Source organism: uncultured Dokdonia sp. (assembly GCF_937910895.1).
Lineage (GTDB): Bacteria > Bacteroidota > Bacteroidia > Flavobacteriales > Flavobacteriaceae > Dokdonia.
This window is the reverse complement of sequence record NZ_CALEMI010000085.1, coordinates 1-48585: the sequence shown is the minus strand read 5'-3', so window position 1 is coordinate 48585 and position 48585 is coordinate 1. Positions and strand designations below refer to the sequence as shown.

The 48585-nt window shown below is 34.5% G+C and carries 42 protein-coding genes and 1 tRNA gene; 24 read left to right on the top strand and 19 right to left on the bottom strand.

What is annotated here, in order from left to right; all coding sequences use genetic code 11:
* On the bottom strand, window positions 1–672 hold a 672-nt coding region (locus tag Q0505_RS10455; RefSeq protein WP_299212519.1), incomplete at its 3' end, for a fatty acid desaturase.
* 193 nt (window positions 673–865) lie between these two features.
* Between Q0505_RS10455 and rsmG the strand changes: the two genes are divergently transcribed.
* From rsmG to dnaG, 5 genes are all read left to right on the top strand, one after another.
* Window positions 866–1495, top strand: a complete 630-nt coding sequence (rsmG, locus tag Q0505_RS10450) for a 16S rRNA (guanine(527)-N(7))-methyltransferase RsmG (protein ID WP_299212517.1) — start codon at window positions 866–868, stop codon at window positions 1493–1495.
* A gap of 138 nt (window positions 1496–1633) precedes the next feature.
* The gene (locus Q0505_RS10445; RefSeq protein ID WP_299212515.1) at window positions 1634–2194 is read left to right on the top strand and encodes an RNA polymerase sigma factor; all 561 of its coding nucleotides are present in this window, start codon (window positions 1634–1636) and stop codon (window positions 2192–2194) included.
* Window positions 2181–3014, top strand: coding sequence for a hypothetical protein (locus Q0505_RS10440; protein ID WP_299212513.1), 834 nt, complete (start codon window positions 2181–2183; stop codon window positions 3012–3014). Before Q0505_RS10445 ends, Q0505_RS10440 begins: the two co-directional genes overlap by 14 nt.
* Before the next feature lie 71 nt (window positions 3015–3085).
* On the top strand, window positions 3086–4207 hold the full coding sequence (locus Q0505_RS10435; RefSeq protein ID WP_299212511.1) for a hypothetical protein: 1122 nt from the start codon (window positions 3086–3088) through the stop codon (window positions 4205–4207).
* Between the two features lie 144 nt (window positions 4208–4351).
* Window positions 4352–6322 (top strand): DNA primase, encoded by a 1971-nt coding sequence (gene dnaG / locus Q0505_RS10430; RefSeq protein WP_299212509.1) that lies wholly within the window; start codon window positions 4352–4354, stop codon window positions 6320–6322.
* Here the strand turns inward: dnaG and Q0505_RS10425 are convergent.
* Together Q0505_RS10425 and nadE are read right to left on the bottom strand one after the other, a co-directional pair.
* Window positions 6319–6960, bottom strand: coding sequence for a response regulator transcription factor (locus Q0505_RS10425; protein WP_299212507.1), 642 nt, complete (start codon window positions 6958–6960; stop codon window positions 6319–6321). The two genes, dnaG and Q0505_RS10425, sit on opposite strands and share 4 nt — an antisense overlap.
* Window positions 6961–7081: 121 nt before the next feature.
* Entirely contained in the window at window positions 7082–7873 is a 792-nt protein-coding gene (nadE, locus tag Q0505_RS10420) for an NAD(+) synthase (protein WP_299212505.1), read from the bottom strand.
* 106 nt (window positions 7874–7979) lie between these two features.
* Between nadE and gldB the strand changes: the two genes are divergently transcribed.
* Genes gldB through Q0505_RS10405 form a run of 3 tightly spaced genes read left to right on the top strand, consistent with a single transcriptional unit; the run spans window position 7980 to window position 9659 of the window.
* Window positions 7980–8927 (top strand): gliding motility lipoprotein GldB, encoded by a 948-nt coding sequence (gene gldB, locus Q0505_RS10415; protein ID WP_299212503.1) that lies wholly within the window; start codon window positions 7980–7982, stop codon window positions 8925–8927.
* A 2-nt stretch (window positions 8928–8929) separates the two neighbouring features.
* Window positions 8930–9268 (top strand): gliding motility protein GldC, encoded by a 339-nt coding sequence (gene gldC / locus Q0505_RS10410; RefSeq protein WP_299212500.1) that lies wholly within the window; start codon window positions 8930–8932, stop codon window positions 9266–9268.
* Between the two features lie 10 nt (window positions 9269–9278).
* Entirely contained in the window at window positions 9279–9659 is a 381-nt protein-coding gene (locus Q0505_RS10405) for a GTPase (RefSeq protein WP_299212498.1), read from the top strand.
* Here the strand turns inward: Q0505_RS10405 and yihA are convergent.
* Window positions 9649–10254 (bottom strand): ribosome biogenesis GTP-binding protein YihA/YsxC, encoded by a 606-nt coding sequence (gene yihA / locus Q0505_RS10400; protein WP_299212496.1) that lies wholly within the window; start codon window positions 10252–10254, stop codon window positions 9649–9651. The genes Q0505_RS10405 and yihA overlap by 11 nt on opposite strands.
* 12 nt (window positions 10255–10266) lie before the next feature.
* Complete coding sequence (locus tag Q0505_RS10395) at window positions 10267–11031, bottom strand: alpha/beta hydrolase (protein ID WP_299212494.1); 765 nt, start codon at window positions 11029–11031, stop codon at window positions 10267–10269.
* A gap of 306 nt (window positions 11032–11337) precedes the next feature.
* Between Q0505_RS10395 and mraZ the strand changes: the two genes are divergently transcribed.
* The 14 genes from mraZ (at window position 11338) to ftsZ (ending at window position 28036) form a co-directional block, all read left to right on the top strand.
* Window positions 11338–11811 carry a division/cell wall cluster transcriptional repressor MraZ gene (gene mraZ, locus Q0505_RS10390; RefSeq protein ID WP_299212492.1) on the top strand — a complete coding sequence of 158 codons (474 nt, stop codon included), beginning with the start codon at window positions 11338–11340 and terminating at the stop codon, window positions 11809–11811.
* Window positions 11798–12694, top strand: coding sequence for a 16S rRNA (cytosine(1402)-N(4))-methyltransferase RsmH (gene rsmH / locus Q0505_RS10385; RefSeq protein ID WP_299212489.1), 897 nt, complete (start codon window positions 11798–11800; stop codon window positions 12692–12694). Before mraZ ends, rsmH begins: the two co-directional genes overlap by 14 nt.
* Window positions 12695–12698: 4 nt before the next feature.
* Window positions 12699–13019: an FtsL-like putative cell division protein gene (locus tag Q0505_RS10380; protein ID WP_299212487.1), complete on the top strand. Its 321-nt coding sequence runs from the start codon at window positions 12699–12701 to the stop codon at window positions 13017–13019.
* Window positions 13020–13026: 7 nt separating this feature from the next.
* Entirely contained in the window at window positions 13027–15018 is a 1992-nt protein-coding gene (locus Q0505_RS10375; protein WP_299212485.1) for a penicillin-binding protein, read from the top strand.
* Window positions 15015–16478 (top strand): UDP-N-acetylmuramoyl-L-alanyl-D-glutamate--2,6-diaminopimelate ligase, encoded by a 1464-nt coding sequence (locus Q0505_RS10370; protein ID WP_299212483.1) that lies wholly within the window; start codon window positions 15015–15017, stop codon window positions 16476–16478. Before Q0505_RS10375 ends, Q0505_RS10370 begins: the two co-directional genes overlap by 4 nt.
* Complete coding sequence (mraY, locus tag Q0505_RS10365; protein ID WP_299212481.1) at window positions 16478–17716, top strand: phospho-N-acetylmuramoyl-pentapeptide-transferase; 1239 nt, start codon at window positions 16478–16480, stop codon at window positions 17714–17716. Before Q0505_RS10370 ends, mraY begins: the two co-directional genes overlap by 1 nt.
* A 32-nt stretch (window positions 17717–17748) precedes the next feature.
* Window positions 17749–19089: a UDP-N-acetylmuramoyl-L-alanine--D-glutamate ligase gene (gene murD / locus Q0505_RS10360; protein ID WP_299212479.1), complete on the top strand. Its 1341-nt coding sequence runs from the start codon at window positions 17749–17751 to the stop codon at window positions 19087–19089.
* 180 nt (window positions 19090–19269) lie between these two features.
* On the top strand, window positions 19270–20484 hold the full coding sequence (locus Q0505_RS10355) for an FtsW/RodA/SpoVE family cell cycle protein (protein ID WP_299212477.1): 1215 nt from the start codon (window positions 19270–19272) through the stop codon (window positions 20482–20484).
* Window positions 20471–21568, top strand: coding sequence for an undecaprenyldiphospho-muramoylpentapeptide beta-N-acetylglucosaminyltransferase (gene murG / locus Q0505_RS10350; RefSeq protein ID WP_299212475.1), 1098 nt, complete (start codon window positions 20471–20473; stop codon window positions 21566–21568). Before Q0505_RS10355 ends, murG begins: the two co-directional genes overlap by 14 nt.
* Before the next feature lie 22 nt (window positions 21569–21590).
* A complete protein-coding gene (locus Q0505_RS10345; RefSeq protein WP_299212473.1) occupies window positions 21591–22421 on the top strand; it encodes a hypothetical protein in 831 nt (276 codons plus the stop codon).
* 38 nt (window positions 22422–22459) lie between these two features.
* Window positions 22460–23809, top strand: a complete 1350-nt coding sequence (murC, locus tag Q0505_RS10340) for a UDP-N-acetylmuramate--L-alanine ligase (RefSeq protein ID WP_299212471.1) — start codon at window positions 22460–22462, stop codon at window positions 23807–23809.
* Window positions 23799–24515 (top strand): hypothetical protein, encoded by a 717-nt coding sequence (locus Q0505_RS10335; RefSeq protein WP_299212469.1) that lies wholly within the window; start codon window positions 23799–23801, stop codon window positions 24513–24515. The genes murC and Q0505_RS10335 overlap by 11 nt, the downstream gene beginning before the upstream one ends.
* 50 nt (window positions 24516–24565) lie before the next feature.
* Window positions 24566–25900: a cell division protein FtsA gene (gene ftsA, locus Q0505_RS10330; RefSeq protein ID WP_299212467.1), complete on the top strand. Its 1335-nt coding sequence runs from the start codon at window positions 24566–24568 to the stop codon at window positions 25898–25900.
* A 159-nt stretch (window positions 25901–26059) separates the two neighbouring features.
* Complete coding sequence (ftsZ, locus tag Q0505_RS10325; RefSeq protein ID WP_299212465.1) at window positions 26060–28036, top strand: cell division protein FtsZ; 1977 nt, start codon at window positions 26060–26062, stop codon at window positions 28034–28036.
* 85 nt (window positions 28037–28121) lie between these two features.
* On the opposite strand, the gene Q0505_RS10320 is transcribed toward ftsZ, so the two are convergent.
* The 6 genes from Q0505_RS10320 to Q0505_RS10295 form a co-directional block, all read right to left on the bottom strand.
* The gene (locus Q0505_RS10320) at window positions 28122–29417 is read right to left on the bottom strand and encodes an HlyD family efflux transporter periplasmic adaptor subunit (protein ID WP_299212463.1); all 1296 of its coding nucleotides are present in this window, start codon (window positions 29415–29417) and stop codon (window positions 28122–28124) included.
* A complete protein-coding gene (locus tag Q0505_RS10315) occupies window positions 29417–31606 on the bottom strand; it encodes a peptidase domain-containing ABC transporter (RefSeq protein ID WP_299212461.1) in 2190 nt (729 codons plus the stop codon). The genes Q0505_RS10320 and Q0505_RS10315 overlap by 1 nt, the downstream gene beginning before the upstream one ends.
* A 6-nt stretch (window positions 31607–31612) precedes the next feature.
* A complete protein-coding gene (gene gwsS / locus Q0505_RS10310; protein ID WP_299212459.1) occupies window positions 31613–32725 on the bottom strand; it encodes a grasp-with-spasm system SPASM domain peptide maturase in 1113 nt (370 codons plus the stop codon).
* Entirely contained in the window at window positions 32713–32931 is a 219-nt protein-coding gene (locus tag Q0505_RS10305) for a hypothetical protein (RefSeq protein WP_299212457.1), read from the bottom strand. The genes gwsS and Q0505_RS10305 overlap by 13 nt, the downstream gene beginning before the upstream one ends.
* 2 nt (window positions 32932–32933) lie before the next feature.
* Entirely contained in the window at window positions 32934–33887 is a 954-nt protein-coding gene (gwsG, locus tag Q0505_RS10300) for a grasp-with-spasm system ATP-grasp peptide maturase (protein ID WP_299212455.1), read from the bottom strand.
* A gap of 69 nt (window positions 33888–33956) precedes the next feature.
* Window positions 33957–34181, bottom strand: coding sequence for a hypothetical protein (locus Q0505_RS10295; protein ID WP_299212453.1), 225 nt, complete (start codon window positions 34179–34181; stop codon window positions 33957–33959).
* Window positions 34182–34545: 364 nt separating this feature from the next.
* On the opposite strand from Q0505_RS10295, the gene Q0505_RS10290 reads away from it, so the two are divergent.
* Both Q0505_RS10290 and Q0505_RS10285 read left to right on the top strand, forming a co-directional pair.
* A complete protein-coding gene (locus Q0505_RS10290; protein WP_299212451.1) occupies window positions 34546–34995 on the top strand; it encodes a GatB/YqeY domain-containing protein in 450 nt (149 codons plus the stop codon).
* Window positions 34996–35034: 39 nt separating this feature from the next.
* Window positions 35035–35111 (top strand) — tRNA-Arg (locus Q0505_RS10285).
* Here Q0505_RS10285 and Q0505_RS10280 read toward each other — a convergent pair.
* The 8 genes from Q0505_RS10280 to Q0505_RS10245 form a co-directional block, all read right to left on the bottom strand.
* Window positions 35062–36654, bottom strand: coding sequence for a recombinase family protein (locus Q0505_RS10280; protein ID WP_299212521.1), 1593 nt, complete (start codon window positions 36652–36654; stop codon window positions 35062–35064). The genes Q0505_RS10285 and Q0505_RS10280 overlap by 50 nt on opposite strands.
* Window positions 36655–36656: 2 nt before the next feature.
* Complete coding sequence (locus tag Q0505_RS10275) at window positions 36657–36815, bottom strand: hypothetical protein (RefSeq protein ID WP_299212449.1); 159 nt, start codon at window positions 36813–36815, stop codon at window positions 36657–36659.
* 90 nt (window positions 36816–36905) lie between these two features.
* Complete coding sequence (locus tag Q0505_RS10270; RefSeq protein ID WP_299212447.1) at window positions 36906–37451, bottom strand: hypothetical protein; 546 nt, start codon at window positions 37449–37451, stop codon at window positions 36906–36908.
* Window positions 37452–37516: 65 nt separating this feature from the next.
* Window positions 37517–37990 (bottom strand): hypothetical protein, encoded by a 474-nt coding sequence (locus Q0505_RS10265; protein WP_299212445.1) that lies wholly within the window; start codon window positions 37988–37990, stop codon window positions 37517–37519.
* A gap of 1255 nt (window positions 37991–39245) precedes the next feature.
* Window positions 39246–39635 (bottom strand): hypothetical protein, encoded by a 390-nt coding sequence (locus Q0505_RS10260; protein WP_299212443.1) that lies wholly within the window; start codon window positions 39633–39635, stop codon window positions 39246–39248.
* Between the two features lie 100 nt (window positions 39636–39735).
* Window positions 39736–40170: a hypothetical protein gene (locus Q0505_RS10255; protein ID WP_299212441.1), complete on the bottom strand. Its 435-nt coding sequence runs from the start codon at window positions 40168–40170 to the stop codon at window positions 39736–39738.
* Window positions 40171–40173: 3 nt separating this feature from the next.
* Window positions 40174–44976, bottom strand: a complete 4803-nt coding sequence (locus Q0505_RS10250) for a DUF6443 domain-containing protein (protein WP_299212438.1) — start codon at window positions 44974–44976, stop codon at window positions 40174–40176.
* Between the two features lie 19 nt (window positions 44977–44995).
* Entirely contained in the window at window positions 44996–48247 is a 3252-nt protein-coding gene (locus tag Q0505_RS10245) for a hypothetical protein (RefSeq protein ID WP_299212436.1), read from the bottom strand.
* Window positions 48248–48585: the final 338 nt, after the last annotated feature.

Sequence of the window (48585 nt, the reverse complement as noted above, 5' to 3'; positions counted from 1 at the left end):
AAGAGGTATTACAATCCACATACTTATGTATATAATTTTTGTAATTACAAGTGTACTCCATTGCTTGGTAGGACTTTGTAATTTGCCGTAAGATAATTTACGTTTAATGTAACGTTTCATTTGAGTAATATCTGCAGTGATCACCCAATTGATCGTTAATAATCCATAAAGGATAAATGAGTAGTAATGTTGAAATTTGTGGTGTTTGTGCCACTCTCCATGTTTAGAAAAGCGCAACACTCTCCCTGCTTCCATATCTTCATCATGTCCATGTATATTGGTGTATGTATGATGTAATACATTGTGTTGCACTTGCCAATTGTATACATTCCCAGCTAGAATGTAAATACTTCCTCCCATGAGTTTATTCACCCATTTTTTACTTGAGAAAGAGCCGTGGTTTCCGTCATGCATCACATTCATTCCTACACCAGCCATTCCTACACCCATTACAAATGTTAAGAGTAATTGAATCCAGCCTGGCATATCTAATGTTAAGAACAAGAAGTAAGGTACTAGATACATAGAGAACATAACAATGGCTTTGCCATAGAGTTTCCAGTTTCCAGTACGTTTTATATTATTTTCTTTGAAGTATGAATTTACGCGCTTGTTTAGAGTTCTGAAGAATTTAGCAGAATCTGCGCGTGAAAATTTAATATTGGTTTCCATATAATTTTAAATAGCACCTTGATTTGTTTACGAACTTGGCAAGGTATATAATACTTGTTTTAAGGGGGTAGCTTTATGAAAAGCGGAAACTCAAAACTTTTTACACAAAAATAACGATATATTCCAGATTCGTAACTGTCTTGTGTTAAAATTAACGTGTAATTTAGGTACTTTTGCCCAATACCTTTTACCTATGGATATCATTACAAAGTACTTCCCGAATCTAACTGAAGAGCAAACGCAACAGTTTGCAACCCTTAAAGATGTATATCAAGACTGGAATCTTAAAATTAATGTGGTGAGCCGTAAGGATATAGAGGATATATATTTGCGTCATGTGCTTCATTCTTTGGGGATTGCAAAAGTGATGGAGTTTAAGCCTGGTGCTCAGGTATTGGATGTTGGTACAGGTGGAGGGTTTCCTGGGATTCCCTTGGCTATTTTATTTCCTGAAACTCAATTTCATTTGGTAGACAGTATTGGTAAAAAGATCAAAGTGGTAGATGAGGTCGTTGCTGGGCTAGGACTTACCAACGTAAAAACAACAAACGATCGTGTAGAGAATGTCTCAGGACACTATGATTTTATCGTAAGTAGGGCAGTAGCGCAAATGGAAACCTTTGTACGTTGGGTACGAAACCACATAAAAAAGAAAAGCGTACACGAACTTAAAAACGGAATCTTATATCTCAAAGGTGGAGATCTTACAGAAGAACTTGCAAAGTATACAACAGCTCAAATTTATGATCTTACTAACTATTATGGAGAAGACTTTTTTGAAACCAAAAAAGTGGTGTACCTCCCTATGAAATATAAAGGGTAGCTTTAATACCTTAACTCTTAGGTCGATTTTTAGTGTCCAGAGCTTGCTCTGGAGTTTAATACCTTTAATTTTTTATCCATCAGGCAACCTTTTTTAAAAAGGGTGCGTCTATATACATAGAAACCATCTTTAACATTGATGAAAGTCATACAATTTACAAACGAAAAACAACTCATTAAAAAGGCGATTAAGCAGGATCGAGCTGCTCAAAGACGTCTCTATGAGTTGCATTCAGGAAAAATGCTGAGCGTTTGCAGGTATTATATAAAAGATATTCATCAAGCAGAAGAAGCCATGTGTAATGGGTTTTTAAAAGTATTCACACATTTACATAGTTATAAAGGAGAAGGAAGCTTTGAAGGATGGATTCGAAGAATTATGGTAAGAGAGAGTATTTCTTATTTGCGAACTGTCAAAAAAATGTATTTCTCAGACGATGGAGATTTTGAAACAGGAGATAGTGTAAATAATATTAAAGATGAGTTGGATGTGTCTCATATACAGCAACTCATAGACGAATTGCCAGAAGGATACCGTGTTGTTTTTGTTATGTATGCTATTGAAGGGTATAAACATCAGGAAATAGCAAAGTCATTAGGGATTTCAGAAGGGACTTCAAAGTCGCAATTGTTTAAAGCACGTAAGTTATTACAATCTAAGTTAAACGCAGAAAATAAGTTGAGTTATGGCACCGATTAAGCTAGAAGATAATATGAAAGAGCGTTTAGAAGAGCGCACCATTGAGCCTACCATGGCGGCTTGGGATCGAATTTCTTCCAAACTTGACGCAGAACAAGGGGTTCAAAAAAGTAAACGCGTCCTATGGATGTCTATTGCGGCTAGTTTTGTGGGAGGCGCATTGGTAGCCTTATTTTTATTTCAAAATATGAATACAGATACAGCACCAGTACTAGTTGATACAAATGAAAATCCTGTATTTATAGATCCAACAGAAGAAATTATCACACCGAAGGAGAATGAAGTAGAGAACTTACAGCAAATAAAAGAAGCGATTGTATTAGAACAAGAAGCTATCGAAAATGAAAAATCAACTGTAAAAACAACCACGAGTTCTCAAAATACTTCTTTAGAAAAGAACGAAGTAGTTGTTCAAGGAAGTCAGCAAAATAAAAACAGTTTAGAATCGAATCTAGAAAAGAAGGCTATGACAGAAGAAGTTGTTATTGCTGAAACTGAAAGTAAAGAGATGAAGAGCCGTGTGGATGTAAAAGAAGATAAAGCTTTCGCGAAAGCAAAAACAGAAGATATAGTTGTTGCTCAAGCAGAAGATAAAAGTTCAGTAACTGATGCAGAAATTGAAGCACTTCTTAAAAATGCACAACGAGAAATTATAAGCAAACAAACATTTAATCAAAAAACGAACACTGTAGATGCAAACGCATTGCTCCTAGACGTAGAAGCAGAAGTAGCACCAACATCTTTTAGAAACAAAATCTTCGAGGCAGTTATTGAAGGATTTGAAAGAACAAAAGACGCAGTCGTAAATAGAAATAATTAAAATTAATTCATCAATTCGCTTTTGAGAAAGCCTTCATCAAGCGCACTTCCAAAAGCATAAAACACACAATTATGAGAACATTAATACGATTTGCCCTAGTGGCGAGCATGGGAATCTTTGGTCAAAATATAAATGCCCAAGACACATCAGAAACAACAGAAACACAAGCTCAAATTGAGTATAGAAAAGAAAAAGAGCAAGAGAAAAAAGAACGTATTGAATATTTAAAACAGAAAAGAGCAGAGGCTATTCAATTTGAAAAAGATCAACTTAAAGGGCGAGTAAGTTATATTAATAAACAAATTGAAAAAGACAATATGACCGCTGAAGAAGGGGAAGCAGAGAAGAAAGAATGGGCAGAATACGTTGCTAAAAATATTGATTATAAAACGACGATTATCGATGCTCAAATTGCATTAGTAGAGCGTAATGGAGTTCAGAATCAGCCAACACAAGTGTCTGTAGGTTTTGGTGGAGAAGATGCAGATGGCAAAAGAGTTTTTGGGGTTGCCATAGATAATGGCAAAGGTGTAAGACGCGTAAATCACGACAGGCGTACCCGTTCAGATTTTGTGTTTGCGTTTGGTTTGAACAATGCTCTTGCTGATGGTAGATCACTAGAGGATTCTCCGTATAAAGTCGCTGGAAGCCGTTTTGCTGAGCTTGGTGTTGCTTGGACAACAAGAGTTTTTGAAAATAGTGGCTGGTTACGTTTTAAATACGGATTATCTTTTCAATTTAACGGATTAAAGCCTGAGGATAATCAATTCTTTGTAAGGGACGGAGATCAAATAGTTCTTCAAGAATTTGATCGTGACTTGGATAAAAGTAAATTGAGATTAGGAAATCTAGTCGTTCCTGTGCATTTTGAATTTGGTCCAGCAAAAAGACGTGGAGAAGGAGATGACATTCGTTTTTCTACACACAATAAATTTAAAATTGGAGTAGGAGGATATGCAGGACTAAATCTTGGAACCATGCAAAAGTTAAAGTTTGACAGTGCAGAAGGGAATGATGTAAAATTAAAAGAACGTGGAGGATTCAACACTAATAATTTTATATATGGGTTGAGCGGTTACGTAGGATATGATAATATAGGATTGTATGTAAAGTATGATCTCAACCCTATTTTTAAAGACAATCTTGTAGAAGAGCGTAATATTTCACTAGGTTTTCGCTTTGATTTGGATTAAGCATAAAGAAGCTAGGTTGTTTTTATTGAAGTTCCGTTTTCGTGTAAGTGTTCCGCTTTCGCGAAAGCGGAATTTTCTTTACTCGCAGTTTTCTGATCTATGACCGAGGTTTTTCCTATTTTTACAGACTAACTTTTTTAAAGATTGATCTCAAAAGAAACCATAGATAAAGTTTTTGAAACTGCTCGTGTAGAGGAGGTGATCGGAGATTTTGTGGTGCTTAAAAAATCAGGAAGTAACTTTAAAGGATTAAGCCCGTTCTCTGATGAGCGTACGCCTAGTTTTATGGTCTCTCCTGTAAAGCAGATTTGGAAGGATTTTTCAAGTGGAAAAGGAGGGAACTCTGTTGCATTCTTAATGGAGCATGAGCACTTTACCTATCCTGAAGCAATTAAATACCTTGCAAAAAAATACAATATAGAGGTCGATGAGACCGAGCAAACCGATGAGCAAAAAGAGCAAGCGACCATTAGAGAAAATCTATACATCGTAAGTGAATATGCACGGGACTACTACCACAAAACATTATTAAATTCAGAGCAAGGAAAAGCCATAGGAGGTACTTATTTTAAAGAACGTGGGTTTACACCAGAAACGATTAAGAAGTTTGAGCTAGGATATAATCCAGACCAATGGGATGCTTTTACAAGTGAGGCTTTACGTAAAGGGTATAAGTTAGAATTCTTAGAAAAAACAGGGCTTACCATTGTCAAGGATGAAAAGCAATTTGACCGCTTTAAAGGACGTGTGATGTTCCCTATTCACTCAATGAGTGGTCGTGTTCTTGGATTTGGAGGACGTATTTTAACGAGTGATAAAAAAGCAGCAAAATACCTTAATTCGCCAGAGAGTGATATCTATCATAAAAGTAAGGTGCTGTATGGAATTTACTACGCAAAACAATCCATAGCTAAAGAAGATAATTGCTATCTGGTAGAAGGATACACAGACGTGATCCAGATGCACCAATCGGGGATAGAAAATGTAGTATCTTCTTCTGGAACAGCACTTACGCCAGAGCAAATACGATTAATCAATCGGCTTACTAAAAATATTACAGTCCTCTTTGACGGCGATGCCGCAGGACAAAGAGCCGCGTTACGTGGAATTGATTTAATTCTGGAACAAGGAATGAACGTTAAAGTATGTTCATTTCCAGAGGGAGAAGATCCTGATAGCTTTTCGCGAAAGCATAACAAAGAAGATATTCTGGCTTATTTTAATGCCAATTCAAAAGATTTTATTCAGTATAAAGCCAACTTGCTTGTGGAAGAAGCCGCAGGTGATCCTGTGAAGAAAGCAAGCACGGTGCGAGATATGGTGGAGAGTATTTCGAAAATACCAGACACCATTAAACGAGAAATCTATGTACAAGAGTGTTCTCGTATTATGGAGATTTCGGAAGCTGTGTTGTATAATACACTTGCTCAAATCCTTAATAAGAATAAAAAAGAAGCGGTAAAAAAAGGAAATACAAGTGGGGCTTCAGACGCTCTTTCTAAAGTACCAGATCAAAGAGAAGGTACGATTGAAAAAGTAGACCGTATTGTTGAACTTGAAAAAATATTAATTGAATCATTGATTTTACATTCAAATCAACAAGACATTTATGAGGAAATATTTATATCAGATTCTGACGATCCTGAAAACTTGTTTGAAGAAGTAAAAAGAGAATTAAAAGTTTATGAAAAGATATATCTTGATTTGCAGGAAGATGAGATTGAATTTTCTAATAGAGATTTCCAAAATATATACAACAAAATAATCTTAAACTGTAATACTAATAGCGAGCTTAAACTTGATGAGTTGTTGAAAGATTTAAATAATGATGAAAGTTCTTTAGTATCTACTATTCTTATGAAGTATGAGCAAATTCCACTCCATAGATGGGATTCTCAACAAGTTTTCGTGGTTAAATTGGAAGATCAAGTTGTTCGGAAAGTAACACAAACTATTTGGAAAATGAGATACTATCTTATTCAAAAAAGAATTAAGGGACTCATGGATAAGTGTATTAATAACTCAAATAATAGAGAAATCATAGAAGAAATACTTTTATACAGACAGCTTCTGAAATTGCTAGCAGAAAAACTAGGTATAAGCGTTATATTCTAAATATTTGTGGTGTTTTGTAGTAAACGAGCGTGCTTTATTAATTCGGCTACATTTTGAGCTTCAAGTTTTTTAAGCAAACGCATTTTATAAGTACTTACCGTTTTTTCGTTGATATTTAAGTTGGCTGCGATCTCTTTGTTTCGCTTTCCGTTTGATAAAAGATTGAGAACCTCGATCTCTCTACTAGACAACTTCATATATTTATAAGCAAGCCCTTGTGTCGTATTACCGTCACTTATAAGTCGTTTGCTTAACGATTCATTCAGGTAAATACCACCACGTTGAATTTGATTTATAGCATCAAGCACGCGTTGTATAGAAGCTGTTTTTGAGACATATCCAGCAGCACCATACTTAATAGCGCTAAGTGCGTACATTTCTTCAGGATGGCAGCTTAGTACGAGAATTTTCACATGAGGGAATTCTCTTTTTATAGCTTTTATAGCTGTAATGCTGTTGAGATTTGGGATATCTATTTCAAGTATTAGAATATCCACTTCAGTTTTTGTAAGTACTTTTAATAAATCATTTCCATCACTTATGGTGCTGATGACTTCATAATTTCCTTCGTTGTTTAAAATTGAGGTAATCCCCTTTCTAGTGATTGGGTGATGGTCCGCAATTAGAACTTTGTCCATAGAATATGTGTTTCAATATGTTACAGAACAAGTCATTTAAGGGGGAACTTGTTTAGGGTTTTCGAATTTACAAAGAAAAGAATCGGATGTAATGATTTTTAATTATAAATCGACAAAACGTTTATTTAAATAGATGAACGGGTATTTCGCATACAGGTATCGGTAACATTTTGTGTTGGTTTGCATTATTTAGTCTTTTATAAAGTGCAAAAACACGTCTTTCTTCGCCTTCAAAATCCTTGTCAATTTTTCCTTTTTCGTCTTGTTGCATAGCCCATTCTAATTGATCATACGTGGCACCTATTTGGTCTTCATCGGTACGGTCATCACCCCACAATCCGTCAGTAGGTTTTGCTTGTAAAATACGCTCAGGAACTTGAACAGCCGCCGCAAGTTTAAATACGTCAGACTTCATTAAATCTGCAATTGGGCTGAGGTCAACACCACCATCTCCATATTTTGTATAAAATCCAACACCAAAATCTTCTACTTTATTCCCAGTCCCAGCTACAAGATACTTGTGTAATCCTGCAAAATAATATAAAGTGGTCATTCTCATTCTTGCGCGTGAGTTAGCAAGACTTAAAAATAAATTCTCATTATCAGATGCATCAGGAACTGCCGTTTTGAAGGTTTCAAAAAAAGGAGTGAGGTCTACTTCTATGCTAGAGACATTGGGAAAGCGCTCTTTGAGTTGTGCAATATGCTCTCGCCCCCTTGAAACCTGACTTTGAGCTTGGTGAATAGGCATTTCTACACAAAGTGTTGGAAACCCAGTTTTAGCGCAAAGTGTAGAAGTAAGCGCACTATCTATCCCGCCACTTATCCCAACTGTAAAACCACTCATCTTAGCATTGGTAGCATATTCTTTTAACCAGTTTACAATATAATCTACTACTTTATCCTCTTGCATATCGATGTCTTTAAGTTTGTAACCCGTATTTTTGCATTTTTAAATGACAGGTTAAAAAATGAATTTTATTTTCTTACGTTTAAGAAGCCTAAAGATACAAATTCACATGAAGAAAATACTTGGTATGATGTTGATTTTAGTCGCTTTTGTAGCCTGCAAAAACGACACTCAATTAAATCCAGATATAGCGGCTATGTCTGTAGACATAAAGATAGATCGTTTTGATAGGCTGTTTGCAAATACGACTCCAGCAGAGTTGCCCGACTTGAAAAGTAAGTATCCATATTTGTTTTCAAAGCAATATAGTGATGACTTTTGGGTGGAAAAACTGTCAGATACATTACAAAAAGAGTTAGAGACAGAGGTGGATGTCGCTTTTAAAGATACCGATCAGATAGAAGAAGATTTAGAGTTGTTGTATAAACATATACAGTATTATTTTCCTAAAACTCCAGTGCCTAAAGTGATTACGATTATTACAGAAGTCAGAAATAAAGTGGTGTTGGCAGACACGTTATTGCTTATAGGATTAGATAACTATTTAGGAGAAGACCATTACTTCTACGATGGGGTTCAAAAATATAAATCAAAAAACTTTAGAAAAGAACAGATTGATGTGGATGTGGCGTCCGCTTTCGCGAAAGCGAAGGTATCCCGACCACAAATGGCTACATTTTTAGCGCAAATGATTTACGAAGGTAAGCAGTTGTATCTCATGGAAACCTTGTTAAGTCAGAAACCAATCCATGAAGTTTTTTCATACACCGCAGATGAATATGCGTTTGCAGAAGAAAATGAAGTAAGTATGTGGGAGTACTTTGTGTCAAGTAAAAGCTTGTATAGTACAGATAAAAAATTACTCTCACGATTTATAGATCCTGCTCCTTTTTCTAAGTTTCAGTTAGCTTTTGATAATGAAACTCCAGGAAGGCTAGGAAGATATATCGGATATAAGATTGTAGCCTCTTATATGAATAAAAATGAGATTTCTCTTCAAAATATGTTACTGCAAGACGCAGAAACAATTTTTAATAATGCAAAATATAAACCTTAATTATGGCAATTGAGCATAAGACACATATAAAAATAGAAGTAGCGTTAGATGAAAACAGAGTGCCAGAAAAAATGGCATGGACTGCTAGAGATGGAGGCGTCGCAAATGAACCTGCAAAATCTATGTTACTCTCTTTATGGGATCATCAAAATCAAGAAGCAGTAAGTATAGATCTATGGACCAAAGATATGCCTGTAGATGAGATGCAAGTATTTTTTCATCAAACCCTCGTAGGGATGACAAACACCTTTAGAAGAGCTACGGGTAACGATAAGATGAGTGATACCATGCAAGATTTTTGCGATTATTTTGCAGAACATCTTAATCTTAAGAAGGAGTAATTTTATATAAATGAGAAAACTCATCTTTGTGTACAATGCAAATTCTGGAGTGGTAAACACGTGGGTAGACATCGCTCATAAAATAGTCAGTCCTACTACTTATGCGTGTGATTTGTGTGGTTTAACTCATGGACGTTTTTCAGAGAAGCGAACTTGGAAGAAATTTCGTGATACACATCTTATTGATATGGAATTCCTCTACAAAGATCAATTTCTTAAAAAATATAAATCAAAGTGGTTGCCTAAATACACCTTTCCTGTTATTCTCATTTCTGATGCGCAGGGCTTACAACCTTTTATGATAGCTCAAGATTTTCAAGAAATAGTTTCGGTAGAGATGTTAATACAGAGAATCGAAAGATTTATAAAGCAATTAGATACTACTGCTTAAGATTAGCATTTATAATGTCTATATAGTTGAGGATTTCATCTTTCCCAGTGTTATTAGAAGCACTACTTACAAAGTAGTTAGGAAATTCAAACCAAACCCCATCTAGCAAGGTCTTTTTGTAAGCTTCTATATTTCGCTCAAGCGCTTTTGGTTTCAGCTTATCAGCTTTTGTAAATATGATCGAAAACGGAATCTCTCGTTCTCCAAGGTATTCCATAAATTCAGTGTCGATAGGTTGAGGTTCGTGACGTGAGTCTACGAGCACAAAAGCAGAAAGTAACTGTTCGCGATGTTCTAAATAATCAGTGATGAATTTCTGAAAGTACTTCTTGTCTTTTTTGGAAACACGTGCATATCCATACCCAGGCAAATCCACAAGGTGCCAATTTTTATTAATCAAAAAATGATTAATCAGTTGGGTTTTTCCTGGTCGCCCAGACGTTTTTGCAAGACTTTTTTTATTGGTAAGCATATTAATTAACGAAGACTTTCCAACATTAGACCTTCCTATAAAAGCATATTCAGGAATCATCGTGTTAGGGCACTTGGAAGCATCAGAGTTGCTTACTACAAATTCTGCCGATTTGACTTGCATACGAAAGGGATATTAAAAATTGCGATCTTTTAACCAGTTTAATAAGATCTCATTAAAAGCATCTGGTTGTTCCATCATAGCGGCATGACCACATTTGTCTATCCAAAATAAATCAGAGTCAGGAAGCAGTTTATTAAAATCTTCTGCAACTTCAGGTGGTGTAACACTATCTTGTTTTCCCCAAATAATACAAGTGGGTGTATGCATTTCAGGAAGATCTTGTGCCATATTATGTCTTATAGCACTTTTTGCAATAGCGAGTGTTTTTAGTAATTTATTTCGATCATTGACAGTATCATATACGCCGTCTACAATCTCTTTGGTTGCAATCTCTGGATTGTAAAAAACACCTTGCGCTTTCTTTTTAATATACTCATAATCACCACGTTTAGGATAACTTTCACCCATGGCACTTTCATATAAACCAGAACTTCCAGTAATAACAAGTGCTTTTACTTTTTTTGGATATACTTTGCTGTGGTACAGGCCTACATGACCTCCCATAGAGTTTCCTAATAAGATAACCTCTTTGTATTTTTTATGGTCTATAAATTCTTTGAGATATTTTGCAAAGCTTTTTACACCTGTTTTTATAAGCGGCATAGAATACACAGGTAGTTCAGGAATAACGACTTTATAGCCATTTCCAGAAAAGAAGTCAGTGACTTTGTCAAAGTTACTCAAGCCCCCCATCAGTCCGTGTAGGATGATAATAGGAGTGCCTTCACCTTCTTCTAAATATGTGAATTTGCCTTCGGTTTTTAGTTCGTGCTTCATAGTTGTGATTAAGCCTAAGCCAATCGCAAATATAAGTATTTCCCCCGTATTGCAATCTTTATTTTGTAAATGCTTCAAAAGTAAAAAGTTGCCTTGTTTTTTTACAAAAAAGAGCGTGTTCAGGCTGATACATTTTAGAGGTGCGCTTTCGCGAAAACATTCTTAGCCTCACTCCAAATAGTTATAAACAGTCTGTGTATAAAGCCCCTCTAGTGGTAAAACTTATCAACAAAGTGCAATAAAGTGGTAAAATGTGCAGTTTTTTCTTATATATTTGATTGATAAACCTGATTTTCTAGAAAACGAGTGCTTAATTTAATTGGAACATACGAATGTAAAATAGATGCTAAAGGCAGGCTCATGCTGCCTCAAGCATTTAAAAAGCAGTTAGCATCTGTCCTTCAGGACGGCTTCGTGCTCAAGCGTGCTGTGTTTCAAAAATGTTTAGAACTGTATCCTATGGCAGAGTGGAATGCACTTTCACAAAAAGTAAACAAACTCAACAGATTCAATAAAAAGAATGATGAGTTTATACGTCGTTTCAATGCAGGGGTAAAACTTGTGGAAATAGATAGTTCAGGGCGTATTCTTATTTCAAAAGATTTGCATGCCTTTGCGCAGACCAAGAAAGAGATTGTTGTCAACGCAGCAATCAACGTATTAGAAATATGGGATAAGGATATGTATGAAAAAGCGATTGATGAAGCTGCATTAGATTTTGCAGATTTAGCAGAAGAAGTAATGGGAGACCAAAATGATGAGCCAGATGGAGTATCATAACCCTGTATTACTTCATGAGACGGTAGACGGACTCAATATAAAACCAGATGGTGTTTACGTAGATGTAACTTTTGGTGGAGGAGGGCACGCTAAGGAGATTTTGAATCGACTTGGTGATCAAGGGAGGCTATATGCTTTTGATCAGGATCAAGACGCTCAGCAAAATGCTATAGCAGACGATAGGTTTACGCTTATTCCTGAAAATTTTAGATACATCAAACGGTTTTTACGCTTTCATAATGTAAAAAAAGTAGATGGTATTTTAGGAGATTTTGGAGTTTCTTCCCATCAGTTTGATGTTGCCGAAAGAGGATTTTCTACACGATTTGAAAGTGATCTGGATATGCGAATGAACCAGAATGATTCACTCTCTGCATACCATGTAGTAAATAAATATGAAGAGGAAGCATTACGACAAGTTTTTTGGCAATACGGAGAGTTACGCAATGCGCCCAAAATTGCACAAACCATCATAGCTGAACGTAAAGAGGCTCGTATTAAAACCAGTGAGCATTTTAAAAAGGTCTTACAGCCATTTTTGCCAAAACATAGAGAGCATAAAATCCTAGCACAAATTTACCAAGCAATCCGTATTGAGGTAAATCAAGAAATAGAAGTATTAAAGGAGTTCTTGCTACAAACAGAGAATCTATTGGAAACAGGAGGTCGATTAAGTTTGATTTCGTACCACTCGCTAGAAGATAGACTTGTAAAACGGTATATCCGAAATGGATTGTTTGAAGGAGAACCAGAAAAAGATGTGTATGGCAATTTTGAAGTGCCTTTTAAGAAAGTAGGAAAACTGATTATTCCTGATCATAAAGAGATAAAAGAAAACAATAGAGCACGAAGTGCAAAACTGCGTATAGCAGAACGAATCTAATAAGATGAAGAGCAAAATAAATAACATACTCAAAGGAAAGTTTCTGGTAGATGAAGAGGCTTTTAAAAATTGGCGTATGATTATTTTTCTTTCAGTGCTAGCGCTCATCATGATTGCGAGTTCGCATCGTGCAGATGAGAAAGTACATGAAATAGCAAGGCTCAAAGAAAAAGTGCAAGAGTTGCGAAGTGAGTCTGTAGATGCCCGCTTAAAACTCTGGAAACTAAAAATAGAAAGTAATGTGGCGCGTAAGATGGAACCACGAGGCATTCAGCCATCGACCACACCGCCTCAAAAAATAAAAGTTAAAACCAAGCAAGAGTAGTTCTCCCATGGCAACCAACGAGAAGAACATATTAAACCGATTGTATTTTGTGGCAGGATGTATGTTCATCTTCGCCCTTCTCGTGACGTACAAATTAATTGCTATTCAGTTTTTTCAAGGAGCCAAATACAGAGAGATGGCGACCACAGCTACAGAAAAAATGGTCACGATTCCAGCAACTCGTGGAAATCTATATGCAGGAGACGGAAGTTTACTAGCAACATCGGTGATTAAATATGATATACGATGGGATGCTGTTTCTCCATCAGATACAGATTTTAATGAATATGTAGTGGGTCTTAGTAATGGATTGGCAGGCCTTTTAGGGAAATCAGAGTCGTATTACCAAGAACGTCTTCGTAAAGCACGCGCCACCAAAAATAGATACCTATTTGTGGCTCGCAACCTTAGTTATGGTGATTATATAAAGATAAAGTCATTACCACTCTTTAATAAAGGGCAGTTTAAAGGGGGTATTATTATAGAAGAACATACGGAAAGAGAACATCCCTTAGATAAAATGGCAGAGCGTACCGTTGGGTATGAGCGTAAAGATGATAGCGGCTATTACACCCGTGTAGGTCTTGAAGGTGCGTATGGACACTACTTAAGGGGAAAAGAAGGACGCCGTCTCAAACAAAAAATAGCCAAAGGAGAATGGAAACCTATTGGTATAGGTAATATCGTAGAACCTCGTGATGGGTATGATGTAATTTCAACCATCGATGTAAATATTCAAGACATCGCGCATAATGCCTTATTGACAAGTCTGGAAAAATTTAAAGCAGATCACGGTTGTGTGGTGGTGATGGAAACTGCCACTGGTGAGATTAAAGCCATTTCTAACTTGGGGCGTACATCAGAAGGAAAATATTATGAACGCCTTAATTATGCCGTAGGGGAGTCGCATGAACCTGGAAGTACTTTTAAGTTGATGGCAATGGTAGCAGCCCTAGAAGACAAGGTGATTGATACCAGCCAAGTCATCGATACAGAAAATGGACGTATTAAATTTTACGACCGTACAGCCGTCGATTCCAAATGGGGAGGATATGGGAAGATCAGTGTTGCGAAGGCTTTTGAGTTAAGCAGTAATACCGCTTTCGCGAAAATGATTAATGAACCCTATGCAAAAAATCCAAAGCGATTTGTAGACCGACTCTTTAACATGGGGCTTAATGAAAAGTTGGGTCTGGAAATTAAAGGTGAGGGAGAACCGAAATTTCCATACCCAGGAGATAAGAATTGGTATGGTACCACATTACCGTGGATGGCTTTTGGATACGGAGTAGAACTTACGCCATTACAAACGCTGACCTTCTATAATGCCATTGCCAATGATGGAGAAATGGTAAAACCTCGATTCATCAAACAAGTAAAAGAATGGGATGTCACGGTAGAGACTTTTGAAAAAGAAGTGATCAATCCGCGTATTGCATCACAGTCTACCATAAATGCGGTCAAAGCCATGATGGAAAATACCGTGCGTCGTGGTACGGCAAAAAATATATATAGCCCAGACTTTTCAATGGCAGGAAAAACAGGAACGTGTCAAGTAGAATATTGGATTGAAGCAGATCGATATATCTCTTCATTTGCAGGATATTTTCCAGCAGACAAGCCTAAGTATTCTTGCATTGTGGTCATTCACAAACCAGAAAAATCAATAGGATACTACGGAAATATAGTAGCAGCTCCCGTGTTCCAGCAGATTGCACAGAAGATTTATAAAGATACTCCGATTGTAGATGAGGTAATCCTTGCAAAAGAAAATTCGAAGACTATAGAGAGTGATTATGAAGCATATTACAAAAAGGTAAATAGCAATCCTAAAACCATTCCTAATGTAAAGGGAATGAGTGGTATGGATGCCATTGCTCTATTAGAAAACGTAGGGTTGAATGTTCGCTTTCGCGGAAGCGGAAAAGTGAGTACACAATCCTTGAAACCAGGAGAAAAATTAGTCAAAAATCAAACTATTACACTAGAATTACTGTGATCTTACTTAAAGATATATTATATAAAGTACCCTTAGATACTGTTGTTGGCAACACGGGTGTCGCTATCACAAATCTTCATTTTGACTCTCGTCTTGTGGAGTTAAATGATGTGTTTATTGCTATTAAAGGCACTCAAAGTGATGGTCATGATTATATTGTAAAAGCGATAGAAAAAGGAGCGATTGCAGTGATTTGTGAAGAGATTCCTGAGCAAATCATAAACGGAGTTACCTATGTAAAAGTAACTGATAGTGCTTCTGCGCTAGCGGTAATGGCGGCTAATTATTACGAAAATCCATCCCGTAATTTAAAATTAGTAGGCGTCACGGGAACGAATGGAAAAACAACGATTGCGTCTTTGTTATATCAACTTTTTGAAAAAGCAGGATATAAAGTAGGTTTACTCTCTACGGTAAAAGTGATGATTGCTGGAGAAGAATTTAAAGCAACACACACAACACCAGATTCACTGACAATCAACAAATATCTAGCAACGATGAATACTGCTGGGGTAGAATATTGCTTTATGGAAGTGAGTTCTCACGGAATTCATCAAAAACGAACAGAAGGATTACAATTTGCAGGAGGCATATTTACCAATCTGAGTCATGATCATTTAGACTATCACAAAACATTTGCTGAATATAGAGATGTAAAGAAAAAGTTTTTTGACAAACTGCCCAAAGATGCTTTTGCACTTGTGAATATAGATGACAAGAACGGTGCTGTGATGGTTCAAAACACCAAAGCAAAAAAAGTGACATATGCCTTAAAAACCGTTGCCGATTTTAAAGCACAGATTTTAGAAAATGAGCTTTCTGGTTTATTGCTTAAAATAAAGGATCAAGAAGTTTGGGTGCGTTTAATTGGGTCTTTTAATGCCTATAATTTATTGGCAATATATGCTACTGGAGAATTACTCGGTTTAGAACCTATAGAAAACTTGCAACTACTGAGTCAGTTAGAAAGTGTGAGTGGGCGTTTTCAATATCTGATCTCTAAAGGAAATATCACGGCTATCGTAGATTATGCGCATACACCTGACGCCTTAAAAAATGTATTGGAAACCATTAACGATATCAGAACTAAAAACGAACAATTGATTACAGTCGTGGGCGCTGGAGGAGATCGAGATAAATCAAAGCGTCCTAAGATGGGACATATCGCTTCTGCACTAAGTACCAAAGCTATTTTCACAAGTGATAACCCTCGTAGTGAAGATCCTGCTAAGATTATTGAAGAAATAGAAGCAGGTGTAGAACCACTTAACTATAAAAAAACACTATCCATTGCAGATAGAAAACAGGCAATTAAAACGGCTTGTCAATTAGCAAATCCTCATGATATTATTCTCATCGCAGGAAAAGGGCATGAGACCTATCAAGAAATCAAAGGAGAACGCTTTGATTTTGATGATTATAAAATTGTAGAAGAAACCTTAAAACAATTGGAAAAATAATGCTGTACTATCTATTCAAATATCTAGATGAAGCTTATAATCTGCCAGGAGCAGGATTGTTCCAGTTTATCACGTTTAGAGCTGCTGTTGCCATATTAATGTCACTAGCCATCTCTACGATTTACGGAAAACGAATCATTCGTTTTTTACAACGTCAACAAATGGGAGAAACCATACGTGACTTAGGGTTAGAAGGACAAGCAGAAAAAGCAGGAACCCCTACGATGGGTGGTTTGATTATCATTTTTGCAACGCTATTGCCCGTATTGTTATTTGCAAAATTGGACAATATCTATATCATCTTATTAATAGTGACCACGCTTTGGATGGGCGTCATCGGTTTTATAGATGACTATAAAAAGAAGATGGAAAAAAATAAAGATGGTCTTTCTGGCAAATATAAAGTCATCGGTCAGGTAGGTCTTGGGATTATTGTAGGAACAACGATGTTTTTTCATTCTGATATTACCATTAAAGAAGAGCGTGTAGAAAAACAAGGTATTGAGCAAATTGAAATTTCAGCAGGTCAAAGCGCTGAAAAATTCACCAAAGAAGAGAAGAGCCTTAAAACAACGATTCCATTTGCAAAAAATAACGAACTCGACTATTCAAAACTAATCACTTGGATCAATCCAAACTGGGCAAAATATGCTTGGATTATTTTTATTCCTATCGTCATTTTTATCATCACTGCAGTCTCTAATGGCGCCAACTTAACCGATGGTATTGACGGACTCGCAGCAGGAACAAGTGCTATAGCCGTATTGACTTTGGGCATATTTGCATGGGTTTCGGGTAATATTATTTTTAGTGATTATCTCAATGTCATGTATATCCCTAACAGTGGGGAGATGGTAATTTTTATCACAGCTTTTGTAGGAGCACTGGTCGGCTTTTTATGGTATAACACCTACCCGGCTCAAGTGTTTATGGGAGATACAGGGAGTCTTACCATAGGAGGGATTATCGCAGTCCTTGCTATTGCAACACGTAAAGAGTGGTTAATTCCTATCCTATGTGGAGTGTTCTTTATGGAAACACTTTCTGTGATGTTGCAAGTGAGTTATTTTAAATATACAAGAAAGAAGACAGGAACAGGGAAACGTATTTTTTTAATGTCCCCATTACACCATCATTACCAGAAAAAAGGAATCCATGAAAGTAAGATTGTCACTCGGTTTTGGATCGTAGGGATTTTACTCGCGATTCTAACCATTGTTACCTTAAAAATTAGATAAATACGCTTTCGCGAAAGCATATAAAAAATGATATGAATACAAAGAAGATCGCAATATTAGGAGGAGGAGAAAGTGGCGTAGGCACAGCGATTCTGGCAAAACAAAAAGGATACGAGGTCTTAGTTTCAGACTTCGGGAAAATAAAGGAAACCTATAAAAAAGTGCTGACAGATTTTGACATTGTTTGGGAAGAAAGCGGACACTCAGAAGCTTCCATATTAGAAGCAACGGTAGTAATGAAAAGCCCTGGAATACCAGAGACAGCACCTATTGTAAAAACCATCGTAGCACATGGTATTCCTGTGATTTCTGAGATAGAATTTGCAGCGAAATATACAGATGCAATGCTCATTGGGATTACGGGGAGTAATGGAAAGACAACCACCACATCGCTACTTGGGTATATCCTTGAGCAAGCAAAAGAAAATGTGGGAGTTGCAGGAAATATAGGAGACAGTTTTGCAAAAATGGTAGCGCAGCAATCTAAAGATATCTATGTATTAGAAATCAGTAGTTTTCAGTTAGATGGCGTGGTAGATTTTGCACCGCATATAGCGATCATTACCAATATTACACCAGATCATTTAGATCGGTACCAGTATGAGTTTGATAACTATATCGCTTCTAAATTTCGAATTGCAATGAATCAAACCCCAGATGATTATCTCATCTACGACGCAGATGATCCTGTGATTACAGACTGGTTAGAAAAGCATCCAGTAAAATCAAAATTAATGCCTTTTTCAATGCATCAAAAATTTGAACAAGGCGCCTATATAGAAGACAATAAGATACATATACATACAGATAACAACCACTTTACTATGACCATCCAAAAATTAGCATTAAAAGGACAACACAATACCAAAAATGCCATGGCAGCATCTACTGTTGCTAACCTTTTAAATATCAGAAAAGCCACTATACGTGAAAGTTTAGAAGGTTTTCAAGGCGTAGAACACCGCTTAGAACAAGTCCTAAAAATTGGGAATGTGAGGTACATTAATGATAGTAAGGCAACCAATGTAAATGCTACATTTTATGCCCTTGATAGTATGACGTCACCTACGGTCTGGATTGTTGGCGGCGTGGATAAAGGAAACGATTATCGGGATTTATATCCTTTGATAAATGAAAAGGTAAAAGCAATTATTTGCTTAGGTGTAGACAACGCAAAGCTTATGAGTCATTTTGGAAATATGGTAGATATCATTGTAGAAACACAATCCATGACCGAAGCTGTTAAAATCGCTTATAAGGTGGCAGAAAAAGGAGATAATGTGTTGTTGTCACCAGCATGTGCAAGTTTTGATTTGTTTGAAAATTATGAAGATAGAGGACGTCAGTTTAAAAATGCCGTTCGTAATCTGTAGCTAGTTTTTTCGCTCCTGTCTACCGGTAGGCAGGTTGGCGAAAGCAAAAAATGATCAAACTAAGCCTGTCAAAGTGTTTTGATAACTAGAGTAAAGAATATAGAGTAAAGAAAATACCGTAACGATTAAATAAGTTATAAATAATGAGATTTCCGCGAACGCGGAAATGTAATAGAAGATATGTCTAACGCAAAAAAAATATTCGCAGGATTAAAAGGGGATAAAGCCATCTGGGCTATTGTCGCTCTACTTGCCTTGTTTTCTTTTTTGCCAGTGTATAGTGCTGCAAGTAATCTTGCTTACATACGGGGTGATGGAAATACCATACGATTCCTTATTAAACATGGGATGCATCTTGTACTTGGTTTTGCCATGCTTTATGGAGTGCATAAAATACCCTATCATTATTTTAAAGGGCTTTCAGTCATCTTTTTACCGTTAGTTATTTTATTATTAATTGTAACATTAGCTCAAGGAACAACTGTTTCTGGCGCCAATGCAGCGAGATGGATTAAGATTCCATTTATGGGTGTTGGTTTTCAAACCTCGACCCTTGCTGCTGTAGTGCTTATGGTATATGTGGCAAGGTATCTTTCTAGAATCAAAGATAAAGCGGTGACTTTTAAAGAAACGCTGGTTCCATTATGGCTTCCTGTGGGTGTTGTACTCGCATTGATTTTACCAGCCAACTTTTCGACCACCGCCATTATGTTTTTAATGATTGTTACACTAGTGTTTTTAGGTGGATATCCTTTAAAATATTTAGGAATTATCATTGCTACAGGAATTGTAGCACTCCTGTTTTTTGTGCTTATAGCAAAAGCCTTTCCAGGCGTATTCCCAAATAGAGTCGATACATGGATCAGCAGAGTGGAGAATTTTGCAAGTGATGAAGTAGACGCCGATGCCGATTATCAAATTGAGAAAGCAAAAATAGCTATTGCCTCAGGTCAGATTATTGGACTTGGACCTGGTAAAAGCGTACAGAAAAACTTCTTACCACAATCATCATCAGATTTTATATATGCAATTATTGTGGAGGAATTTGGTCTTATAGGCGCTTTGTTTTTAATGTTATTATATCTGTTGCTACTATTTAGGATCACCGTCATCGCGCACAAAGCCGAAACCATATTTGCAAAACTATTAGTGATAGGCGTGGGAATGCCTATTGTATTTCAAGCACTTATTAACATGGCAGTTGCTGTAGAATTATTTCCAGTAACTGGACAAACGCTTCCCTTAGTCAGTAGTGGAGGAACTTCAATATGGATGACGTGTCTCGCTATAGGAATTGTATTAAGCGTGAGTGCAAAACGTGATCAAGTACAGGAAGTAAACACAGAAAAAGAAGAAGAATTAAATCCATTAGATATATTAAGTGAGACCTTATAAAGTCATATTATCCGGCGGTGGGACAGGAGGACATATTTATCCTGCCATTGCAATTGCGCGCGAAATTCAAAAAAGATACCCAGATACGGAGTTTCTTTTTGTAGGTGCCAAAGATCGTATGGAAATGGAAAAGGTACCACAAGCAGGATTTGATATAGAAGGGCTTTGGATTTCTGGAATCCAGCGTTCATTGTCTCCAGAGAATCTTAAATTTCCTCTTAAACTGTTAAGTAGCTTGACGAAATCAAATCAAATTCTCAAGCGTTTCCAGCCAGATGTGGTGATTGGAACAGGAGGGTTTGCGAGTGGTCCGTTACTAAAAAAAGCAACCAGTAGAAAAATTCCAGCGTTGATTCAAGAACAGAATTCGTATGCAGGGATTACCAATAAATTATTATCAAAAAGCGTACAGAAAATCTGTGTTGCCTATGATGCCATGGATCGTTTCTTTCCAAAAGAAAAAATCATAAAAACAGGAAATCCTGTTCGTAAAGACTTATTAACGATTGCAAACAAGCGCGAAGAAGCTTTATCAACATATCAATTGTCTTCAGATAAAAAAGTGATCTTGATTATTGGAGGAAGTCTCGGTGCTAGAGCAATTAATGAATTGGTAAGTAAACAACTTGATTTTTTTGCAAAGCATCACATTCAAGTGCTCTGGCAAACAGGGAAGTTATACTACGAGCAATACAAACACTTAGCATCTGAGGACGTCAAAGTAATGGCATATATCAACCAGATGGATCTGGCGTATGCTGCGGCAGATATTATCATTTCAAGAGCAGGTGCAGGATCGGTTTCTGAACTATGTATCGTTGGGAAAGCCACGGTGTTTATTCCGTCGCCCAATGTTGCCGAAGATCATCAAACTAAAAACGCACTGGCGATTACCTCAGAAAATGCAGCCGTATTGATTCGTCAGAGCGAATTAGATCAAAAGTTTCAAACTGAATTAGAAAGTTTGATTCAAGATAAAGAGCGAAGAGACGCATTAGGTGCTACTATTAAGACACTAGCCTTACCCGATGCCACCAAGCATATTGTAGATGAAGTGGAGAAGTTGTTGCCGAATAGAGTGTGAGATAAAAAGTAGAAAATAGAGAATGAGATTAGTCTATAACATATTGTTCTTGATGGGTTTTACAGCATTAGCGGGTTGTACGCCTAGTCTTGCTGATCGATATGGTAAAGAAATCTCAACCTTGAAAACACAAGAAGAAGTTGATGCATATTGGAAAGAATTAGAAAGAATAGATCAAGAGGTTTTATTAAATGAAACCAATATAGCGACTTATGATTCAATTTCTATAAGTAATATGATTCGTGTAGCACTTCTTTTTGAAGTGCCAGGAAAAGAATCATATTTACAGAAAGGTCCTGTCCCTGTATTTACGTTAAGTCATAATTACAATAAGGATGCAAATCTTGCCTATTGGCCAGTCATTGTAAAATGTGCAGAGATGGGAGGGGTTGTAGATCAAATAGGCTATCCTTCTTATCCATTGGAAAGTATTGTAGGTGTATTGTATGATTATTCAGTTTTTGAGCAAGAAGAAAGATATCCATATTTAGTTGAGAGACTCAATAAATCAACGGGGGGATTTGTGATTTCTCAATTAGAAGTGGCGTTAAAATATGAGAAAAAGCTACGACAGCTTAGAGAGGAAAAGATCTTAGGAAGTTGGTATATAGAAACTAGTAAAGATGAAAAAAGTGATCGAACTTTTGAGTTTGTAAAGATGTCTGACGCTGCTATTTATAAGAAATCAGGCAGCCGACTTCAAAAACTTATACAATCGGTGACAAATCCAAAAATCTATAGCATAGAGAAAGAACCTTTTGGTTGGTATTATGAGTTAAGTGACAAAGGAGATGTAACGCTTTATGACCAAAACGATATGGATTTAATAAACTATACAAAAGCTAGTGAATAGCATGAGATTTCCGCCTTCGCGGAAATGAAAAGAAATATATGAACGCATTAAAAGACATACAGCATTTTTATTTCATCGGGATCGGAGGGATCGGGATGAGTGCGTTGGCATTCTATTTTCACAAAAGTGGAAAACATGTTTCGGGCTATGACAAAACGCCTAGTGATGTCACCCGTTCTCTTGAAAAGGCTGGGATTGCTGTTCATTTTGAAGATCTGGGAGATCGGGTAGATGCAAATTTTAAACCTGCAGATACGCTCGTTGTATATACGCCTGCGGTTACCAAAGATTTTGGAGAATTGGTACGCTTTCGCGAAAGCGGATATACCATTAAAAAAAGAGCCGAAGTACTTGGTATGATCGCAAATGCACATTACAGTCTGGCAGTAGCAGGTACTCATGGAAAAACAACCACCTCTAGTATCTTAGGACATTTACTTGCAGAAACGGGTGCGAAAGTGACGGCTTTTATAGGTGGAATCACCAATAATTATAATAGCAATCTGATTCAAAAAGGAAATGAGGTAATTGTGGTGGAGGCAGATGAATTTGATCGTTCGTTTTTACAACTGAAACCAAATATCGGTTGTATCACCTCGATGGATGCAGATCATTTGGATATTTACGGAGATGCAACTACGCTAGAAAATACATTTAAAGAATTTGGCAATCTTGTTCCGAAAGAAAATTTATTTATCAAAAATGGATTACCCTTAGAAGGGCTTACGGTAGGAATAGAAGATGATGCTTTATATAGCGCACAGCATATAACGGTAGAAAATGGTGTGTACCATTTTGATTTTAAACACCCTGATGGGGTGATTTCTCAAATGCAATTTAACCTGCCTGGCAGACACAATTTGTCTAATGCAATAACAGCTTTGGGTATGGCGATGCTTTATGGTTCCCCGACCAGCTTGCTTCCCAAAGCTTTATTAAGCTATTCTGGTGTGAATAGACGTTTTACATATCGTATAAAAACAGAAGATCGTGTGCTTATAGATGATTACGCACACCATCCTACAGAAATCGCTGCGGTATATCAAAGTGTTACAGAAATGTATCCGGATACACCCGTTTTAGCAGTTTTTCAGCCGCATTTGTATAGTAGAACACAAGATTTTATGGATGATTTTGCAATGCAACTTTCACAATTTGATGAAGTCTTTTTACTGGATATATATCCTGCAAGAGAAGTAGCTATTCAAGGAGTGACAAGTGAAGCGTTGTTAGAAAAAATAAAACTCGATAAAAAACGATTAATAACAAAGGATGCTTTAGCTGCAAACATAAAAAAAGCGCCCCAAAAGGTGGTGGTAATGATGGGGGCTGGAGATATAGGTGTAGAAATAGAAAAAGTAACTCAATTTTTAAAAGATGCGTATTAACTGGAATTACATACGGTTTTTTGGATTACTGTTGGTGACAGTGTTTTTATATGCCTTTGCATCACAGCGTAATAGTGTGAGATTGGTCGATAAAGTGGCTATTCAGTTTGATGATGAAAGCACTCCTTTTGTAACCAGAGAAACCGTTGATAAATTGTTAATACAAAGTAAAGGCAAGGTTACGGGTATGCCTAAAGAAAAATTAGCTTTGAATGAGATGGAGATGCGAGTTACATCGCATCCAACTATCAAAAATGCAGATGTTTATGTAACCATGGCAGGAACAGTGGGAGTCGCTATTGAGCAGCGAAAGCCTATTGCTCGTGTGAATGGTACTACGTCATTTTATATAGATCAAGATGGAGAAGAAATGCCACTCTCCAAGAATTTTTCGGCAAGAGTACCTATTGTAAATGGGATTGAAAAAAAAGACATCCCTACAGTAACACAATTAATCTTATATATAAAAAATGATGTGTTTTTGAATAAACATATTATTGGCGTTCATAAACAAAGAGGGAATCAGTATATCCTTATTCCTAGAAAATTGGATTATGAAATTTTGATAGGAGAGGTAATAAGCTTAGAACATAAGCTTACAAATTATAAAGCTTTCTACCAGAAAGCACAAAAGGACAAAACATTGGATACGTATCAACTTATTAATCTTAAGTATACTGATCAAGTGGTTTGCAAAAGAGGATAAGGAGTCATGAGTATCCACTTAATATAGTGAGAACTCAAAACGATAATACTATGGAACAGCAAAATATCGCAGTAGGACTAGATATAGGTACAACTAAGATTGTAGCTATGATAGGTCGTTACAATGAATATAATAAAGTTGAGATTCTAGGGATTGGGAAGTCTAAAAGTCTAGGCGTACATCGCGGGGTTGTCAATAATATTACCCAAACGATTCAATCTGTACAACAAGCTGTTCAAGAAGCAGAGAATGTATCAGGGATCAAAATTAAAGATGTTGTTGTAGGGATTGCAGGACAACATATACGCAGTTTGCAACACAGTGATTACATCACACGATCCAATGCAGATGCTGTGATAGATAGCACAGATATAGATGCCTTGTGTAATCAAGTACATAAATTGGTAATGCTCCCAGGAGAGGAGATTATTCACGTCTTACCACAAGAATATAAAGTAGACGGGCAAAGTGAGATTAAAGAACCTATAGGGATGTATGGTGGACGAGTAGAAGCTAATTTTCACGTAGTTGTGGGGCAAGTGGCATCCATTAGAAATATAGGGCGTTGTGTAAAGAGTGCAGGATTAAATTTAGATAGAATCACACTAGAGCCATTGGCGTCTGCAGATGCGGTATTAAGTCAGGAAGAAAAAGAAGCTGGCGTAGCACTTATTGATATAGGAGGTGGTACCACAGACCTCGCCATTTTTAAAGATGGCATTATACGCCATACGGCTGTGATCCCTTTTGGAGGAAATGTGATTACAGAAGATATCAAAGAAGGATGCTCTATTATAGAAAAGCAAGCAGAGCTTTTGAAGATAAAGTTTGGATCTGCGTGGCCAGGAGAAAATAAAGACAATGAGATTGTTTCTATTCCAGGACTTAGAGGTCGTGATCCAAAAGAGATTACATTAAAAAACTTATCTAAAATCATACATGCAAGAGTTGTAGAAATTATTGAGCAAGTATATTTAGAGATAAAAAATTATGGTCACGAGGAGCAAAAGAAAAAACTGATTGCGGGTATTGTTTTGACAGGAGGAGGTTCTCAATTAAAACACCTCAAACAATTGGTAGAATATATTACAGGGATGGATACCCGTATAGGATATCCGAATGAACACCTTGCAGGCGATAGTGATTCTGAGACCACAAGTCCTATGTTTGCAACCGCTGTAGGACTGGTGATGAATAGTCTTGAGCAAGGATTATTTAACAGTGAAGAGAAAGAAGTACTAGAAAATATTCAGGAAGATGTAGGAATAGAGGATGGAGATGCTGCTCCTAGAGAGACAACAGTGAAGACTCCATCGGCGCCAAAGAAGAGCATTTTTGATCGTTGGGCAGAAAAATTTAAAGATTTTTTGGATAATGCAGAGTAGTTAGGAACTACAGAAGAATACAGGTTACGTAAAATAATTAAAGAAATATACGCTTTCGCGAAAGCGGACGCAGAAACAGAAGTTGATGCTAAGCAAGAGTCGAAGTACGAAAGCGGACACAGAAACAGAAAAGTAATAAAAGGGGCTAAAATCAAAAATATGAGTACGACAGAATTTGATGGAATTACATTTGATCTACCTAAAAACCAAAGTAACGTGATAAAAGTTATTGGTGTAGGTGGAGGAGGTAGTAATGCAATTAATCACATGTTCCAGCAAGGAATCAAAGGGGTGGATTTTGTGATTTGCAATACAGATGCACAGGCATTAGAAAACAGTACAGTACCTATTAAAATACAATTGGGAGTAGGGCTGACAGAAGGACTAGGCGCAGGAGCAAATCCTGAAGTGGGAGAACAAGCCGCCATTGAAAGTGCGCAAGATATCAAGGAAATGCTTGGCACCAATACCAAAATGATTTTTATCACTGCTGGTATGGGTGGTGGTACTGGTACAGGAGCTGCACCTGTGATTGCAAAAATGGCAAGAGAAATGGACGTCCTGGTCGTAGGGATTGTGACTATTCCTTTCCAATTTGAAGGTAAAATGCGTAATGAACAAGCACAACAAGGTGTAGATCGTTTGCGAGCTCAGGTAGATTCTCTGATTGTTATCAATAATAACAAGTTAAGAGAGGTGTATGGAAACCTCGGGTTTAAAGCAGGATTCAGTAAAGCCGATGAAGTACTTGCTACCGCTTCTCGTGGGATAGCCGAAGTAATTACACATCACTATACACAAAATATTGACCTTCGGGATGCAAAAACCGTATTAAGTAATAGTGGAACTGCCATCATGGGAAGTTCTACAGCAAGTGGTACAAACCGTGCCTTTGAAGCAATTACAAAAGCATTGGACTCTCCGTTATTGAATGATAATAAGATTAAGGGAGCTAAGAATGTATTACTTCTTATCGTATCTGGAGGTGATGAAATTACGATTGATGAGATAGGAGAAATTAATGATCATATCCAAGCAGAAGCTGGTAATAGTGCAAATATTATCATGGGTGTTGGTGAAGATGAGTCTCTTGGTGACGCGATTTCTGTGACTATTATTGCTACAGGATTTAATGTAGAGCAACAAGATGATATTGTTAATGTAGAGTCTAAAAAAATCATTCATACACTAGAAGAAGAGCAAAAAGCACAACAGGATTTAATGCCAAAAGCTATTATTAAGGAAGCACCTCCTGTTGTTGAAAAACCGGTAGTGCCAAAAAAGATAGTTCATACATTGGATTTGAATGATTTTGAAGAAAAACCTCCGATAGCGGTTAAGAAAGAAGCAGCAGATTTTAAAATAATTCCTACTACAGATCTTATCCGAGATATTGATGTGGTATATGAAGAAGTACTTGCGATTTCTGAAGATGATTTTGAAATTATAGATACCACCGTTCGCCAAGAGGAGGCGAAAATACAAGAAGTAGCTCCTGTTAAAGAAGAGGAAACGACAGGGATGTTGTCTTTTGATCTTCCAATGTATGAAGAAGAGGAAGAGAAAGTGCCGGTCAAAAAGGAAGAAGTCACAGAGGCTCCTGTTCTTTTTGAATTGAATGAAGAGCTTGCAGAAATAGAAGTTAAAGATCCGATAGAGATTATTCCAGTTACAGAACTTTCTACAGATGGAGAGAAGCGGTATAGTCTAGAAGACTATATGGAAGTAGAGGAATCTCTTTCATCGGCAAAAGCTTCAAATGACAGTGAGAACTTACAGGTAGAAGAAGAAACCATTGTTTTTGAGAAAAAAACGATAGCGCCAGAAGAGACAACATCTGAAGACATGAAGGAAGATGAAATAGATCCTATGAACAGCCCTATTTCAAAGCTTCTGGTAGATCGCGCAGCAGAGCGTAAACGCAAGATGAAGGAATTTAATTATAAGTTTCATCATAATCAATCGCGTATTGAAGAAATAGAGAAGCAACCCGCATATAAACGTATGGGGATTGATCTTGATGAAAAAACACCTGGAAAAGAAGGGAATTTATCTCGCACCACCTTATCTACAGATGATAATGAAGACATACAGTTACGTAGTAATAATTCTTTTCTACATGATAATGTAGATTAGAAAAAGAGCCAACTTAATCCTAAAAAACCTGAAAGTTATATCATAGCTGTCAGGTTTTTTTGGATTTGTATTGTTTGGAATGAAGTTACTGGCGTTTTGTTATTTCTTTGAAATTATAAAAGAAACGATCTAGTAGTTTCAGATCTTCTGTAATAATGCTCGCTTCTCCGGGCATTTCTTGAGTGAATGTGAGTTTTTTATTATACGAAGTCATTAAATCCTTATGAACGCTGGCGTCTATCAGGTAGTTTCCTTCTTCATTAGGGACTTGAGATATTTTAAGGACATTCCCTTGTAATACGCCATATTCAATATCTGGATAGTTAAATAGTTTAATATTTATTTTCTGACCTACTCTAATTTTACCTGCGTTTTGAGGTGGGGTGGTTAATTTTGCAATATATGGGATATCCTCTGTAGGAATGATGGTAAACACTAAATCATTTTGTGTGATGTTTTGATTTGCTTTCCAATATTTCATAAGCGTTACTTTCCCTACAATATCAGCAGTTAGTGCATATTGTAGTTCCCAAGAACGGATACTTTTTTGTAGATTATTATAGGCTTGAACTACGTTTTTATACATCAACATTTCTTCTTTTTCTCTATTTATTTTTGTGCCAATGGATGTCTTTCTGCCATTACTTATAGAGGCCCTTGTTTGAGAAATGGTGTTGGTAAATGTTTGCATTTCTCTTTCGACTCTGTAATACTCTAATTGATCATTATCATATTCCTGAGAAGAAATAACGCCTTTTTCATACAGCGTTTTTTTTCGCGAAAGCTCATTTCTTTTAAGAGTGAGTTCTAGTTGTTTTAGTTTTTGCTGTTCTTGCAAGTTGAGTAACTGAGCTCTTGATTCAGAAAGTGAAGTTTCATTCGCAATGACCTCGTACGAATAGGGATGTAATTTCTTATTTAAATGATATAGGATATACTGATTTTCAAAAGTTGTATAGGCATCTTCTACATCCCCTAAAAAGAAAATAGGGAGTTCGTTGATAGGGAATAGGACGTTGTTGTTCTCAAAAGTAATGGTGTCTAGTATGGTTTTGAGTGTGTAGATATCTTTGTAATCAGCCGTGTTTTCTATGATGCCTAAGAGCTGTCCTTCTAGCACAGTATCATTATCTTTTACTAGCAATGCTTCTAATTTGCCACTGTTTTGAGCATAGATTTTTTGAGGAGGGATTTCGGTAGTAAGTATGGCTTTGGCATTGACAATATCTGGATATGATATGAACCAGCTCAATATTAATAATAGGATGATAATACATAAGAAAGTACCGCTTCCCCAACGGATCATCCAATGAGGTACTTTGGTAAGAATTGCTTGAACGTCTTCACTTCTAAGTTTAATATTGTCTATAGGATTATTCATTACTTTCCAAGTTCTAGCTGGTTTTTTACGAGATGGTAATAGTCTCCCTTTTTTTCGATTAAGGAATCGTGATTTCCTACTTCTGTAATATGCCCTTTATCTAAGACAATGATTTGATCTGCTCTTTTTACGGTACTTAATCTATGTGCTACGATAAGTACGGTTCTGTCTTTAAAAAACTCTTCAAGATTTTTAATGATCACTCGTTCATTATTAGCGTCAAGGGCACTTGTGGCTTCATCAAAGAATATAAATTCAGGATTTTTATACACAGCTCTAGCAATGAGTAAACGTTGTTTCTGACCTGTGCTTATGCCTACGCCTTCATTCCCTATTTTAGTATTATATGATAGCGGAAGGGTTTCTATAAAGTCTTTTATATTTGCAATTTCAACTGCTTTAATGAGTTTCTCTTTATCTATAAAGTCTTCTCCAACGGCAATATTATTGGCAATAGTATCATTAAAAATATAGCCTTCTTGCATCACAACACCACAACGACTTCTCCAAGTACTAGGACTTATGTTTTTTAAATCAACATTTCCTGTTTTTATCGTTCCTTCTTGTTGCTCATAAAATTTAAGAAGTAATTTAATCAATGTTGTTTTTCCGCTACCACTAGTACCTACTATGGCTGTTACTTTATTTTCAGGGATATAGATGTTTAGATTCTCTAATACATTTTTTGAAGCTCCAACATATCTAAAAGAAACATTTTTGAGATCAAAGTTGGTAGGGTAGGTAGTTGTATTAATTTGCTCTTCTGTGCCTGTTTCTTCCTCATCTTTACCGTGAATTTCAGAGAGACGGTCTAAGGCAATTTTTGCATCTTGAATTTCTCTTACAAACGAAATAAGTTGACTAATAGGAGAGTTGAGTTGTCCTACGATGTATGAAATGGCAAGCATAACTCCAATGGTGATTTCGCCATCTATAACTAACGTCGCTGATAAGACGGTAATTAAAATATTTTTAAGTTCGTTGATGAAACCAGAACCCACATTTTGGTATTGCTCCAATACTAAACCTTCGATAGATAATTTGAACAGGCGTGCTTGCATAAATTCCCACCCCCAGCGTTTCTGCTTTTCTGCGTTATGTAATTTAATCTCTTGCATGCCATTAATAAGTTCTATGACCTTACTTTGTTCCTGGCTTACCTGCGAAAATTGTTTGTAATCCAGATCGGCGCGTCTTTTGAGGAATAATGTGATCCATAAAAAATATAATATACTTCCTAAGATAAAAACAGTAAAAATCTTTACGTTGTAGTAGGCAAGTACAATACTGAATACAAAAAGATTAAGTACAGAGAATAATACGTTTAGTGATGAGGTGGTCAGGATACGTTCTATACGACTATGATCTCCTATCCGTTGTAGGATATCTCCAGTCATTCTAACATCAAAAAAGGCAATAGGGAGCTTCATAAGCTTGATGAAGAAATCTGAAATCAAAGAAATATTTATTCGTGTACTCAGATGTAATAATATCCAACTTCGTACAATTTCAATAGCTGTTCTTCCTAAAAAAAGTGCTAGTTGAGCAAAGAGGATCAAATAGATAAAGTGAATATCTGAATTTTTAATTCCTATATCTACAATACTCTGCGTTAGAAATGGAAAAATAAATTGCAATATACTAGCGCCTACAAGTCCTAGGATAAGTTGCCAGAGAAAAGATTTGTAACGTGTTAGATACCTTAAAATAAAAGAGAGTCCTATTTTTTTTTCTTTGTCTTCATATTCATTTTCAAAAAGTCTAGGTGTAAGTTCTATAAGTAACGTAATTCCTTCTTCTGCATCTTCTGGGACATTAAGCCCTAGCCAAGACTTTAAAAAGTCCTTTTTGTTATACTTTAATAAGCCATGTGCGGGATCAGATATGTAAAACGTGTTCTTTTTGATTTTATATAATACAACATAGTGATTTTTATTCCAATGAAGAATACAAGGCAACGGCGCATCTCTTAAGTCTTCTAAGGTTATTTTTACACCAAGTGTTCTGAAACCTATTTTTTCTGCCGCTTCGCTTATACCTATCAAGTGACTTCCTGCTCGGGTAGTTTCGCTTAACGTTCTTAATTTTTGGATAGGAATAACCTTGTCATAATGCTTTGCTATGATTTTTAAACAGGTGGGACCGCAATCCTTAAAATCTGCTTGCTTATAAAAAGGAAATTGCTTCACACTATTTTATGCTTTTATGAGTTGGTGTAATTCATAGTGAATGATGGCGGTTTGTTTAAGCGGATTGTCACTCCATTCTTCCCATTCATTTGTTACAGGGCTGTACCCACATTTTAAAGGTTTTGAGTAGCTATCTGATGGGTCTTCTGTGTATGCTCTGCAATCTGTGCACACATGTCTAAATTCACAGGTTTTACAAACGCTTATTTGATCTTTTGTAATATTTCCAAGTACCTTAAACTTTTCATTATCAATCACTTCTTCCAATGTATGTTGAGAACAATGCCCGTAGTGGTTTCTCATAGAAGGACAATTCTTTATAAAACCGTCTTTATCTACAGAGATCTTACGATTCAAACACGTATTATGAAATTGAGATTCCATAAACATATCTTTATTTGGGTTAAAATATTTTTTAGAAACAACACCACAACATTGTTCACCCACAAGAACCTCTTCGGTAAAATGTATGGTAGATAATCCTTTAACAACTTCGATATCATTTGCATAAGGAGCACTATGGATAATAATTGTTGCAACTTTTGTGTATTCAAATAATAAGGTGTTGAGTACTTGTGGCGTTAGTAACTCAGAATAGGTAGTATATAATTCTACAGACTCTATACATGTATCTTTTGCAGATGCAATGAGATGTGTAATTTCATCTATCGTTAATACACTATAAGCTCTAATTTGTAATGCTTGACAACGCAGTGTATCCAGTTGTTGTACAATATCATTATAATATACAGCTGTAGTGTTATATGAAGAAATATCAATAATAGCATTTGCAATGATATGTGGTGATTTCCACTGTTTTTTTAAAGGAGAAAAATGATTTTTGGTTTCTTCATCGGTAAGAAAAACATATTCATCTTGTAATAGAAAATCTAAATAAGATTCAAGAATATCTTTATTATCATCACCATACATTGTAAAAATACTGTGAAGGCTAAGATGTTGTGCGTGTTCAAGAAAGGTAACCATATCATTAGGAATAAGCTCAAAGGTTCCTCTTTGTGTGTCAGAGAGTAATGCTCGGTTTTCTCCTTTGGTAATTAAACAAGAAGCAAAAAGGCATACATATTTTGATTGGTTATTTTTATTTATTTGAAACATCTTGAAATTGATTTTGAATATTTTGAGTCTACCGGAAAATTTTCTGTATCATATTTTTTTAATGGAATCATCTTTAGATGTCCCATGTCTTCTAAGAGCGCTTTTTTTACGCTAAATTCTGATAAGAAGAATATGGCTTCAAAGAGTTCTGGTTCTTCTTTCATTTTTGCTTTAAATGCGTCTATGATTTTATCTTCTTCTTCCATAGTTATAAGTGTTTTGCGATTTCAAGATCCAGATAATAATTACAAGGAACAGATACCATATCATATTGTCCTATCGGATTAATCTCTAGGAAAATGTAATCTCCTTCTTCCGAATAAATAAGATCTAATGATGCACTTTTTAAGGTGTATTCGGCAAGTAATTTTCTCAATTTACTCTCAATCTCCATAGGAAGATCGTAAGGAACTACGCGATTCGGTTTTTTAAAATTATAATTCCTAAAATCTACTTTTGTTTGATCGTCACTTTGAGAAAAAATAGCCATAGAGTAAAATCGATCAATTAAGAAAAAAGTACGTATTTCAAACTGCTTTTTTATAAGCTTCTGGAAAACACTGATGTGAAATTTTTCAGGCAATTCTTCAACATTCTCTAGTGTGATTCGTTTGGTGGTCACATCAACAAAGCATTCTCCTTTTATATTAGGGTCTATATTATTTACCGCTTTTGTGATCACATCTCCGTGCGCCTGTATAAATGTAGAAACACCTACTCTCGTATTTGTTAAAATGGTTTCAGGCACGTCAATATCTAATACTCTACAACTTTTAAGAACTTTTACTTTATTTATGTTTGAAGAATTTAAGAAGGTGTTTAAAGCATTTCCTTCTAACTGACTTTCTATAAGTTCTACAATATCTTTCTCTGCTTCTTTGGTAAAATATTTAAGATAGAGATACAACCATCGCTCTTTTATAGAACCTAAAACCCCTCGTTGTGTAGATGCCCATGCACCTCGTCTGTACCAATAGCGCTTAATATCTTTTGTATTAAAAGATACCGTTGGAGTAGTAATAGTGATATCATCCCCATCTGTAGTGATGTTATTTATAGGAGTTGTATCATTAATACGTAGGTAGGGTTTTTCTAAATACTGCAACCATTTTATAACTTGTGTTGTAGAGTAATCCTGTTCGTTTGATTTAATTAAAATCATTGTTTGATATTTTAAAAAAGGAAGGAGTAATGCATATTACTCCTTCCTGAAATGGATATTACATTTCTACTACATAGACACCTCTTCATAAGGTACCTGATCATAATCATACCTCTTATCCGTCCATGAATCGGTCATAGGTGGATGTGGAGGACAGTTAGTTTGAGCAGATCTGTAGGTAGTGTAGGCAGATGTAGATCCATCAGCTTCACTAGTCGCTCCTACAAAATGTCCAGGATTCTTAAGCTCCTTAGACTTGAATTTGCTGTTTTCTAAACTTTCAAGTTTTTTCATAATTCTTGATTTTTAAAGTGATTGCGTACTCTCTTAAAGGCTTTTCTGCAAACGCCTGTCTGCGTATTTATATGTTGATATGACGTCTTGTACCAACACATCGGTTTAATGCATCTAACCAACTTATAGTATCTGTTTTAAATTTTCATTACCCACATTAATTAGGTGTAACCTAGGTCCGCTTTCGCGAAAGCGTACGATGAATCATTCTATAAAGAAGACAATAGATAATTTTGTCACGGAAACCTGTCCTTTATATCATCGCTTTCAGGTTTCTTTTTTATCTTCGCAATCCTAATAAGAAGAATAAAAGATGAATATGCTTTCTTGCCAATTGGTAAGAAAGTGTGAAAGCAAAAACACCATGAGTTTACAAACTGCTATAATGAAAGCCCTTAAAGAAGCGATGAAGGCAAAAGATCAAAATGCGTTAACCTCTTTGCGTGCTGTAAAATCAGCTATATTACTAGCGCAAACAGAAAGTGGTGCTAAAGAAGAATTAACAGAAGCGCAGGAACTCAAATTATTACAGAAGCTTGTAAAACAGCGCAAAGACAGCGCAAAAATCTTCACAGAACAAAATCGTACAGATCTTGCAGAACCTGAATTAGCACAAGCAGCGGTAATTGCACAATTTCTTCCACAACAAATGGATGAAGATGCTATTGCAGCTATTGTTGATCAGGTCATTGCGGAAACGGGTGCTCAAGGGATGAAAGATATGGGGAAAGTGATGGGACAAGTAAATGCAAAAGTAGCTGGAAAAGCAGATGGGAGTACGGTTGCTAAGGTTGTAAAAGAAAAATTAAGTTAGATATTAGATGATAGATTCCTGCCTTCGCGGGGATGAAATGGCCTCGTGGCGCAACTGAATAGCGCATCAGATTTCGGCTCTGAGGGTTGGGGGTTCGAATCCCTTCGAGGTCACCACTGCGGACAATTGTTGATTAGATAACAATTGTCCGCTTTTTTTATGGGTACAATTGATTGATATCTTGTGAATTAATTCTAAAATAGCATTTGTTTGAAAAGTTTGAACTCTATCGTTTTGACGATGATACTCGATTCCGTTTGGGAACAGTAATTTCTGGAATTTTTGCTTTGCCGTGTAATCACTTAACTCCCATATTTTATGCAAGTTAGAGAGTAGTTTCAAAGCGCTTTCAATATATTTTTCAAGGTTTGAACTCCATGATCCACTTTTTTTGATTTCTGCTTCTATCTCCTCTTTTTCTTGGGAGAACTTGTCTTTGAATTTTTTATACAAATCAGCTTCTATTTCTCCTATCACATATCGTTCTTGTATTTTCTCTATCTTTTCAGACACTTCCTTTAATTTACCTTTTAAAAGTGGTACTTGCTCTTTGTTGCTCTTATTAGAATATTCCAAAGTGTATTTTAATTGTATTTTTAGAGGTTTTAAAAAACGCTTGTCAATTTGATATCTGGTAAGAAGTTCTTTGAAATAGGTGTGTAATACTTCTGCATTACGATTACAAGAGCATCCAATCGTTTTACATTTGTAGTAATAAATCCCTTTGGCTTTAACAATAAAGCCTGTTAACGGACTTTTACAAGAAGCGCACGTCATAAAGGTTTTTAAAGGAAGATTTTCATTCTTGACATTGTGAGCGCTCTTTTTTCTGTTAATACCATTTACTTTTAAGAAAAGTGCTTGTGATACAATAGGTTTATGATTTCCCTTGACCACTTTTCCTTCGATAAGACTATTCGTAATTAATCCACAATAAACAGGGTTTCTAAAAATATTAGATAAAAGTTGTTTGTAGACAGTCAATCCTGAAAGTTTTAACCTTTCTACAATTTCAACATTTGTGAGTCCTTCATTGGCTTTCCAATGAAAGGCTTTCTTAATAAATGGGGCTTTATCATCTTGTACGATAATAGGAATATTTTGATCGTTTCTACTGTTTTTAAAACCTATCGGTGCTGTTCCCATCCAATAACCTGTCATTATACGATGACGCATTCCCTTTTTGGTATTTTCGCTACGAATGTCATTATCGTAACGACTATAAAGCAAATGAAAGTTTTGCATGAATGTTCCTGTAGGAGTATCGCTATCTATATTTTGAGTTAAAGAAAGTACTCTGATCCCTTTCTTTTTTAACGCTTCTACTGTCGCGATAGCAAGACCTCCTGTTCTGGAATATCTATCTAAACTATACACGATGATATTGGTGATTTTCTTTTGCTTTACATAAGTAAGCATTTCTTTATAGGCTTTTCGCTCATCTGTTTTGGCACTTTCATGTGTACCTCCAAAGTACTTACAAACTTCATAGTTATTTTTTAAGGCAAATTCCTCACAAAGTAATTTTTGACTTTCAAGACTTGTATTGTCCTTTTGCTTAAAATCAGAAACACGAGTATAGATAACCGCCTTATTATTTCTAGCTATTTTCTTAGTGTTTCGTTTTGCAAAGGAAACAAAGTCTTGTAAGTCGTTCATGATCATTTTAATGTTTGATAGATAACTAAAGCTAATTGCTTTAATGTTTCTATAATTTCTAAGGCTTGTTCATCGGTTAGATGGTCAAGACCTTCGCATTGCTTTAATTCTTCAATACTGATGACTTTTAATATCTCAGTATTTGTATTTTCTGTAGACATTGAATAAGAGAGTAAGTTGAAGAAACATGAATGTAATCTTGTTCTTCTGTCCATACTTGCAGTGAAAGTTTTTCCTTTCCTGCATTACTTCTATTCCTTATCTAAATAATAGTTTGTGATTCTTTGAATATGAATGTCAAAATCCAATAACAAAAGTATTTCTTTGATTAATGGCGCTATGTCTAAACTCAAATGATGTCTTATCAAAGAATCCTTAATAGCTTTTGAATACATTTCTTTAGAAAGAAGCCTTCCATCCCCTTGTTCTGAAACAAGTAGAAAGCTACCTTGCTTCCTAAATAATGCTTCGGCTATCTTGTTTTGAAATATGGATAATAATGTGTCTTTACTATCTTGATCCTTGCCAGTAATATCCTTATTCACTTTCGCGATAAGCAAATTATCAATACCAAAAGATCGCATTAAGACAATACAGCGAATCCATACGACTTCAAAAAAATCAAACTCATTCTTTTTTCCACTAGAAGCCAATTCACGATGTTCATTTAAAAGTCCTGTCGCTTTCCAATGATGTAATTGTCTATTGGTCACAAAAGGCAAATGAAGCGTTTTAAAGCGTTTTTCTACGCAAGCCTGTATGATTTGCTCTTTGGATAAAGATGTGTCCTCTTTCATTCTTTAAAGAATCCTATTAATTATTCAAATACGAATATAATTAAAGTAAATTACATTTAAGTAATTTACTGATAGTTTCGTTGGAATGATCCGTTACTTTTAAATTTTAAAACTTTGATGAAATAGTGATATGGAATTTTTACTCCGAAGCTAGAACCTGAATGAACATCAACAATGGTGATTAATTCATTTGATTTATGTCTGAGCTGACGAATATGATTTTTAATAGTTTTTATATCATGTCCAGTCTCCCAAGCTATTTTGCGAGCATGAATAAAAAGCATTGGCATAGTATCTGAACCAATGTCGACTTTGGAAATGTCATTACGAACATTAGGGTACTCATACCTATACTCAGTAGTTTTTTCATTTAATAAATTTTGATAGTTTTCAAAGAGACTATAGAGCGTTAAAAGTTTCCCTTTTTTTATCTCACGCTTATATTCGGTCTGTTCTCTGTTTTTTTGTTTTATAGCTAGTTTTAATTTTTGCCGATCAAAAATGTAAAGTGTTTGTTTTTTCTTTCTCTTTTTCTTCATTTTTCTTTTTTAAACAGTTTATGATTAGCACATTTTTTTAGGTTTTTTTAAAAAGAAGGATGCACTCTCTAACCTTCTTTGTTCATACTGATGGCAAAGTTTGATTAAAAGGTTGAAAAATCATTGGCGCGACTTTGGTAAAGTGACAAAACAGTTGTTTTTTGAATGTTTAAATCATTGATTATTAATAAATTGTAATATTTAAGAAGTACCAAACTCTAATAAAGTGTTATCGTTACACCCTATTTTTAAGGAGTAAATTGTTTTTTTTCTGAATAAAAAAGTTTTGCAAAATGTTCTATTTATATCAACGGAGCTCTTTTTCTGAACAAAATGGGTTTTACTTTTTTTCTGAACAACAGCGTTTTTTTTCTGAATAAAAAAGTTTTGCAAAATGATCTATTGATATCAACGGAGCTCTTTTTCTGAACAAAGTGGGTTTTGCTTTTTTTCTAAACAGCAGCGTTTTTTTCTGAATGAAAAAGTTTTGCAAAATGTTCTATTTATATCAACGGAGCTCTTTTTCTGAACAAAGTGGGTTTTGCTTTTTTTCTGAACAACAGCGTTTTTTTTCTGAATAAAAAAGTTTTGCAAAATGCTCCATTGATATCAACGGAGCTCTTTTGCTGAACAAAATGGGTTTTATGGAAGTTTTTGCTACTCTTATAAGAAATTCCAGAAGAGGAGCTAATTTTCATTAAAATACTACCTTAATTAAAATGTTCTCTCGTTTAAGATGATTGCTCTTTAATGAACACCTTAATTTTCTATAGAAATAGACATTTGGAAGTTTTTTCCACTTTTATAAGGAAATGCAGAAGCAAGCTTGATTTTCATCAAAAAACCGATCTATTATGATATTCTCCTCATTTAAGAGGATTTTTCTTTAATGAACATCCTCGTTTTCTAGAGAAATAGGCATTTGGAAGTTTTTGCCACTTTTATGTATACCATATCAAGCTTACTTATTTGACTCAATATATTAATGGTGATACTAGAGATAATTAAGCTTAAAAAAGCTTAGATGAAACAACATAATAAGATAGTTTTTACCATATTTAAATCGCCTACTATTTTAGAAATACTTTTCTTAGGTTTCTAGCGGTTAGTGTTATAAACAATTCTAAATGATATTTTTTATTGGTAAGTTATATTTAAAAATAAAAAGGGTGGAGATAATTCCACCCTTCTAATAACCAAATGGTAAAATTTAGACTTCAAGCACCATCTGTAACCATTCGGAATTATTCTATATCTAACTCAATAATGATATTATTAGTTTTATTGATATAAATTGCGAGAAACTACACAATGCTAAAAACAAAATCGTTAAAATAAAATTTGTAATTGTTTTTAATCTTGAATATTTGTCTGTTTCTCTTTTTATTAGATCAAAATCAATCATTTGAGATAATTTTCTTTTTAAATATTTCCATATTAAAAAGATGTAGACGAACATTATACCGATAATAATAAATGCTTCGTTCATCCCAATTCCAAACAAAAGACCCATTAAAAATCCTCCAGTTACGAGGGAAACTTCAAAAGTAATGATATTAAGAGTTCCTACTTCCGCAGAATAAGGGTTTCCTATAGTTTGTCCTGAAAAATTAATTTTTACGTATTCCTTAAAAAGTTTATTCATTTTTAAATTATAACTTTTATAAGCAATAATCTGAGCTTAGCTATAAAAGAAGCTATCTGTTTTATTTAGATAGCTTCTTTATTAAAAATTTAGTCATTTATCAAACTGAATCAAAAGCCTTTTCAAAATTCTTAATGAATTTGTGATAATCATTATCTCCTTTATTCTTGCAATTGAATTTAAATTTATTATTACTGTGAGTAATTATTTTAAATGAAGGAAAATTATTATTAATATATTTTATTTTAAAACTCTTGATTTCATCTAATTTACACTCAAAGAGCATCTCTTCATTTTTATCTTTACGAAAGCTTATAGAATCTTTAGAAAGAATAATATTTAAAAGGTATGAGGATTTTTTTTCTAATAAATTAAATAGAAAAAAAGCAATTAATATGGCACTTACTATATAAATAATCCAATTTACCTTCAAAAACAATAGGAATGAGGGAATTAAAAGCGATATAGGAAGTATTAGAATCAAACCTATATTTACATTTAATTTATTAACTACTTTGATTTTATAACGAGCCATAATTTAATTACCATTTAATATAACACCATTAGCTCCAACTGCATCTAATCCGTGTTCAACTATTGATTTTCCAGTACTATATGAAACAACCAAATCAGCTAAAGAATAGACTGCTAAAATACCTAAAGTAACTGGATTAGATACTGCGACTACTGCAAGAACAACATTTATTGTTGTGTCTACTGCTCGAGCAGTGGTGATTTCTTTACCAGAAATAGCATCAACAACTAACGTCCCTCCATTGTAAACTGCTCCAGCCACTCCAAGCTTTTTAGTAACTTTTCCTAGTTTATCAATATCCTTATTAAGTTTTAGAAGTTTTCTCTTGGCTGTTTTTGTGTTTTTCCCTTCTAAAAGAACTCTTTCCTTATGGAGAGCATGCTCAAAAGGAGATAATGAAGATGCTGTTGCTCCAATACCAATATTTACAAATTTATCAGTATACTCATGTCTATCAGCAAAAGGATCTAAGAATACATCAAAACCTAAAAGACCAGCTTCATAAACATCATAATCTTCTTCATCACTATCGTTTACTTCATAAGGTGCCGTAACTACTACTTCATCAAGTGAAGGAACTAATTCCCATTCTCTTTCTCCCTGAGCATTTTCTCTCGAAACATAAAATCCATTGTCTTGTTCATTAAAGTATTGATCATCATCACCATAATCCTCAGGATCAGGGCATCCATCAGGACATAGACCACTAGGGTCGGCAAACATTAGAGGGTTATTCCAAGCAAATGCATAAGGTGATTTATCAACTTGAATTGGCGAATTAGCCAAAGGATCAAAATTCATAAACCTTCCTATCGAAGGATTATAATTTCTATAAGACATCTCATATAAATCTGTATTGAATACTTGAGAATGTTCAACACCATTAAATTTATATAAATTTTCTAGTGTAATATTATTATTGTAACCTTTATGTTGTAGTCCAAATGGGTAATAATTATTCTCCTGAAGTATTTCAGTTTGATCAATAGAACCATCACCATTAACATCAGAATACGACATACGAACATTTCCAAGATGATCTTTATAGGTATATATATATTTGAATGAATTATTTTCATCAGCTACCACATATCCTTCTTGATGTGTTATTTGCTTAATACTTTCAGTACCAGAAGGTGTTTTTTCATATATAAGACCATTGATATATGACAAAGTACTATAATTTTGATCTCCAGAAGCTCTCCAACGTTTTTCAATTTTCTCACCAGTGGCAGTATATGTATATAATATTTCACCTCCATTGGCTCCATCTACATTTACTCTTGTTGGGAGATTGAGATAGTTATACTCTATATTACTAGTGATTCCTTTATTCTTATCTACAAGCATATTCCCATTAGCATCATAAGAATAATCATCTCCAACTGTATTCCCATCTATAAATCCTTCATTAGGTACAGGAACATAATCACGAGTTTCTTGTAATTGAGATTCAGTCACTGATTTTAATTGATTTCCTTCATATGTATATGTTAAGAAATCCCAATACTCAGTTTTTCCTTCTCCTTGTATTGATGGTCCTGTTCTATTTAAAGAAAGAATGTTTCCGTTTTTGTCATAAGCATTTACGCTTTCCTCAAGTTGTCTTTCAAAAAGCCAAGAGTTACTTATATCATCTTTTGTAGAGAATAAAGCTCGGGTCATACGATTTAGATCATCGTAATCAAAACTATAAGATTTAGTGTTTCTATCTTCATTTACTGTCCTCCAAGTTATTTGCGCTACATTACCATTATATTGTTTTGGTAATAACCTATCATAATCTAATTCATTATAGTTTATCTTTAAATTAAATAAATCAAATGAGCCAGCTTCCGGATCATAGACATCATTTATATCTGTGAGCCAGCCTCTAATATTATATTTAAAATCTACTTGTTGCAATGAACTGGAATTAGAAGTTCCCCCTATATCTTTTCTGGTTAAAACCCCTAACTCATCATAATTATTTTTAGTAATTACCTGTTCTTCTTGATTATCAATTTGGTGAGTAATTTCAATTAATCTATTAGTTTTATCGTAACTAAAATTATTTTTTACTTCAACTATATTAAACCCAACTTTGTAATGGACTTTCTTTGTATTCAATATTAAACCCTGAAAATCTCTGTTTAAAAAGACCTCTTCTTTTACACCTTCACGATAACTTGTAGCATATATTGGTCTTCTGAATTTATCATAGCTTATAAATTCATGAATCCATTGGTCTGAATCAAGAATCCTTATTTTTGAACCTGTAATAAGGTTACTTGTATTTGTAGTAAGCGTTTGATCAAAAGAAATAATTTCAGAAGGATGAGTATTAAACTCGTTATTTGGGTTCCAATTAAAATTATAATCGTCATAATAGTTAATAACATGCATTTCTGTAATCTCACTACTAGGAAATATGGTGTTTGAGTAATATACCTCAGTATTGTCAATGAATATTGGATTAGAAATTCTTGACTCAAAATTTTGACTATTTGAATCAACTTGTTCCTGACACCATAATCTTGATTGATTAATAGAAGCAATCCCTTTATATGCCATTTTCCCAAAAGCATCATATTTTATGAATACCCACTTATTTAAATTTCGTAAATTTTGATCTTGGATCAGTACAGGTAAATTTAATTTGTTATAAACAATATATTCCCAGCCAACTCCAGGCATTTTTCTCTCTATTAATCTAGCTTTTCTATCATAAATGTATTGATAAGTATAATTATTTAAAGTACTAGAAGGATTACTATTAAATACATCTACTCCTTCAGGAGTAACTATGTAAGAAACATTACCAAAATCATTATAAATGTAATATGTGTCGTGAGGAACATCATCATTAAAAGTACGCCTTAGTATTAAATGATTTTTTTCATCTCTATATTGTTCAATCGTATGATTCTTTCCTGAAGATGGTTGCCAATTTTCATCTTTGATTACGATTTTTGTTAAATCATTGGCTAAATAAAAACCATCTTGAACTAAATCGGGAGAGTTTATGTTGTCGCCTACATAATGTACCCTAAATTTTCTAATATTATCAGAAGCCTTATTGTTTGTGTAACTCCTTTTGGTTGTATGATCAAGATCGCTATTTGCATCTAAAATCCAATCATTACCTGATCCTGCAACTTCTAATACTCTGCTCAAAGGAGAATTTTCAAAATGAGTTTCTCTATATGGATTTAGTGTGTTTTCATATTTATCTGTACTATAAAATTCTAATTGTTCTTCTTTGGCATTAAGATATATTTCACCTCCACTAGATATTTGTGTTGAGTAAGGAAGGTATGATTTCGATTGTCTTCCAAATTCATCATATTCAAAGTGTGAGATAATATCCCCTCCCGCTTCAAGCATCGCTCTTATCTGAAGGGCTAAATCTTCATTTTCTGCACTCAACAATTCAAATTGAGGGTTCCAGAAGTATTGCTTTGTATTTACATCTGTTGCATAATAAAGATAATTTCTTAACTGTGTTTTAGAAGATTCTTTTCTCCAAATAAATTCTTGTCCATCTGCTACTTTATTTCCATTAATATCATAAACTCCACTTTGTCCAGTATCTCCACCATTATAATCATAAGGATGTACAACTCCTACTAACAAATACCAATCATCAGTAGTTGGTAATGTCCCTTGCCAGAAATAAGGGTTGTTTACTTCTTTGCCATTTAAATCATTTACAAGCTGTATTCCGTGGTATGTAAGTCCGTCTGATACGTTTCCTGTTTTTTTTACCCAAGTTGTATAACGATAAGAACGCTCTTTGTAAACAGGAATATAATCAGTATTCCATCCTCCATCTGCATCATTTGTACTATCATTAACACATTTCCATAAAAGTTCATCTTCTCCATTTGGAGCTTCTCCATAAGTTCTGAAATTTTCACTTTCTGAACCATTTTTATTAAAAAAAGCAGTTCCACCTACACCAGCAAACCAATCACTTTCCCATGAAGTAGGTTTATTTTTAATTTTCTGTATTTCGGGACTCCAGAAAAAAGCACGAGAATTTGAATTAACTGTAGGTTGATAAAAATTACGCATACGCGTGGTAGTTTGATCCGCTTTCCATTTTAATTCGTTTCCATTCACTACTTTATTACCTTCTATATCATATACTCCTGCTAAACCTGTATTAACTCCTTTATAGTTGTAAGGATGTATTACTCCTACCAACAAATACCAGGTGTCTGATTCAGGAAGATATCCATCGAAAAAATATGCTTTATCATTTGTACTTCCATCTAAGTTATTTACTTGCCAAGCTGTATGATAGATTTTTCCGTCATTTATATTACCACTATTTTTTACCCAAGTAGTATAGATATATTTAGAGGTTTTATCCACTGTGAAATCATTTGTTGCCCATCCTATTTCATGATCAGCAGAACTATCATTTCCAGCTCTCCAAAGTAATTCACTTTTTCCATTAGGAGCAGTTCCAAAGAGTCGTAAGTTTTCATTGGCATTACTAATGTTGTTAAAAAATTGTGTACCTCCTTCTCCTTCTGTCCAATCCATTTGCCAGCCTTCTACAATCGAGGATCTTGTATTGGAATTAGAAGAATTATTAAAATCATTTTCATAATTTCCTGTTATTCCAATTTGAATTTGTTGTTTGGGTCTGCCTAAAACATCATGGTAAGTTATAATTTCTAATTTTTTATCAGAAGATACATCTCCTGTTGTGGTTTCTACTTGGTATCGAGTAGTTTTTACATAATTCTCTGATTCTGTCTGACCAATAGCTAGTACTGGAAATAATAAGACTATAAATAATAGTAAGTTTTTCATTTTTAGTAAAAGTTATTGATTAGTTATTATCCCCAATTGAATTGTAATTATATTCTTCTATAATATTGCCAAACTGATCTCGTAAACGAATTAATCTATTGAAAGAATCATATTCTTGTTTAGTAGCTTCGGAATTTTCATCTACAATAGTTTCAGCTCCTATAAGAGGCTTGAAAGTGAATGAACGCATTTGAGAATTAGGAGGGAGTACCCTAATCTCATCAATATATTGAGCTCCAGGTGTTTTATTTATTACAATATTTCCTCCAGAATGAATAGACCTTTTATAATTCCAATTACCACCTTGATATTCCCAATATGATATCACTGTTCCTTGATCAAATGTTCCTAAACTAATCGTTGTTCCACTAAAAACATAATCACCTGAAAAAGCATTGTTAAAACTTACAGTATTAACTTCATTTCCACTTTCAAAACTTATATGTTTGAAGTGGCTAATTGTGTTAGACTCAGAAGAAGAATTTTCGTATAAAATTGCATTTATATAATTTCCTAAATAATCATTACTTCGCTGATAAGATTCTTTTATACCTGTGAGGTAATCTATTTTTGATTCAACTTTATCATCTTGATTATAAATATACTTTTCTTGTTGTTCTGCTATTGTGCTAAACTCAGAGTTTGAGTCATATGAAGGTAATACATAAGTGTTTGAAGTATACTTTGTTCCATTATTATTAACAGATAAGAAATACCTGTTTTTTAATTTACCATCTGGAAGATATTCATAAACTTGAGAATTATTTAAATACTCTTCATTATTTTCAGTTTTCCAGTTCGTAATATCAATAATTGGATTTGAATATTCTAACAATTGATTATATATCACTGGAATATTATTAATTTCAGATAGATATAAATATTTTTCTCTTTGGAAAATCTCAGATTGATTATTCTTATATATTGCTTCTTTTAAATATAGATTACTACCCACATCATTTAAGTAAGTATATTCAATAGAATTAGATGTGAAACTATTATCAGTTAGGTCATACGTTCTATTTATTTCTTCTTGTAAACTATAATCAATATCATATATGAAATCTTCTTCTAAACTAAAGCTAGTTCCGACTAAACATATTGTTCCAATTACAGGATGTTCTACAATTCTAGGGTCATCCTCATTTGCATAACAATTTTCATTACTGTTAAAACTCCAACTATCTAGTTCAATTACGTTTATTTGATTTTGAGTAAAAGCTTGATAAATATATTCATTGCTTCTTAAGATATTATTTTGGTTGTCAAAATTCTCAACTTTAGTTAATATACTTGTTCTGTTTTCTAGATTATAATTAGGTTGATAATATCTTACAGTTTTACCTAAAGTATTAGAGTTATTTGCATTGCTTAAAATTGTTTCTGTAACTTTTTCAAAAAAAGCACCTCTTGTCTGGTTATTTACTATTGGATCAATCGTTAAATCCGTATTGAAGAGATTATCATCAAAAATATTCCCGTAAACAACTAAGAAACCTGAATTTCCTAAAGGGTTATTATTAGAAAAAATTGATGAACCACTAGTAGGTGAATCTTGATTTTCACTAGGGTCATTTTCTACAAAATGACCTAAATATGGTTTATTTTCTTGATCAATATAAACTCCAAAACCATTTCCATTCTCATAGGCATATTCTTTGTTGGTTAGTAAAGCATTGTTTTGATCAAAAACTTTTACGCTTTTCACTAAAACACCACCAAAGTAAATAATGCCAGATCCCCCTAGAATATCTGCGTTAGTTTGGTTAGCTTGATAATCATAAACTGTTTTACCGCCAAATCGATTTGACATAGAATATAACATCCCATATTTTAGATATTCTTCACTTATTCCTCTATCTGCAGCCTCAACTGCAAAATCTTGTGAATACCTGTATCGTTTAACAGTGAAATTTCGTTCTCCATTAATATCATGTGTAGAATTAGCCCAAGCTCCATTGGAATACCCAAGTGCATCTTGCGCTAAATTTAAAGAACCTGCAACGTAATCAGGGTTGTAATATTCAAACTCTCTATATATTTCGGCTTCATTTGAAGGATTGATTTTATATATGGTTTCTAAAAAGGGCTTTCCATCTGGTCCTTGATATTGCTGGTATTCGAATCTATATCCTCCAATAAAGTTTTGATTGTGATCAAATATATATACACTCTCTAATAGATTAATATTTTGTTGGAAATATTCAGTATTGTTGGGGTCTTCACTTGATACAACACTATAAGTGGCTGGTGTGTAATTAAAAACAATACGCTCCTTTGTGCTTGAAATTTCAGAAACTTCTCTTCTGTGAACATTTGAAATTAAGATGTTTTCAGAGCTACCTGACGAATTTTCTGTGTTTGGATTTAAAAAACCTGCTTGAGAATATAAAGAGTATTCATTAAGATATGTACTAACACCATAACTTAAATTAATTGTTTCAGACGTGATCTCAGAACGAATCTCTTTTAAATTAAAATCATATAAACTAAAATAGTACTGTTCACTAGGTAATCCTCCTTGTAAGGAACCGTCAAAATAAGGTGATTCTTTTTCGATTCCTTTTCTAAAAGAATATGTTATACCTTCATTACTCTTAATAATAAAGTCTTCACAATCTGTACAACTTATATCTTCTAAAACATTGTAATTAGGTATTACTTGATATCTTTGATTTTCATCTAAAGAAATCGCTTCTAAATCAAATTCTGAAATAGGGCTATCAATGTCATCAAAATGTTTTTTAAAGGTAAATATTGAGTAATCTCCATTTGAATTATAAAAGTTATAAATATCAGGAGAATTATCATTGAAAATAGATAATGCATAACCTTGAACTACATTTGGAGTAGTTGCACCTGGACTCCAATTATCATTCATATATGTACCATCATGTCTTTCAATAACTCTTTTATCGTGAAACCAACCTGTAATAGTATCTACACCATGAATTTCTGATTCTCTTCCAGGACCTTTAAATTCATCAGGGATTCCTCTAACTTCACGTTCTATAATACCTCCTGCACTCAAATTCCAATTCATTCCTACAGAAGAAGGAGCGCTATTTACTCTAATACCTGTATTGTCATACTGTAAAAATATAGGTAGATTGATTCCTTCAAGTTCTATTTCATATAAAGGAATTCTTACTCCTGTATTATCAATAGCTCCAGTTTCATAAACTGTTTTGTCTAAAACTGGGCTGTTTTGCCCCAGAATACAAGATGAAATTAATAAGGCAACAAATAGTAAACCAAATGTTTTTTTCATAATTCAATAATTGATTAATTAATTTTTAAGAGTGTTAAAGTTTAAATTTTCAAATCCTTATGTTGTGTTGATTAACAAGTACATAAGTTGCTAAGAAGCTAACTTTGTTACAGTTTTTGTTTAAGAAAATTTTAACTAATGTAAAATCGACAAATTTAATTCTTACAAAGGTTGTTTTTTAACAAAATTAGATTCGCAGAAGAGGTAAAATTGACAGATAGAATTAATTGATTTTTAATCATAATGATTGTATTAGATAGTTAAACGTTTTCACTTTTAGACATACATATCTATATGCATATACCCAAAAAAAGGTATATAGCTTAATAGACATAGAA

Excerpts from the sequence above, each read along its gene's own strand:
- gldC (WP_299212500.1), top strand. The coding sequence starts at position 8,930 with ATGGCAATTGAGCATAAGACACATATAAAAATAGAAGTAGCGTTAGAT.
- Q0505_RS10250 (WP_299212438.1), bottom strand. The coding sequence starts at position 44,976 with ATGAAAAACTTACTATTATTTATAGTCTTATTATTTCCAGTACTAGCT.
- Q0505_RS10435 (WP_299212511.1), top strand. The coding sequence starts at position 3,086 with ATGAGAACATTAATACGATTTGCCCTAGTGGCGAGCATGGGAATCTTT.
- Q0505_RS10425 (WP_299212507.1), bottom strand. The coding sequence starts at position 6,960 with ATGGACAAAGTTCTAATTGCGGACCATCACCCAATCACTAGAAAGGGG.
- Q0505_RS10290 (WP_299212451.1), top strand. The coding sequence starts at position 34,546 with ATGAGTTTACAAACTGCTATAATGAAAGCCCTTAAAGAAGCGATGAAG.
- murC (WP_299212471.1), top strand. The coding sequence starts at position 22,460 with ATGAACGCATTAAAAGACATACAGCATTTTTATTTCATCGGGATCGGA.
- ftsA (WP_299212467.1), top strand. The coding sequence starts at position 24,566 with ATGGAACAGCAAAATATCGCAGTAGGACTAGATATAGGTACAACTAAG.
- mraY (WP_299212481.1), top strand. The coding sequence starts at position 16,478 with ATGCTGTACTATCTATTCAAATATCTAGATGAAGCTTATAATCTGCCA.
- Q0505_RS10265 (WP_299212445.1), bottom strand. The coding sequence starts at position 37,990 with ATGAAGAAAAAGAGAAAGAAAAAACAAACACTTTACATTTTTGATCGG.
- Q0505_RS10380 (WP_299212487.1), top strand. The coding sequence starts at position 12,699 with ATGAAGAGCAAAATAAATAACATACTCAAAGGAAAGTTTCTGGTAGAT.
- rsmG (WP_299212517.1), top strand. The coding sequence starts at position 866 with ATGGATATCATTACAAAGTACTTCCCGAATCTAACTGAAGAGCAAACG.
- gwsG (WP_299212455.1), bottom strand. The coding sequence starts at position 33,887 with ATGATTTTAATTAAATCAAACGAACAGGATTACTCTACAACACAAGTT.
- Q0505_RS10395 (WP_299212494.1), bottom strand. The coding sequence starts at position 11,031 with ATGAAGCACGAACTAAAAACCGAAGGCAAATTCACATATTTAGAAGAA.
- Q0505_RS10245 (WP_299212436.1), bottom strand. The coding sequence starts at position 48,247 with ATGAAAAAAACATTTGGTTTACTATTTGTTGCCTTATTAATTTCATCT.
- ftsZ (WP_299212465.1), top strand. The coding sequence starts at position 26,060 with ATGAGTACGACAGAATTTGATGGAATTACATTTGATCTACCTAAAAAC.
- gwsS (WP_299212459.1), bottom strand. The coding sequence starts at position 32,725 with ATGTTTCAAATAAATAAAAATAACCAATCAAAATATGTATGCCTTTTT.
- murD (WP_299212479.1), top strand. The coding sequence starts at position 17,749 with ATGAATACAAAGAAGATCGCAATATTAGGAGGAGGAGAAAGTGGCGTA.
- yihA (WP_299212496.1), bottom strand. The coding sequence starts at position 10,254 with ATGCAAGTCAAATCGGCAGAATTTGTAGTAAGCAACTCTGATGCTTCC.
- Q0505_RS10335 (WP_299212469.1), top strand. The coding sequence starts at position 23,799 with ATGCGTATTAACTGGAATTACATACGGTTTTTTGGATTACTGTTGGTG.
- rsmH (WP_299212489.1), top strand. The coding sequence starts at position 11,798 with ATGGAGTATCATAACCCTGTATTACTTCATGAGACGGTAGACGGACTC.
- Q0505_RS10355 (WP_299212477.1), top strand. The coding sequence starts at position 19,270 with ATGTCTAACGCAAAAAAAATATTCGCAGGATTAAAAGGGGATAAAGCC.
- Q0505_RS10260 (WP_299212443.1), bottom strand. The coding sequence starts at position 39,635 with ATGAATAAACTTTTTAAGGAATACGTAAAAATTAATTTTTCAGGACAA.
- Q0505_RS10440 (WP_299212513.1), top strand. The coding sequence starts at position 2,181 with ATGGCACCGATTAAGCTAGAAGATAATATGAAAGAGCGTTTAGAAGAG.
- Q0505_RS10375 (WP_299212485.1), top strand. The coding sequence starts at position 13,027 with ATGGCAACCAACGAGAAGAACATATTAAACCGATTGTATTTTGTGGCA.
- Q0505_RS10295 (WP_299212453.1), bottom strand. The coding sequence starts at position 34,181 with ATGAAAAAACTTGAAAGTTTAGAAAACAGCAAATTCAAGTCTAAGGAG.
- Q0505_RS10275 (WP_299212449.1), bottom strand. The coding sequence starts at position 36,815 with ATGTCTACAGAAAATACAAATACTGAGATATTAAAAGTCATCAGTATT.
- Q0505_RS10445 (WP_299212515.1), top strand. The coding sequence starts at position 1,634 with ATGAAAGTCATACAATTTACAAACGAAAAACAACTCATTAAAAAGGCG.
- Q0505_RS10320 (WP_299212463.1), bottom strand. The coding sequence starts at position 29,417 with ATGAATAATCCTATAGACAATATTAAACTTAGAAGTGAAGACGTTCAA.
- Q0505_RS10280 (WP_299212521.1), bottom strand. The coding sequence starts at position 36,654 with ATGAACGACTTACAAGACTTTGTTTCCTTTGCAAAACGAAACACTAAG.
- nadE (WP_299212505.1), bottom strand. The coding sequence starts at position 7,873 with ATGCAAGAGGATAAAGTAGTAGATTATATTGTAAACTGGTTAAAAGAA.
- Q0505_RS10345 (WP_299212473.1), top strand. The coding sequence starts at position 21,591 with ATGAGATTAGTCTATAACATATTGTTCTTGATGGGTTTTACAGCATTA.
- Q0505_RS10305 (WP_299212457.1), bottom strand. The coding sequence starts at position 32,931 with ATGGAAGAAGAAGATAAAATCATAGACGCATTTAAAGCAAAAATGAAA.
- Q0505_RS10270 (WP_299212447.1), bottom strand. The coding sequence starts at position 37,451 with ATGAAAGAGGACACATCTTTATCCAAAGAGCAAATCATACAGGCTTGC.
- Q0505_RS10255 (WP_299212441.1), bottom strand. The coding sequence starts at position 40,170 with ATGGCTCGTTATAAAATCAAAGTAGTTAATAAATTAAATGTAAATATA.
- Q0505_RS10405 (WP_299212498.1), top strand. The coding sequence starts at position 9,279 with ATGAGAAAACTCATCTTTGTGTACAATGCAAATTCTGGAGTGGTAAAC.
- gldB (WP_299212503.1), top strand. The coding sequence starts at position 7,980 with ATGAAGAAAATACTTGGTATGATGTTGATTTTAGTCGCTTTTGTAGCC.